Here is a 55880-nt window from a genome sequence, read left to right on the forward strand (position 1 = left end):
GCCTGCGCGAGCGCAAGAAGCGCGAGACCCGGCGCGCCATCAACCTCGCCGCCCTCGACCTCGTCGAGGAGAAGGGCTTCGCGTCGGTCACCACCGACGAGATCGCCACCCGCGCCGGGGTCAGCGCCCGCACCTTCTTCAACTACTTCCCCTCGAAGGAAGCCGCCGTCATCGGCACCACTCCCGAGGAGCTGGAGGCGTATGTCGCCTCGCTCGAGCAGGCGACGCCGGGCGAGTCCCCGGTCGACTCCCTCCGCCGCATCATCGCCGAGATGCTCGCGCCCGGCACCATCGACAAGCAGCTGCGGGCCAAGCGCCGCCGCATCCTGCTCGGAGAGCCGTCGCTCGCGCCGGCGCTCGTCGGCAACAACATCCGCATCGAGAACGCCCTCACGGCTGCCCTCGAGCGACGCCTCGGCGTCGCACCGGGCGCTTGGCTCGAGCCGCGGCTCACGGTCGCCGTCGCGCTCGCCGCCGTGCGCGCGTGCATCGAGCACCAGCAGCAGGGTGGGTCAGGCCGCCTCGAGCGCAACATCGACCAGGCGTTCGACAGCATCGCTGCCGGTCTGCGCTGAGCTCCCTCAGAGCGCGTCGCGCTCGAGGTCGTCGGCGTGGCCGGACGGGCGACCCCACGGCCGCGTCAGCTGACGCAGGCGCGGGCGCCGTCGCGTCATGTCGAGGAACTCGCCGACCCGCAGTCCCGCCTCGAGCGGGTGCCTGAACCGCACGTCTCGACGCACCATGTAACGGTTGCGGCGCCCCTCCTTGTGCCGCGTGATCACCTGGGCGCCCTCGAGATCGGCGATGATCTGCTGCACCGCGCGCTCGGTGATGCCGATGCTGGCCGCCACGTCCTTGAGCCGCATGTCCGGGTCGTCGGCGAGGCAGACCAACACGTGTCCGTGGTTGGAGAGGAAGGTCCATCCTTTCCTTCTCATACTTCGAGGTTAGAGCGCCTGTCAGCAGGATCGGGCCAAACACGAAGAGGGTTTCGTCACATGCCCGAGGGAGTATGCCGTCTTTGCCTGCTGGCGTCCGACGAGAGTGTCGCGAATGTCCGTTTGTGCAGGTCAGAGGCCTATTGAGAATGGCCGAAACGCAATTCGTCATTTCTCTATCGCGCAAAAGATGTCTGCTTTTCGATTCCTTGTTTCCCTGACCTCGGGGCTTTCTCGGGTGCTTAGTTTCTAGGAAGGGCACTCAATTTGGGGGGTGCTCCATCGAAAGCAGGTGGGGGTAGATGTCACGCAGCAGTTCCACACGATGGTTCACGGCCGCGGTGGCCGGCGTCGCTACGGCGCTGGCCTTCGGCTTACAGGCGGGGGTCGTGCCTGCGACGGTCGCCACGGCCTTGCCGGCCGGTCCCACGGACGAGAGCAAGGTCCCGCACTACTTCGGGCCCTGGCCCAACTGGGCCAACAGCCCGCTCACCCTCTCGAAGGCCCAGGTGGTCATCAACGGCACCGGCACGGGAGCAGCGGCGGTCGCGCAGGTCGATCCCGCGACGGGCCGCATCAAGAGCATCGATGTCACCGCACCCGGGCACGACTACGACGCCACCACCACCACGGTGACCGTCACCGGCGGCACCACGGACGCAACGGCGACCGCGGCCGTCAGCACCTCGGGTGTCGTGGTCGGCTTCACCAACGTCGTCGGCGGCGCCGGTTACACCGCTTTCAGCGTCGTGCTGTCAGGCGGCGGAGGCAGCAGTGCCACGGCCATCGGCTCCGGTGGGGTGGACGCCGTCATCATCAGCGACGGCGGCAGCGGCTACACCATGCCGACGGTCGACTTCGATCTCCCCGACAGCCCGAACGGCACTGTTGCCAAGGGCCACGTGCCGATGATCGCCAACGGCGACCCCGTCGACGGCATGGACGCCAACGGCACCGTCACCCAGGTCATCGTCGACGACCCGGGCTCCGGCTACACGACGGCCCCGGCTGTCGCCATCCACAACGGCACCCAGTTCGACCCCATCAACTTCCCTGCCGGTGGTGGACCGGCCACTGTCAGTGCGACCTTGGAGCTGTCGGCGGTCAACGTCGACGCCTTGGGCAGCGGCTACACAAGCGCGCCGTCGGTGGCGATCACCGACCCGAGCGGCGCGGGTACCGGCGCGAGCGCGACGGCGCTGAGTGACGCGGGGGCGATCACAGGCATCACGGTCGACCCAGCGAACCCGGGCGCCGGCTTCCTGACGCAGGGCATGAAGAAGTTCGTCGACAAGCTTCCGGGGACGTGCACCCCGCCAGCTTGTCCCACAGACCCGACGGCCAAGTTCATCCCCACCGCTGTCCCTGCGGAGAAGCCCTACAACGGCGTCAAGGCCGACGAGTACGTTATCGGCCTGGTGCAGTACCGCACCAAGTTCTCATCTGAGCTGCCGGGTTCGGGGACCCTGGTGCGCGGCTACGTCCAGCTCGAGACGCCAGACAATGCTGACGTGAGCCAGCACGTTCCGCTGGTGAACGAGCTGATGGACGGGACCTCCGTTCCGGTTACCGGCGGCTACATGGGCGTCACCCGACCCCAGTACCTCGGGCCCTTCATCGGTGCCACCAAGGACAAGCCGGTCCGGATCGTCTTCCGCAACCTGCTGCCCACCGGGACCGCGGGTGATCTGTTCCTGCCCACCGACAGCACCATGATGGGTTCCGGCATGGGCCCCATGGGCATGGCCGCTCCTGCCGACCAGTCCTCCGTGATGGACGGTGTGCGCAACCCGGCCTGCACCGAGTCGCCCAAGTCGGACATGTGCTTCAAGGACAACCGGGCCACCCTGCACCTGCACGGTGGCGTCACGCCGTGGATCAGTGACGGCACGCCGCACCAGTGGATCACCCCCGCGGGTGAGAGCACCGCGTGGCCGCAAGGCGTCAGCGTCCAGAACGTGCCGGACATGAAGGTGGACCCGGCGGACCCCGCCAGCGCCACCACCTGTGAGGCCAACAATGACGGCTGCTCCACGTTCTTCTACAGCAACCAGCAGAGCGCGCGGCTGATGTTCTACCACGACCACTCGTGGGGCATCACGCGACTCAACGTCTATGCCGGCGAAGCCGCTGGCTACGCCATCACCGACGACACGGAGAAGAAGCTCATCGCCGACGGCGTCATCCCGGCCGCTGCCGAGACGATTCCGCTGATCGTCCAGGACAAGACCTTCGTCCCCGGCGCCGAGCAGCTCTACGACACGAAGTCCGGGACCGAGACGACCCGCTACGGGCAGGACCCGACGTGGGACGCCCAGCGCTGGGGTGGCCCGGGCAGCCTCTGGTACCACCACGTCTACATGCCGGCCCAGAATCCGGGTGACCCGTCGGGCATGAGCGCCTACGGGCGGTGGATGTACGGGCCGTGGTTCTGGCCCCCGGCGTCCAACACGACGCACGGGACCATCGCCAACCCGTACTACGACCCGAACTGCAAGCTGGACGTGCCCTCGACCTGGAAGTACCAGACGGACCCGTTCTGCGAACCCGAGCAGATCCCGGGCACGCCGAACATCTCGGCCGGCATGGAGCAGTTCAACGACACGCCCGTCGTCAACGGCGTCGCCTACCCCAAGGTGACGTTGGAGCCGAAGACCTACCGCTTGCGCCTGCTCAACGCCGCGAACGACAGGTTCTTCAACTTCCAGTGGTACACGGCTGACACGGACCCGGCCAACGGTGGTGCTCTGGGGACCGAGGTCGCGCTGAAGCCGGCGGAGCTTGCCGCAGCCCAGACCGACCCGAATGTCTCGCCGACTCCCGTGGGCGCGAACAACAACGCGGCCGGACCCGACTGGGTGCAGATCGGAACCGAGGGCGGCTTCCTGCCGGCCCCGGCCGTGGTGGACGGCCAGCAGCCGACCACCTGGATCACCGACCCGACCCGGTTCGACGTCGGCAACGTCGACAAGCACTCGCTGCTGCTGGCGCCTGCCGAGCGGGCCGACACGATCGTCGACTTCTCGAAGTTCGCGGGGAAGACACTGATCCTCTACAACGACGCTCCAGCAGCCTTCCCGGCTCGCGTGCCGTCGTACGACTACTACACCGGTGGCCCTGACCTGAGCCCGACCGGCGCACCCACCGTGCTGCCCGGCTACGGACCGAACACCCGCACGGTCATGCAGGTGACGATCGGGGCGGCCACTCCCGCGCCGGCCTTCAACCTGACGAAGCTGCAGGCAGCCTTCCGGCACAACACTGCCGGCACGGGTGTCTTCGAGTCCGGTCAGAACCCCGTCATCGTCGGCCAGGCGGCGTACAACAGCGCGTACGGGTCGAGCTTCGCCGCGAGCAGCAACTGCAACGCGCCGAACAGCACTGTGACGCGGTGCGACGGTCTGGTGCGCGTCAACGACACCACGACGTTCGGCTTCAACACCCTGAAGGCACCGAACGCCAAGATGTCCATGCAGCTGGGGCCGAAGGCCCTGCACGACGAGATGAACTCGACGACGTTCGACGAGTTCGGCCGCATGCAGGCCACCATGGGCATCGAGGCGCAACCCCCGTCGCCCGGTCTGCAGAACGTGACGCTCTACCCGTACATCAACCCGGCGACGGAGCTCATCGACGGCACCAACCTCCCGAAGGCAGACGTGAAACTCGATGCCGGAGGACTGCCAGCCGGCGACGTGAAGGTGACACCGATCAGCACGGCTGCGGACGGCACTCAGATCTGGCGCTTCACCCACAACGGCGTGGACACCCACCCGATCCACTTCCACCTGTACGACGTGCAGATCGTGAACCGGGTGACGTGGGACAACATCATCATTCCCACGGAGCCCAGCGAGCTGGGCTGGAAGGACACCGTGCGCATGAGTCCGCTCGAGGACACGATCGTCGCGCTGCGGCCGATCATCCCGAAGGTCCCCTTCGAGGTGCCGAACGCCGTGCGGCCGCTCAACCCGATGATGCCGATAGGTGACCAGAGCGGGTTCAACAACATCGACCCGCAGGGCAACCCGACCGGTGCCATCGTCAACTCCCTCGTCAACATGGGCTGGGAGTACGTCATCCACTGCCACATCCTCAGCCACGAGGAGATGGACATGATGCGTCCGGTCAGCGTTGCCCTGCCGCCGGTCAAGGTCGGCACGATCGCCGCGTCCGTCAACGGCAACGGCGCCAACCGAAAGGTCACCCTGACCTGGACGGACAACTCGATCACGGAGACGTCCTACCTGATCCAACGCTCGACCAATGGGACCACGTGGACGACGTCCGGGACACTGCCGGTCACCCTCGCTGTGAACAACACGACGGGAAGTACGCGGACGTTCACCGACCCCAACTCGGTCGGGACAACGCCTTACCTCTACCGCGTCATCGCGCAGAACACCGTGGGATATGGGGGCGCCTACCCGAGCATGACCGTCGGGTCCACGCCCACCACTGTCGCTGTCAACGGTCCTGCTGCTCCGACCACCCTGACGGCGACCCTGCAGGCGGGCCCTGCAGTCAGTCTGACGTGGCGTGACAACGCGTCGAACGAGACCGGCTTCGTGGTCGAGAGGTCGACCAACAAGGGGCCGTTCTCACAGATCGCCACGCCGGCCGCCCGCGGCGGCACGGGAAACGTGACGTTCGTGGACAACACGGTGACGGTCGGCAACACGTACGACTACCGAGTCGCCGCGGTCAACATCGCAGGGGTGTCGGCCGTGTCCAACACGGCGTCGATCAGCGTGGACACTCCCGGAACGCCAGCCATTCTGACCGGCTCGGCTGCGCGGGTCGGCGCCAACGAGCGGGTCACGGTCACCTGGGCTGACGTGTCCAACGAGTCGAGCTACGTCGTCCAGTGGAGTGCGAACGGCTTCGTGACGATCTCGGGTCAGTCCGGATCGCTGTCGGCCGGCTCGACGACCTTCACGACGGGCAACATCCCCCGGCAGGCCTATGGCTTCAGGGTTGTTGCCGTGAACGTCCTCGGGACGTCGACATCCGCGTCGTTCCCGGTGCCGATCGCTCCGTGACGAAGCACGAAGGTCATTGCTAGACCGGTGAGGGTCCGCAGCCAGCGGACCCTCACCGGTCTTTCGCGCGTGTCGGTTACCGCGCTCCGGGGCGCGAGTGGCCAGCGTGCTGGACGCAGGTGCGTGCGGTCGGTCGGGCCTCGAGACGCTCCGTCGGGATCGCCGACCCGCACACCTCGCACCGCCCGTACGTGCCGGCCTCCAGCCGCGCCAGGGCTGCGTCGACCTCACCCAGGTGCTCGCGGGTCTGCTCGACGAGCGCGCCCAGCTGCGAGCGCTCGTAGGCGATGGTCGAGCCCTCCGGGTCGTGCTCGTCGTCGGCGTTGGAGCCCTCGGTGGCGTCGACGACGAGGTCGTAGCCGCGTCGCAGCGCCTCGAGCCGCTCCACGGCGGTCGCGCGGTCGTCCTCGAGCCTCTCGCGCACCTCGGCCTGCTCTCCCATGAAGCCATTGTCCTGCCGGGCTCCGACATGATGGGCGCATGAGCGAGCCCACCGGAGTGGTGTTTCCCCTCGACCCGGCGTCCGGGCGACGCAGCACCACCGCGACCGGCCGAGCCGTCGTGGCCGATGCGCTGCGTCGCGTCGACGCCGTCGGGTCCGCTTCGGCCGAGCGTGAGACCAACTGGCGCCAGGGCTACCTCCCGCACTTCCGGCGACTCGTGGAGGCCGGGCTCACGTCGCCCGAGGCCGCCCGCACGATCGCAGAGGACGGCTTGGCGTCCCTGCACACCCGTATGCGGTGGGCGGCCCCCGACGGTGACCACCCGCTCGAGGACGCCTTCTCCGACGAGCGCAGGGCCCACACGCTCGGCTCCGAGACCATCCGGGGTGAGGGCGCCCCCGACCGCACGCTCTCCGTCCCGTATGCCGGCGAGCGCCTCTCGGGGGACGCGCTGCGTCGTCGTCTGGAGGCCTGGGTCGAAGCAGGCACCGTCGAGCCCACCTGTGCCGAGGCGGTCGGTCTCGTCATCGACAACCCGGACTGGCTCGACCTGTCCGACCGCACCGTCGTCGTGCTCGGCGCCGCGGCCGAGATGGGCCCGCTGCGCTCGCTGCTGCGGTGGGGCGCCGACGTCGCGGCCGTCGACCTGCCGCGAAAAGATCTGTGGGACAGGCTGATCGGCGACACGCGTCGGTTCGCCGGATCGATCACCGTGCCCGTGCGCGACGGGAGCGAGCCGCTGAGTCATCGGGCAGGCGGCGACCTCGTCCACGACCTCGCCGCGGTCACCCGCTGGGTCACCGGGCTGGAGGGGCGTCTCGTCATCGGCAACTACGTGTACGCCGACGGTGAGACCAACGTCCGCGTCTCGATGGCGGTCGACGCGCTGACACGGCGGGTCGTCGCGGAGAGGGGGCGCGACGAGGTCGGCCTCGCCTTCCTCGCGACCCCCACCGACGTCTTCGCCGTGCCCGGACCGGCCGTCGCGCACTCGGTCGACAGCTATGCCCGCCGACGGACCTCGAAGGTGCTGCGCGTCCCGCTCCGCACCATCAGCGGGGGCCGGCTGCTCCGCCGCAACTACGTGCCCGGACAGGACCCGGGCATCAACGACAGCGTGGTGCTGCAGCAGGGGCCGAACTACCTGCTCGCCAAGCGGCTCCAGCGGTGGCGCGCGACGGCATACCGCGGCGAGGGAGGGCTCGTGTCGTTCAAGGTGGCGCCACCCACGCGCACGCGCTCGGTCGTCAAGAACCGCGCCCTCGCGGCGGCCTACGCGGGTGCGCACCGGTTCGGCATCGAGGTCTTCGAGCCCGGCACCGCCAACACGCTCATGGCCGCGCTCCTCGTGCACGACCTGCGCACCGGCTCGCCCGCCCGGCCGGCGCCGTGGCAGGACGAGGCGTATGCCGCGGCGCACGGCGGTCTGTGGACGTCGGCGTACGACCCGCGCAGCGCCCTGGGCCTCGCTGCCCTGCTCGGTCTCGCGTCGGCTCGCTGAGGCTTCGGTCTCAATCCGGTCGCGGACTTGGCCGCGACGGGTCCGAGGCTCGATGCTGTGTCCCATGGAAGAGCAGGTCGCGCAGCGACCGCGGGTGAGCGACCGGTCGCCGGAGCGTGGCCTCGGCGGCACCATCAGCGCGCCCCGCACGCTCGTGCCGGCGCTGCTGGCCGCGATCGCCTATGTCGATCCGGGCAACTTCGGCGTCAACATCACGTCGGGCGCCGAGCACGGCTACGCGCTGGTGTGGGTCGTCGTCTTCGCGAGCTGCTCGGCGATGGTCATCCAGTACATCGCGGCCAAGCTCGGCATGGTCACCGGCAAGAGCCTGGCCGAGCACAGCGCCGAGCGGTTCCCGGGTGTCGGCCGCCTGCTGCTCTGGGCCCAGGCCGAGCTCGTCGTCATAATGACCGACCTCGCCGAGATCGTCGGGGGCGCCATCGCCCTCCGGCTCCTCTTCGGTATGCCGCTCATGGCCGGCGCCGTGTGCGTCACGCTCTTCAGCCTCGTCGTCCTCGCGCTCAAGGTGCGCGGCCGCAGCCACTTCGAGTCGGTCGTCCTCGTGCTGCTCACCGTCATCATCGCCTCGCTCGTGTGGCAGGTGTTCATCGCGGACGTCGACCGGGTGGAGCTCCTGCGCTCGGTGGTGCCGAGCCCGCTGGACTCGTCGGCCGCGCTGCTCGCGGTCGGCATCGTCGGCGCGACGGTCATGCCGCACGCCCTCCACTTCCACTCCGCCGCCTCCCGCGGGCACGACGACGGCACGGTCGAGGTGAGCCAGGCCGAGCGCCTGCGCGCCGGGCGCCGCACCGTGCGCAGCGTCGTCATCGCGATGACGGTCGCCGGGGTCGCCAACGTCAGCCTCGTCGTCTTCTCCGCAGCCCTGCCGTCCGAGGCCGGCGCGAGCATCGAGACCGCGTATGCCGCGCTGGGGGCGAACGCGGGCCAGGTCGCCGCGACGATGCTGGCCGTCGCGCTCCTCGCGTCGGGCCTCGCCTCGACCCTCGTCGGGGTGCAGACGGGTGACGTCGTCATGCAGGGCTTCGGTCGCCGGCCCATCGCGCCGCTGCTCCGGCGCATGGTCGCTGTCGTGCCCGCCCTCCTGATCCTCGGCATCGGCGTCGAGCCGACGAACGCGCTGGTCTGGAGCCAGGTCGTGCTGTCCTTCGCGCTGCCGGGCACGCTCGTGCCGCTGCTGCTCTTTACGCGGGACCGCCACCTCATGGGCGCCCTCGTCAACCACCGCATCACGACGGCCGCGGCCTCGGTCATCACCGCCGTCATCGTCGGCCTCTGCGGCTACCTCGTGCTCACCGGCCTCTGACGTCTCCGCGAGGCCGCGCGCCAGCCGCGACGACCGCGCGAGGGCGGGCCGGGGTGGTGTGCAAGAGTGGCGCACGAACCGCTGCGACGTCGCACGAGGAAGGTGAGCATGTCGCCCCGTCTCGTCCCGCCGGGAGCCCGCGAGCTGCCCGCCCTGACCGAGCTGCGCCTCGAGGTGCGTGCCTTCCTCGCCGAGCAGGTCGCCGCCGGCGCCTTCGTGCCGCACGTCGACACCTGGCTCACCCGCTGGGACCGCGACTTCACTCGTGAGCTCGGCCGTCGCGGCTGGCTCGGCATGGTCGTCCCGACGGCATACGGCGGCCAGGGGCGCACCTACCTCGAGCGCTTCGTCGTCACCGAGGAGCTCCTCGTCGTCGGCGCGCCCGTTGCCGCGCACTGGGTCGCCGAGCGGCAGATCGGGCCGTCGCTGCTCCGCTACGGCACCGAGGAGCAGAAGCAGGCCTACCTGCCGGGCATCAGCCGCGGCGAGGTCGTCTTCGGCATCGGCATGAGCGAGCCCGACTCCGGGTCCGACCTCGCGAGCGTGCGCACCCGCGCCGACCGGGTCGACGGCGGCTGGCGCCTCACCGGCACCAAGGTGTGGACCAGCGGTGCCCACGAGGCCGACGCGTTCTTCGCCCTCGCCCGCTCGGCGCCGCTCGACCCGGAGCACCGCCACGCCGGCCTCACCCAGTTCATCGTCGACCTGCGGGCACCTGGGGTGACGATCCGGCCGATCCTGTCGATGGGCGGCGACCACCACTTCAACGAGGTGCACCTCGACGGCGTGCTCATCCCCGACGACCGCGTGCTCGGCGAGGTGGGCGAGGGCTGGACCCAGGTCACCTCAGAGCTCGCCTACGAGCGGAGTGGGCCCGAGCGCGTGCTGTCCACGTTCCAGCTCCTGGCCGCGGCGGCCCAGGCCATGGACGACGGCAGGCTGCCCCTCGACCCCGGTCTGGGGCGCCACGTGGCCCGCGTCGCCGCCCTGCACCACATGTCGTTCGCCGTCTCGGCTGCACTCGAGAAGCACGAGGACGCCGACACCGCCGCTGCCGTGGTCAAGGTGCTCGGCACCACCGAGGAGGGCGACATCGCCGACTACGTCGACACGCTGACCGCGACCGGCTGGGCGCTCGACGAGGAGCTCGACACCCTGCTGCACGCCGCGATCCTCCAGCGCCCCGGCTTCACGCTGCGCGGGGGCACCAACGAGATCCTGCGCGGCGTCATCGCCCGCGGGTTGGGACTGCGCTGATGACCGGCCCCCAGGACGCCACCGGCGCCGACCGCCTCGCGGCCCCCACCGCGCCCGACCCCGACCTCGTCGAGGTGCTCGGCGACCTCTTCGCCGACTACCGCGCCACCCGCGCGACCCCCACCGCCGTCGTCGACCTCGACCGCGGCCTGTGGCAACGGCTCGAGGACCTCGGCATGACCCGTCTCACGGGCTCCGAGTCCGCAGGCGGCAGCGGTGGAAGCTGGGTCGACGCCGCCGCCCTGCTCGGCCTCGCGGCAGCAGTGGCGGCGCCCGTGCCACTCGCCGAGCACGACGTCCTCGGGGGCTGGCTGCTCGAGGCCGCCGGCCTGCCCAACGACGGGGGCCTGCGCACCGTATGCCGTCCCGACCCCTCCGGTGTCGCGCTCAACGTCACGTGGGCACGAGACGCGAGCCGCGTCGTGGCCCTCTGGGAGGACCGCGACGAGTGGCGCGTGGCTGACGTGCCGGCCGACCGGATCGGCATCGAGGAGCGCCGCAACCTCGCCGGTGAGCCCAGCGACACGGTCGAGTTCGACGTCGACGACCTCGAGGCGGGCACCCTCGTGCCGCACGAGATCGGTGAGCAGTTCCACCTGCGCGGCGCCCTGGCCCGGTCGGCCCAGGTCGTCGGGGCGATGGAGCGGATCCTCGAGATCGTGCTGGTGCACGTGCGCGAGCGTCACCAGTTCGGCCGTCCGATCGGCCGGTTCCAGGCGGTGCAGCACCTCGTCGCGGACATCGCCTCCGAGACCGCCCTCGCCCGCGCCGCCACCGACGCCGCCGTCGCCCGCGCCGCCGCCTCCGACTGGCAGGACCCCGGCATGCTCTTCGCCGTCGGGGTCACCAAGTCGTGCGTGGGCCACGCCGCGTCGGTCGTCGTGCGCAGCTCGCACCAGGTGCTCGGAGCCATCGGCACGACGCTGGAGCACGAGCTGCACACCCTCACCAAACCGATCCTCGCCCGCCGCAGCGAGTACGGGTCGCTGCAGGACTGGGACGAGACCCTGACCACCCTCGCCGCATCGGCCGGCCACGACCGCCTCTGGACCCTCGTCACCACCGGCCGCGCCAAGCCGTCCCACGACCACAGGAGCCACGCACCATGACCGAGGTCCGCTACGACGTCGACGACGGCGTCGCCCTCATCACCCTCGACGCCCCCGACCGGCGCAACGCCCTCTCCGTCGAGATGGCCCGCCAGCTCGTCGACGCCGCCCGCACTGCCGAGTCCGACGACTCGGTCGGGGCGGTCGTCGTCACCGGCGGCCGGCACTTCTGCGCGGGCGCGGTGCGCAGCGTCCTTGCCGACACGGGGCGCGACCCCGTCGAGGACGAGGCCTACCGCAACCTCGAGACCGTCTACGCCGCCTTCACGACGATCGGGTCGATCGGGCTCCCCACCGTCGCGGCCGTGCGCGGCGCAGCCGTCGGGGCCGGCCTCAACCTCGCCCTGGCGACCGACCTCCGCATCGTCTCGCGCACCGCCCGGCTGCTGCCCGGCTTCGCCCAGATCGGCATCCACCCCGGCGGTGGACACTTCACGCTGCTCAACCGTGTCGCCGGCCGCGAGGCCGCCGCCGCCCTCGGTCTCTTCGGCGACGAGGTCGACGGCGACCGGGCCGTGGCCCTGGGACTGGCGTGGGCGGCATACGACGACGAACACGTCGAGTCCCAGGCGAAGGCGCTCGCCGCCCGCGTCGCGAAGGACCCCGCGCTGGCCCGCCGCCTCGTCACCAGCTTCCGCCGTGAGACCGCTCCCGGGGGCGTCCCGTGGGACGTCGCCGTCGAGCTCGAGCGCTCGCCACAGATGTGGTCGCTGAGGCGCAAACACGACGCCTGAGGGGCGCCGCCCGACCCTCGACGATTTCCGTTCCCCGGGGGACGTGGTGCAATTATGGGGAGGTTGGCCGTCCCCGATCGACAAGGAGCAGTCGTGCTCGCGACCTACCGACCTCTCTTCGAGGTACCGGGGGCGCGCACCTTCATCGCAGGGGGGATGGTGGCCCGCACCGCGGGCTCGATGTTCGGTGTGGCCGTCGTCGCGATGGTCGCTGCGCGGTCCGGCTCGTACGAGCTGGCGGGTGCCGTCGTCGCCGTCGGCATGGTGGCCCTTGCGCTCTTCGCGCCCTTCCTGGGCCGCCTCGTCGACCGTTACGGCCAGCGGCGCATCGCCATCCCGTTCTTCCTCTGGTCGGGCGTCTGGGCGGTGCTGACGGTCGTCACGTCGGTCAAGGGCTGGCCCTCGTGGCTGCTCTTCATCACCTTCCCGATGTGCGGGGCGATCCCCAACATGGGCACGATGGCCCGAGCGCGGTGGACGCACATCTTCGCCCACGACCCGCGGTCGCTGCACTCGGCGATGTCGTTCGAGCAGGTCATGGAGGAGCTCACCTTCGTCATCGGCCCGGTCGTCGCGATCTGGCTCGCCACCGCATTGTTCCCCGAGGCCGGCTTCGTCGTCGCCACCGTCGCCTACGGCATCGGTGTGCTCGTCTTCCTCTCGGCCCGCTCCACCGAGCCGCCGGTCGTGCCGCACCACGAGCGCCCCGAAGGCCACGCGCACCACAACCCGGGCCTCATCCCGCTCGCGTTCATCATGGTGATGACCGGGGCGATCTTCGGCGTCAACGAGGTCGTCACCCTCGCCGTCGCGCAGGACCACGGCGCGCAGGGCGCGGCCGGCGCCATCCTCGCCCTGTATGCCGTCGGGTCGGGTCTCGCCGGACTCGTCTTCGGCCACGTCTCGCACGGGCGCAACCTCGTCAAGCTGCTCATCGTGGGCACGCTGGGCATGGGGCTGCTCGAGGCGCCGCTCCTCTTCGCGCCCAACCTGTGGGCGCTCGCCGGCCTCATGGTCGTCGCCGGCATGGCCACCGCGCCGACCCTCATCACGACGATGAACCTCATCGAGCGCATCGTGCCCAAGGCCCAGCTCAACGAGGGCATGACGATCGTGCTGACGGGCCTCATCATCGGCATCGCCGCCGGGTCGGCGGTCTCGGGCGCGGTCGTCGACCGGGTCGGCGCGCAGCACGGCTACTGGGTCGCGGTCGTCGCCGGCGGCTTCGCGTTCGTCATGGCCTTGGGCACGCGCGCCTTCCTCAGCAAGCGCGAGCTGCACAACCTCCGCTGACGGCGCCCTCTGGCCCCCGCAACACACCCGGAAACGGTCAACGCCCCACGGAAGCAACCGTGGGGCGTTGACCGTTTCCGGGTGTGTTGCGGCTGGAGCGGGGTGGGCCCGCATCGGGCCCACCCCGCGCCTGGCTGTCGGGCCTCAGTGGCCGGCGGCAGCGACCGGGGCACCCTCGGAGTCGCCCTGCTGCGCGCCCGGCCGGCCCGGCTGGCCCGGCTTGGGGCCGAGGTCGACGTGCGGCAGGAAGAACGTCGCGACGACGGCGAGCACCATCACCGCAGCCGCCGCGAGGAAGACGACCGACATCGAGTCCGCGAAGCCCACGAGGAACGGCCGGGCGAGGCGCGGGTCGAGCTGCTGGATGAACGAGCTGTCCTGCAGCGCCGAGCTGCCCGCCCCGCTGCCGCCCGCCTGGGCCTGAGCCTGCAGGCCCTCGATGAACGACTTGTTCGTCGCGGGGTCGCCACCGGTCGGGTTGCGCAGGGCTGCCCGGAAGTCCGGCGTCGAGGCGGCCCGCTGGAACGCCTCGCCGATCCTCGTGCCGGCCTGCGAGAAGAGGATCGACAGGAAGACGGCCGTGCCGAGCGTGCCACCGATCTGGCGGGTGAAGGTCGCCGACGACGTGGCCACACCCATGTCGCGGCGGTCGACGGCGTTCTGCACGGCGAGCGTCAGCGGCTGGAAGTTGAAGCCGAGACCCAGGCCGAAGAAGTACATGCCGACCATGACGAGCCACAGCGCCGTGTCGACGGTGATGTAGTGAAACCCGAAGAGCGAGAGAACAAGCAGGAACGCGCCGATGATCGGGAAGTGGCGGTAGCGGCCGGTGCGCGAGATGAGCTGGCCCGAGATGATCGAGCCGCTCATGATGCCGAGGGTCATCGGCAGCAGCATGAGGCCGGCCTCGGTCGGCGTCGCGCCCTGGACGATCTGCAGGTAGAGCGGCAGCGCGGCGAGGCCGCCGAACATGCCCATGCCGATGAAGATCGAGGCCACCGAGGCCGCGCCGACGGTGCGGTTGCGGAAGAGGCGCAGCGGCAGCAGCGCCTCCTCACCCATGGCGCGCTCGATGATGAAGAACGCCACGAGCCCGACGGCGCCGATGACGTAGCAGAGGATCGAGGTGCCCGAGCCCCAGCCCCACTCGCGGCCCTGCTCGGCAACGATGAGCAGCGGCACGAGGGCCACGGCGAGCGACACGGCGCCCCAGTAGTCGATGCGGTGGTCGAGGCGGTGGTGGCGCAGGTGCAGCGTGCGCGTCACGACGACGAGCGCCGCGACGGCGATCGGCACGTTGACCAGGAAGACCCAGCGCCAGCCGGTGACGCCCAGAAGGGTGTCCTGGCCGGCGAAGAAACCGCCGATGACAGGGCCGAGCACGCTCGACGTGCCGAAGACGGCGAGGAAGTAGCCCTGGTACTTGGCACGCTCACGCGGCGGCACGATGTCGCCGATGATCGCGAGCGACAGCGAGAAGAGGCCGCCGGCGCCGATGCCCTGCACGGCACGGAAGGCCGCGAGCGACGGGATCGACCACGCGAGGGTGCACAGCATCGAGCCGATCGTGAAGATCGAGATGGCGAAGAGGAAGAACTTCTTGCGCCCGTAGATGTCCGAGAGCTTGCCGTAGAGCGGCGTCGCGATGGTGCTCGTGATCAGGTATGCCGTCGTGACCCACGCCTGACCGGCGAGGTCCTTGAGGTCGTCGGCGATGACCCGCATCGCGCTCGCGACGATGGTCTGGTCGAGCGCCGCGAGGAACATCCCCATCATGAGCCCGACGAGGATCGTGACGATCTCGCGGTGCGACAGCGGCGGGTGGTCGGCTGCCGGTGCCCCCGGCGCTGCGCTTCGCGCGCCGTTCGGCTCGGCCGTGGTGTCGGACATGTCAGTCCTCTTTCTGGGTCTGGTCCTGAAGGAGCCTGCTGGTGTGGAAGGGCATCGGGGGCGGCGCTGCACCCCGGGCCCGGAGGTTGGCGTCGAGCGCGTCGCCGAGCTCGCGCAGTCGTTCGACGAACGCGGCCGTCTCGGGGCCCTCCCAGTCGGAGAGCAGCCCCTGGAACCACTCGGCCCGTGAGGCCTGGATGCGGTCGAGGGCCGCGCGTCCTCGCTCGGTGAGTGACACGACGGATGCGCGGCCGTCGTTCGGGTCGGCGCTCTTCTCGAGCAGCTCGAGGCCGACGAGCGAGCTGACCTGCCGGCTGACCGTGGACACGTCGTTGTGGAGCGTCGTCGCGATCTCGGAGATGCGCGCCGTGCCGGCCCCGGCGACGACGAAGAGCACGGGGTATGCCGTCACGTCGACGCCGTCCTCGAGGCGCGGGGCGGTGTTGCGAGCCGCCACGAGCAGCTTCTGGACGCGGAGCAGCCCGAGGAAGACGTCGTTCGCCTCGTCCTTGCTGACCGCCACCGGCCACCTTCCTTCGCCCGAATACTTGCTTGCAGCATGCAAGTATTTGTCCGAGTCCGCGCCGTGTCAATCGACCTGTCCAACGTTGCCGGCCCCGCCCTGGCGTCAGGCCTCGCCGGGGCCACTGTGGGGCCGTTGCGTGCCGCCCCGTCTCGTCGTGTGGTTTTCTGTGGTCCTCGCACCTCCAGCAGGTGTGAGAATGACTCACGCGTAGAGCCGTCCGACCGCGGGCGGTAGGCGCACGTCCGTGGAGGGAGTGCCATGAGCCTCGATGTCCCCGTCGACCCGACGATCAACGACGTCTTCCGGCAGATGTCGGCGCTCATCTACGCCGGCGCGGACTCTGGCTCGATCCACCAGGCGCTCGTCGACGCCGCCCCCCGGCTCGTCGAGGGCTGCACTCGGGCATCGCTGCTCGTGCGCGCCCGTGACCGCTTCGTCACCGCCGCGAGCACCGACGACGTCGCGAGGCGCATCGACCAGATCGAGCTCGAGGTCGGCGAGGGCCCGTGCGTCGACGCGATCGTCGCCGAGGCGTACCAGCACGATGCCGACCTCACCGACGGCACGTCGCCGTGGCCGCGGTTCTGCGAGCGCATCGTGGCCGAGACGCCGGTGCGCTCCGCCATCGGCTACCGCCTGCTCCTCGACGGCGACAAGATCGGCGCGCTCAACCTCTTCGCCGACGTGCCCGGGGGTCTCACCGAGAGGTCGGCCGACACGGGTGCCGTCATCGCCTCGTTCGCGTCGGTCGCCCTGATGGCCATCCGCGCCCGCGAGGAGGCGGCGACGCTGCGCCAGGGGCTCAGCAGCAACCGCGAGATCGGCAAGGCCGTCGGCCTGCTCATGGCGGCGCACCACATCAGCGGCCAGGAGGCCTTCGAGCTGCTGCGCAACACCTCGCAGGAGCTCAACATGAAGCTGGCGCAGGTGGCTTCGCAGGTCATCGAGGGCCAGGAGTCGCAGTTCACCGCCAACGGCCGCGGCTGAACCACCACCGCCGGGGGTGAGTGGGTCGGTCGACCCGCTCCGGATGGCGTGCCCCGAACGCCGGGCCGCCGGAAGGGACTACCCCAAAGGGTGCGGTCCCGACGCGCTGGGGGGTGCACGTCGGGACCGCTGGGGGTCGCCCCTGGGATCAGGCGGAGGCCATGCCCTCCGCGGTGAGCTGGCGTCGCAGCTCGTCGAGGGTGCGCCGCAACAGGCGGCTGACCTGCATCGCGCTGAGCCCCATGGACTCGGCGATCTCGGCCTGGGTCATGTCGCTGCCGTAGCGCAGCTCGACGAGCTGCTGGTCGCGAGCGGGCAGCCGCTCGAGGGCGCTGCGCACGACGATGCCTTCGTCGAGTGCAGGATCGCCGCTGGGGTCGCCTCGTGCGTCGAGCAGGTCGAGCACCGGCCGGGCGCCGTCGCTCGTCGTCGAGTCGAGCGAGGCGGGGCGCAGGTTCGTCGCGGCGACCTGGGCCTCCTTGACGGACTCGAGGCTGATGTCGAGCTCGTGCGCGAGCTCGCCGGCGTCGGGGTCGTGGCCGAGGCGCTGCTCGAGCCGGCCCCTGGTCTCGGTGACGAGCTGGCGACGTTCCTGCAGCTCGCGCGGCGGGCGGACGAGCCAGCCGTGGTCGCGGAAGTGGCGGCGCAGCTCGCCGGTGATGGTCGGCGTCGCGTAGGCGCCGAACTCGGTGGGCTTGTCGAGGTCGAAGCGCTGGATGGCCTTGAGGAGGGCGAGGAACGCGACCTGCTCGAGGTCATCGCGGTCGAGGCCCTTGCCGGAGTAGCGGTGGGCGAGGGAGCGTGCGAGCGGCATGTGCAGCAGCGTCACGGCCTCGAGGGCGTTGGCACGTTCGGTTTCTGACTCCGCCGTGCGAAGGGTGTGGATGAGCTGTCTGGTTCGCGCATCCCTGCGCGGACCCGCGGACGGGTCGGTCATTGTTTCTCCGATGATCGGAAATCCCCGATGCGGCACTGGCTTGACCGACTACCTAAGACGCTAGGCCGTTGCCCACACATACACAAGGTGGGCGTACTTACCGTAGGGGTGCCTCGAGGTGTATAAGGGCCGGCGTTCCCGGGACCGTGAGAACGCGGCGAGAAGACGTCAGTGCGTGACGACGACGAGGGCCTCGAGCACCCGTCGTGCGGTGTCCTCGTCGCCCGTCACCGTGAAGCGGATCTCGTCGACCGGGCGACGGCCCGCGGCCCGTCGGGTGAGCGCCTCGGTGGTGAGGTGGATCGACGTCACGTCGAGCTGCTCCTCGCCGTGGGGTCGGTCGTGACCGCTGAAAAGCGTTTCGCCGTAAGGCCGCCCGTCCTCGCCGGTCACGACCCGCACGCCGTCCCGGGCGACGACCGGGCCTGTCACGTCGATGACGACGGCGTGTCCGGCGCCGACCCCGGCGGTGCGCGCGGCGATGCGGGGGAGGGCGGCGAGGATGTCGGCGGTGAAGAGCGCCGCGCCCGGCGAGTCGAGGTTGCCGGGTCGGTCGAGGGCTGACCGGAGGTCCTGCTCGTGCACCCAGGCATCGATGATGCGGCGGCGCAGGTGCTGCCCGAAGGTCGTGTCGGGCCCGAAGAAACCGCCGACGACCGTGTCGACGTCGGCCTCGGACTCGCGCAGCTCGGCCATGCGTCGCGGGTGGAACTCGGCCAGCTCGGTGACGACCTCACGACCGGTGAGCCCGCGACGGGCCTCGACGTCGATCTCGACGAAGCGGGCGAAGTCGCTCTTCACGTGGGGGTAGTCGGGCACCGGGACCTCGACCCGCGGCAGCCCGGCGAACGACTTCTCGGAGCCGACGACGTGCGCGATCTGGTCCTTGACCGTCCAGCCCGGACACTCCGTCTGGAGCTCGAAGTCCGCGTCGCGGCACGAGAACCCCAGGTCGATGATCGACTGGACGGACTGGTCGAACGCGTCGATCAGACCGGTGCGGTCATCAGGAGCGGAGGGGTGCATGGGCATGTGGTCAGACTACTTACCCTTGACGCATGCCAACCCAGCAGCGAGCCGGTCTCGCCGACCCTCGCGCGGCTGCCCAGCCTGCCTCCTCCTGGGGCCCCGCGGCCGCCGTCACAGGGGCCGTCGTCGTCGGCCTGTTCGCGACGCTCGTGGCCGCGCGCTACTCGGGAGCGGTGGAGCCCCCGCCTGGCGGCATCACCGACGCGGGCCCGGTCGTGCGCTGGGCGCTGCCGCTCGTGCGTGTCATGCACGACGTCGCGGCGTCGCTGACGATCGGGTCGCTGCTGCTCGCGGCCACGATGGTCCCGGGGCGCACGCGCGAGGAGAGCGCCTCGCTGGACGAGCCGCGTCGGGCGGCGGCCTTCAGGATCGCCACGTCGGCGGCCTTCGTCTGGGCGATCGCGGGCGCCGTCGGTGTCGTGCTCACCTATGCCGACGCCGCCGGGCTCCCGCTCGGCGACCCGACCTTCGGCTCCAGCCTCACGGGCAACGTCTGGGGCATCGAGACGCTCCGGGTCGGTGTGCTCAGCGCGGTGGCGGCCTTCGCCGTCGCCTCGGTGGCCTCCGTGGCGCGAGCCCGGTCCGTCGCCGTCGCGCTCACGGTGGTGGCGGCGTTCGGCCTGCTCGTGCTGGGGCTCGCGGGCCACGCCGGCGGGTCGTCCGACCACGAGACGGCCGTCAACGCCATCGCCGCGCACCTGCTCGGGGCGGGGGTCTGGGTCGGTGGCCTGCTCTCGCTCGTCCTCCTCCGTCGTCAGCTGGGTGATGCGCTCGGGGCCGTGGCACGGCGCTACTCCTCCGTGGCGCTGTGGTGCTTCGTCACGCTCGGCGTCTCGGGGGTCATGTCGGCCACGACGCGGCTCGCGGGATGGTCCGACCTCGCGACGGCATACGGCGTGCTCGTGCTCGTCAAGGTGCTCGCCTTCGTCGCCCTCGGGGTGGCCGGCGTGTGGCACCGCCGCATCACCCTCGACCGCATCGACGACGCGACCTCGGCCGGCGACCGGGGAGGCCGCGGCCGGCTGTTCGCCCGGCTCGCCGTCGTCGAGACGCTCGTCATGGGTCTCGCCTTCGGGGTCGCTGCCGCCCTCTCGCGCACGGCGCCGCCCGTTCCCGAGACGGTCTCGGACCCCTCTCCGGCGCTCGCGCTCACCGGCTTCCCCGCGCCGCCCGCGCCCACCGCACTGTCCTGGCTGACCGCCTGGCGGGTCGAGTGGCTCTTCCTCGCGACCGGGCTGCTGGCGATCGGCACCTACGTCGTCGGGGTCGTGCGGCTGCGCCGACGTGGCGACGCGTGGCCGGTCCTGCGCACCGTCGCCTGGGTGGCCGGGTGGCTGCTCTTCCTCTACGCGACCAACGGCGTGCTCGGCATCTACGGTCGTGTCGCCTTCTCGTGGCACATGATGCTGCACATGACCGAGGCCATGGTCATCCCGATCCTGCTCGTCCTCGGGGCGCCGGTCACGCTCGCGTTGCGCACCCTGCGTCCGCGGCGTGACGGCACGCTCGGCCCGCGCGAGCTGCTGCTGGGCCTGGTCCACTCGCGCTTCCTCGCGGTGCTCGGCAACCCGGCCGTGGCAGCCACCCTCTTCTTCTCGAGCCTCGTCGTCTTCTACTGGACCGGCCTCTTCCAGCTCGCGCTGCAGACGCACACCGGCCACCTGCTCATGACGGCCCACTTCGTGCTGACCGGCTACCTCTTCGCCTGGGTGCTCATCGGGGTCGACCCGGGCCCGAAGAAGTGGAGCCCGGCCCTGCGCCTCGTGGTGCTCTTCGCGACGATCGCCTTCCACGCGTTCTTCGGCGTCGCGATGATCAGCGGCACGGCCCTGCTCGGCGGCGACTTCTTCCAGACGATCCAGATCCCGTGGGTCGGCACGACCGATGCGGCCCGCCTCGCCGACCAGCGCTACGGCGGCGGGGTCGCGTGGGCCATCGGCGAGCTGCCGGCCCTCGTGCTGGCCCTGATCGTCGCGCTCCAGTGGTCGCGCAGCGACCGCGCGGAGTCGAAGCGGTCCGACCGCCGGGCCGACCGCGACGGCGACGCCGAGCTCGCCGCCTACAACGAGCGCCTCGCGGCCCTGGCCCGGCGCGACGACGGCGCCCCGCGCTGAGCCATCTACTACGTGAGGTAGTATTCGGGGCAGGAGGTATCGATGTCCCGCAGGTCACCCACCCCGATGTGCCCGATCCGGCTCGGCGAGCCGTGCACGCTGTGCGTCCCTGGAGCCACCGGACCGCAGGATTGCGGACTCGTCTACCTCGTCCAGAGCGACCCCGAGCTGAGCGAGCAGCTCGCCGCCCGGCGCAGCGCGCACTCCGCCGCCCGGGGCCGCGCCACGGTCGGCGGCGAGGTCAGCGCACCGGCTGCTGCAGCTCGGTGACCCACGCGTCCTGGTCGCCCATCGGCGTCTCGAGGTAGACCTCGCGGCACGGGCCGTATGCCGTGAGCCCCTGGGCGTCGACCGTCGTGGCCAGCGCCTGCCAGGTGTCGCCGATCGTCGCCATCGAGCCGCGGTGGATGACGGTCAGGGCGCGCTGGCAGGCCGGGAGCGCGCTGACCGCGGCGCCCTCGACGTCGACCGACTCGAGCGCCGTCGGGAAGCCGACGCCCCACGTCGTGCCCTCGGCGTCGCCGTCGTACCACGCGACCGACGGGGACTGCAGCGTCACTCCCGACGCGGTGAGTCCCCCGACGAGGCGGTCGAAGGCGGGCCCGATCTGCCGCCCCATCTCGCTCGTGTCGGCGACCCGGCCGGTCACCTGTACCAGCCGCATCTCCGGCAGCGCCTTCTCGACGTACTCCAGCTCGGGCATGTCGCCCTCCTTCTCGATCGTCCGGAGCCTCGCCTCGATCTCGGTGAGCCGGTCGCGGTCGGCCGCGATCTGCTCCTCGATCTGGGCCCGCCGCAGGGTCAGCATGCCGCGCAGCTCCTCGGCCGTCACCTGCGCGTCGAGGACGCTCCCCACCTGCTCGAGGGTGAAACCGAGGCCCTTGAGCGCGACGAGGCGGTTGAGACGAGGCAGCTGCGCGGCGGCATACCAGCGGTAGCCCGTGACCGGGTCCACGTGGGCCGGCACGAGCAGGTCGAGGGAGTCGTAGTGGCGCAACATGCGCACGGTGACCCCCGCGAGCCGGGCGAAGTCTCCGATGGTGAACATGACGACCATGGTCTACGGCCTGACACGGTGTGAGGGTCAAGACCCGGGCGGGCAGAGGGCGTATGCCGTCCGCCGCCCGCTTGCCGAACGCGCCCCTCCGACGCCGGGTGGGTCGTGTGAGCATGGGGGCATGAAGGTTGCGCTCATCCAGCTCGCCTACGGCGACGACGAGTCCGTCGCGGACCGCACCGCCCGGGTCGCCGACCTCGTGCGCGCCCAGGCCGGGCACGACCTCGTGGTCCTGCCAGAGCTCTGGCCGGCCGGCGGTTTCGACTACAGGCACTGGGACGAGCGAGCCGAGCCGGTGGACGGCCCCGTGGCGCAGGCTCTCTCGGCTGCAGCACGCGACGCGGGCGTCACGCTCCACGGCGGCTCGATCGTCGAGCGCGGTGCCCCGGTCGCCGACGGCGACCACGGCGTGTGGAACACGAGCCTCGTCTTCTCGCCGTCGGGTGACCTCGTCGCGACGTACCGCAAGGTGCACCGCTTCGGCTTCGGCGAGGGGGAGCCGAGCCTCATGGACGCGGGCGAGGAGCTCGTGGTCATCGACGTCCCGGTGGCGGGCGGCGACCCGGTGCCGGTCGGGCTGTCCACCTGCTACGACCTGCGCTTCCCCGAGCTCTACCGACGGCTGCTCGACCGGGGCGCCGAGGTCTTCGTCGTCCCCGCGGCGTGGCCGGCCGGGCGGGTCGGGCACTGGACGCTGCTGGGTCAGGCCCGAGCCGTCGAGGACCAGTGCGTCGTGCTGCAGTGCAACACCGCCGGCACCCACGCCCGGCACGAGATGGGTGGCCGATCACAGGTCGTCGACGCCACCGGGAAGGTTCTCGCCTCGGCCGGCCTTGACGAAGAGGTGCTGAGCATCGACATCGACACCGCGGCCACGCTCGAGTGGCGGCGCGACTTCCCCGTGCTGACCGACCGGAGGCTGTCGTGAGCGCCGGCACCGCCACCCTGCGCTCGCGCGTCCGGGTGCGGGCTGCCGATCTCGTCGGCCGCGGGTGGCTCAACACCGGCGGCCGCTCGCTGTCGCTGGCCGAGCTGCGCGGTCGTGTGGTCGTGCTCGACTTCTGGACCTTCTGCTGCGTCAACTGCCTCCACGTGCTCGACGAGCTGCGGCCGGTCGAGCAGCAGTTCCCGGACGCCCTGACGATCATCGGCGTGCACTCGCCGAAGTTCGAGCACGAGGCCGACGCCGACGCGCTCGCCGCCGCCGTCGAGCGGTATGCCGTGCACCACCCCGTGCTCGACGACCCCGAGCTCGTCACGTGGCGCGCGTATGCCGCTCGGGCGTGGCCCACGCTCGTCGTCGTCGACCCCGAGGGCTACGTCGTCGCCTCGATGTCGGGGGAGGGGCACGGGCCCGGACTCGCCTCCCTCGTGGCCGAGCTCATCGAGGAGCACCGGGCAAAAGGCACTCTCCAGCCTGGCGGCGACCCCTACGTGCCGCCGCCTGCGCCGGCGACCGCGCTGCGCTTCCCCGGCAAGGCCGTGGCGCTGCCGGACGGTTCCTTCCTCGTCTCCGACACCGCGAACCACCAGGTCGTCCACCTCGAGGAGGACCTCGAGACCGAGCGCGCACGCTGGGGCGGAGCCGGAGAGCTCAACGAGCCCCAAGGGGTCCTGCCCGTGCAGCCCGGGGTGGCCGAACGTCTGGGCATCGACCTGCTGGTCGCCGATTCGGTGAACCACCAGCTCAAGGGAATTCGGTTCTCCGACGGGTCGATTCACGTGGTTGCCGGCACCGGCAGCCAGCTGAGGGAGCGCACCGGCGGCGGCCCGGCGCTCCAGCAGCCGCTGTCGACGCCGTGGGACCTCGCCTGGCTGGGCGACCGCGTGGTCATCGCCATGGCCGGCACCCACCAGCTGTGGGCCTGGACCCCCGGTGAGAGCCTCGAGGACGGCACCGTGGAGGTCGTCGCAGGCACGTCCAACGAGGGGCTCGTCGACGGGCCTGCGCCCGAGGCGTGGTTCGCCCAGCCCTCGGGCCTGACCACTTCGGCGTCGGGAGACCGCGTCTGGATCGCCGACTCCGAGACGTCCGCCCTGCGGTCGGTGCGCGTCGGCTCCGACGGGGCCCTGGTGGTCGAGACCCATGTCGGCACCGGCCTTTTCGACTTCGGTCACCGCGACGGCGACGCTGCCGAGGCCCTGCTCCAGCACCCGCTCGGGGTCACCGAGCTGCCGGACGGGTCGGTCGCCGTCAGCGACACGTACAACGGCGCGATCCGCCGGTTCGACCCCGCCACCCGCCAGGTGTCGACGCTGGCGCAGGATCTGGCCGAGCCGAGCGACGCCGTCGTCGAGGTCGACCCCGGGATGGGCGAGACGCGCCTCGTCGTCGTCGAGTCGGCGGCGCACCGACTGACCCGCGTCGCCCTCCCTCGCGACGCCCAGCGGGTCGACGGACCGGCCCACCGCACCCAGCGCCCCTCGACACCGCTCCCGGCGGGCGAGGTGGCCCTCGAGGTCACCTTCGTGCCGCCCGCGGGCCAGAAGCTCGACCACCGCTGGGGCGACCCGACCCGGCTCGACGTCTCGGCCACGCCGGGTGCGCTGCTCGTCGAGGGCGCGGGCCGGGCGGAGGGCCTGACCCGCCGTCTCGTGCTGCGCGGCGACGTCGGCACCGGCACCCTGCACATCTCGGTGCAGGCCGCGTCGTGCGACGGCGACCCGGTCACCGGCGAGGTGCCCGAGCACGCCGCCTGCCACCTCTTCCAGCAGGACTGGGGCATCCCCGTCGTCATCGACCCGGACGCCCCTGCGACACTGGCTCTCGACCTCCGGGGGGTCTAGCGAGGTCTGCAGCGCGTCCGGGAGCCTCCCGGACGCCGACGATCGGACAGGTGGCAGGCGTGGCACGACAGCGATCCGGCAGCACCGGACCCTCCTTCCTCTCCGGCCTCTGCGGCCTGCTCGCCGTGGTGCTCCTGCCCGTCGCGCTGGTGGGCTTCTGGGCGTCAGTCATGCTCACGCGCACCGACGTCTTCGTCGACGAGCTGCGTCCCGTCGTGAGCAAGCCGCAGGTCCAGGAGGCCCTCACCGACGGCATCGTCGACGGCGTGCTCGGCGCCGTGCAGCTCGCCCCCGCGGTCGAGAAGACGCTCGAGGCGCCGATCCGCACCGAGGCCGCGACGATCGTCGCCAGCCCACAGGTCGCGTCCGCGTGGGCCACCGGCATCCGCGCGGTGCACACCCAGTTCATCGCGGTGATGACGGGCCGCGGCGACACCGAGCTGGACTCTCAGGGTCGGGTCGCGGTCCGCCTCACCATCCCCGTCCCGGCCCTCACGTCGACCCTGGAGCAGGCCGGCGTCAAGGGGGCGAGCTCGTTCGCCCCGGTGGTGACGATCCCGCTCGCCAGGGCGAGCGACCTGCAGAAGGCGCAGCAGGCGTACCGGGTCGCCGACGCGTGGGGTCCGTGGGCCCCGGTCGTCGTCGCCGCGCTGGGGCTGCTCGCGATCTTCCTCGCCCGCCGGTGGCGTACGGCGACGACGCTCGTGGCGCTCGGGTGGATCGTGACGTCGCTCGCGCTGGCGCTCGTCGTCATGGTCGCGCGCGAGCCGCTGCTGCGACGCGTCGACCCCGCCGTCGCCCGCACCGTCGCCGACGCCGCCTACGGGCTGGCGGCCCGCAACCTCTACTACGAGATCGCGATCGCCGTCGGCGTCGGGGTCGTGATGCTCGTGGTCTCGGCGGTCACGCTGGCGTTCGGGCGGCGTCGCACCGCCTGACGACCGCCCTCGCCGGGTATGTGCTGGCCAGGCACGCGCTGTGGCGTGCCCCAGACCAAGGAGACCTCATGGGTATCGGACTCGGGATCGTGCTGCTCGTGATCGGTGCGATCTTCTACTTCACGACCGTCGACTCGAGCGTGCTCAACATGAGCAGCGGCACGGGCAACACCATCGGGATCATCCTCATGGTCGCCGGTGCGCTCGCGGTCATCCTCGCGCTCGTCATGAACGCCCAGCGCGCCCGCACCCAGCACACCGTCGTCACGGAGCGTCGAGGCGCGCCCGACGTGGTCGAGCGCCGCGTCGACGGTGACGAGGTCGTCGAGCGGCGCACCGAGCGTCGCGACGGGACGATCTGACCCCTCACCACCCAGCCTTCCCGACGGCGGCCTGAGCAGGAGAACTCACCTGCTCGGGCCGCCGTCCGTGCTTCGATGAGACGTGAGCCAGACCCGTCCCCGAGCGGCACGCCGCACTGCGTCCTCGATCGACGCCGCGACCCCCGCCGACCGCGACCGCTGGGTCGACACCCTGCGCGTCGGCTCGCTGCTCGTCGTCGTGCTCGGCCACTGGCTCATGGTCGCCATCACGCCCGACGGCCACATCACCAACGCCCTCGCGGTCGTGCCGGCCCTGCAGCCGCTCACCTGGCTGCTCCAGGTGATGCCGCTCTTCTTCCTCGTCGGCGGGGTCGCCCACGCCCACACGCTGGCCTCTCTGGAACGCCGCCACCCGAACGGACCCGGCCGGTATGCCGTCTTCTTCCGGGCGAGGGCCCGCCGCCTCCTGCGGCCCACCCTCGCCTTCCTGCTGGCCTGGGTGGCGCTCGGCGTCGTGGCGCACCTCAGCGGGCTGACCGCGCGAGAGGGCGACGCCGGCCGTCTCGCCCGCGACGCCCTCGTCATGGTGCCCCAGCTGCTGTGGTTCGTCGGCATCTACCTCGGCGCCTGCGCGTTCGCGCCGCTCATGCGCCACCTGCACGAGCGGTTCGGGCTGCGGGTGGTCGGGGTGCTCGTCGTGCTCGCCGTGGTCGTCGACGTGGTGCGGTTCGGGGGCGGCCCGGGACTGGTCGGCAACCTGAACTTCGCCCTCGTGTGGCTGGCGCTGCACCAGCTCGGGTTCGCCTGGCGTGACGGGCTGCTCACCAGTTCTCGTGGCTGGCTGATGGCGGTGGTCGGCTACGGCGCGATGGCCCTCGCGGTCTCCTTCGGTCCCTACCCGGTGTCGATGGTGGGGCTCCCCGGCGAGGCGGTGTCCAACATGGCTCCGCCGACGGCCGCGCTACTGGCTCAGGGCATCGGCATCTGCGGCCTCGCCGTCGTGCTGCGCCCGGTCATGGCGCGCGTGCTCGCCAGGCCGCGGGTGTGGCGCGTCGTCGTCGCCGTCGCGCCGTTCGCGATGACAGCGTTCCTCTGGCACCTCACGGCGCTCATGACGGTGCTGCTCGGGCTGCGCGGTCTGGGGCTCGAGCAGCCCGCGATCGGGTCGTGGTCCTGGTGGCTCACGCGTCCGGTCCTCTTCGCCGTTCTGGCGGTCGCCACGACCGGCCTCGTCGCGGGCTTCGTGCGCTTCGACCGGGGCGCGCGGCAGGCCGAGGCGGTCTCCGCGGAGCGGCGCCGATGGGTCGACCCCGTCGCAGCCGTCTCCGCCGGGGTGCTCTTCTTCGGCATCCTCATCGTCTCGATCGTCGGCGTCGACGTGCTGGGCAACCGCCCCGTCTTCTTCCTCGTCGGCGACGTGGTGCCGGCGGTCGGCTTCGGGGTGCTCGCCCTCGGACTCCTCCTGCTCCGCGCCACCCGCCCGCGCCGCCCCTGACCCGATCGAGAGAACGCTCCGTCACGAGCACGCCCGATCGAGAGAACGCTCCGTCGCGGCGACACGGCATACGTCCTCGGGGTGCCCGGAAACTCGATGGCACGGCTCGGACGTGCGCCCCTACGGTCGGTGCATGGAGACGAGGCTCATCGACGTGCACGACGACGAGGTGTGCGCCAGGGCGTACGAGGTCATCGTCGCGAGCAAGGACCACGAACGCCCCTGGCACGAGCCGCCCTCTCTCGCAGAGACACTCGTCGAGTGGCGGCACGTCGACGAGGCTGAGCCCATGGAGATGTGGGGAGCCTGGGACGGGGACGAGCTGGTCGGGGTCGCCACGATCTGGCTGCCGATGAGCGACAACACCTCGATGGTCTGGCACGACGTGCAGGTCCACCCGACCCACCGTCGGCGCGCCGCGGGCTCGGCACTCGTCGAGCGCATCGTCCATCGGGCCGGCGAGGAGGGACGGCCGACACTGGTGACCGACCTCATGGTGCCGCCCGAGTCGGAGGACCACCCGTACCGCCGGTTCGCCGAGAGGCACGGCTTCCACCTGAGCAACACCGAGATCATCCGGCACCTGCAGCTGCCCGTCGCGGAGGACGTGCTCGGCAGGCAGGCCGAGCACGCACGGGCCCGGTGGGAGGGGGAGTACCGCCTCGAGACCCACGTCGGCGGTGTGCCCCCCGAGCTCCAGCCGTCGCTGTGCGCCGTCATGAACCAGCTCGCCGTCGACGCCCCCACCGGTGACATCGACTTCGAGGAGGAGACCCTCACGCCCGAACGGTACGAGGAGTACCTCGCGCTGTTCCGTCTGCAGGGCAGGGTGCGCCTGACGACGGTCGCGGTCCACGAGGCCACGGGCGACGTCGTGGCCTACACCGACCTCATGCTGCCGTCAGGTGCGCCGTCGGTCGCGTGGCAGTGGGGGACCTTGGTGCACAAGGCCCACCGTGGTCGGCGGCTCGGCATGGCGGTCAAGGTCGAGAACCTGCGGCGCCTTCAGGACGACCACCCGGAGCGTCAGCGGGTGGTGACCGGGAACGACGACACGAATGCGTGGATGGTCTCGATCAACGAGGACCTCGGCTTCCGCATCGTCGAGCTGTGCCCCGCCTACCAGCGCAGGCTCTGACACCCGCCCCCTGAATCGAAAGAACAGTTCGTCCCACCCACACGTGGGACGAACTGTTCTCCCGACCGGTCACCGGGGTGACGGAGCGTTCTCTCGATCGGGTCAGAAGGCGGACTCGGGGACGTCCATGAGGTCGTTGTCGGTCGCCTCGGCCATGGCGCGCTCGGCCGCGATCTTGGGCAGCACGTTCTTGGCGTAGAACGAGGCCGCCGCCACCTTGCCGCGGTAGAAGTCGGCGTCCTTGCCGGAGGCGCCGCCGTCGAGGGCTGCCTGCGCGACCTCGGCCTGGCGCAGCAGCAGCCAGCCGACGACGAGGTCACCGGCCGAGAGCAGCAGGCGCGTGGTGTTCTGGCCGACCTTGTAGAGGTTGGCCACCTCGCCGCCCATGCGCGGGTCGCTCTGCATGAGCGTCGTGATCATCGTGCCGACGATGCCCTGGATGTCCTCGAGGGCCTTGCCGAGCAGCTCGCGCTCGGTGTCGAGCGAGCCGCCGAGGTCCTTGGCGAACTCCTGGATCTGACCGGCGATGTGCTGCAGGGCCTGGCCCTTGTCGCGGACGATCTTGCGGAAGAAGAAGTCGAGGCCCTGGATGGCCGTGGTGCCCTCGTAGAGGGTGTCGATCTTGGCGTCGCGGACGTACTGCTCGATCGGGTAGTCCTGCAGGAAGCCCGAGCCGCCGTAGGTCTGGAGCGACTCGGTGCCGAGCAGCACCCAGGCTCGCTCGGAGCCGAGGCCCTTGACGATCGGCAGCATGAGGTCGCTGATCTTGTTGGCGAGCTCGGCGTCGGAGCCCTTCTCGAGCGGCGCGGCCGGGTTGCCCGCCTGGGCCTGGTTGACGGTGTCCTGCTGGCTCGCGGTGTAGACGACCAGCGCGCGCAGGCCCTCGGCGTACGCCTTCTGCAGCATGAGCGAGCGGCGCACGTCGGGGTGGTGGGTGATGGTGACGCGCGGGGCCGACTTGTCGGTCATCTGCGTGAGGTCGGCGCCCTGGACGCGCTCCTTGGCGTACTCGAGCGCGTTGAGGTAGCCGGTGGAGAGCGTGGCGATCGCCTTGGTGCCCACGAACATCCGCGCGTTCTCGATGACCTTGAACATCTGCGCGATGCCGTCGTGGACGTCGCCGAGGAGGGTGCCGACGGCCGGCTCGTGCTCGCCGAAGGTGACCTCGCACGTCGTGCTGACCTTGAGGCCCATCTTGTGCTCGACGTTGGTGACGTGGGCGCCGTTGCGCTCGCCGAGCTCACCCGTCTCGAGGTCGACGTGGTACTTCGGCACGATGAAGAGGCTGAGGCCCTTGGTGCCGGGACCGGCGCCCTCGGGCCGGGCGAGCACGAAGTGGACGACGTTGTCGACCATGTCGGACTCGGCCGAGGTGATGAAGCGCTTGACGCCGGTGATGTGCCACGTGCCGTCGGGCTGCTGCACGGCCTTGGTGCGGCCGGCGCCGACGTCGGAGCCGGCGTCGGGCTCGGTGAGCACCATCGTGGTGTGCCAGGCCTTGTCGACGACGTGCTTGGCGAGCTTCTTCTGGTCGTCGGTGCCGAGGTGCCACAGCAGGTTGGCGAAGGAGTAGCTCGCCGTGAACATGTGGATGGCCGGGTTGGCGCCGCACACCATCTCGGCGACGGACCAGCGCAGCGAGGCGGGCACGACCATGCCGCCGAGCTCGGCCGGGACGTCGAGGTTGCCCCAGTCGCCGTCGACGTACGCCTTGAACGACTTCTTGAACGAGTCGGGCATCGTCACGGTCTGGGTGGCGGGGTCGTAGACCGGCGGGTTGCGGTCGCTGTCGAGCAGGCTGTCGGCCAGCTCGTTCTCGGCCAGGCGCGAGACCTCACGGAGGATGTCCTTCGCCGCGTCGACGTCGACGTCGGCGTAGATGCCCTGCCCGAGCACGTCCTGACGGTTGAACACCTCGAAGAGGTTGAACTCGAGGTCGCGCACATTGCTCTTGTAGTGGCCCATCGGGACCCTCCACGTTCTGTCGCTCGTCGTGCGTCCGCGTCGGCGGGCGCGCCAAGTTACTGGCCGGTCACTTCCATGATGCTACTGACCGGTAACGAATGGCAAGGGGGTCAGGTCACGGTTGCGCCACGCTCGTCCGGCTGCTCGTCCGGATGCTCGTCCGGCTGGCGCAGCGCCGGGACAGCAGAAGGGCCCGGTCGCCGGACCGGGCCCTTCGCGTTGGAGCAGGCGGCACGAATTGCACGTACGTCTTCCCTCTGGAAGAGGGCTGTTCTGCTACTGAACTACGCCTGCGAGGCGTCGCAACCGTAGCAACAGTCGGGTGCCGTCGTCCAAACGGGCGCGCCCGTCGGCCGCCCGGTCGCAGCCGACTCCCAGCCGGCGTGCAGCGCACCGTCGGCACCGGGCGCCTATCGTCGTGCGTGACCAGACGGCGAGGTGACCTCGGGCGGGCAGGGCGCACCCTGAGCGCCTTCGTCGCCGCCGCCGTGGCGGTCGGGCTGCTGGCCGCAGGCCTCTGGACGCCCGCGGTCGCGGCCCTCGGCGGGCTGACGAATGCCGGCAGCGACGCTTTCCTGGCCCTGCCGAGCACCTTCACGATGGTGCAGCCGGCGCAGGGCTCACGCATCCTCGCAGCCGACGGGTCGGTCATCGCGACTCCCCAGGACGAGGACCGCGTCGTCGTGCCCCTCTCCGAGGTGGCGCCCGTCATGCGCACCGCGCAGGTCGCGATCGAGGACAGCCGCTTCTACGACCACGGCGCCATCGACCCACAGGGCCTCGCGCGAGCCGTCCTCGAGGACCTGCGCACCGGACAGGCGTCGGAAGGCGCGTCGACACTGACCCAGCAGTTCGTCAAGCTGTCGCTCCAGGCGCAGGCGCTGCGCGATGGCCAGACCGCGGCGGCTCGCGCGGCCATCGCAAAGACGATCCCTCGCAAGCTCGAAGACCTGCGTTACGCCGTCGCCCTAGAGCGATCGTGGAGCAAGGACGAGATCCTCCAGGGCTGACCTCGACCTCGCCTACTACGGCGACGGCGCGTACGGCGTCGAGGCGGCCGCGCGCCACTACTTCGACGTGCACGCGAGCGCGCTGACCCTCACCGAGGCGGCCACCCTGGCCGGACTCGTGCAGAGCCCGAGCACCACCGACCCCGCCCACCACCTCCAGGCGGCGCAGGCCCGCCGCAACGTCGTGCTGGCGCGGATGAGGGCGCTCGACGAGCTGACACCGAGGCAGTATGCCGCTGCCGTGGCACGCCCGCTCTCGCGTGACCTCCACGACGCGTCGCTGCGCCAGGTCGCACCCGAGCGCAACAGCCTCGGGGTCGCCGCAGCCGCCTTCGTCACCGAGCCCGGCACCGGCGCGGTGCTGGGCCTCGGCCAGGACACGGCATACGGCTCGGGTCCCGGCGCGACAGAGGTGGACTACGCCGTGGACCGACGCTACGGCGGCTCGGGCGGCTTCCAGTCCGGGTCGACGGCCAAGGCCTTCGCGCTCGTCACCGCGATGAAGCAGGGACTCGGCACGCACGCCTCCGTCGACGCGCCGGCGGCCGACAATCACCGCCCGGCGACCTTCAGTGCCAAGCAGTTTCCCCCGCCGTGCGGCGTCGGCGGCACGTGGTCGGTCTACAACGACGAGCCGTGGAAGGGTGGCTCGATGTCGCTGCGGCAGGCGACGGCGCAGTCGACCAACACCGCCTTCGTCGCCCTCGCGAGCCGCATCGGGGTCTGCGCGATCCACTCGACGATGACGGCGTTCGGCATCCACGGCGGCGATGGGCAGCCCCTCGGCACCTACCCGCCGCAGGTGGTGCTCGGCGCGCAGGCAGTGTCGCCGCAGACCATGGCCGAGGCCTACGCAGGGCTCGCCGACCACGGCACCCTGTGCGACGTGCACCCGGTGACGAGCGTCGTCCAGGGCGGGCGCACCCTCTGGGCTCCACCCCCGGACTGTCGGCGGGTGGCCGACCCGCGCGCCGTCGACCAGGCGACGCAGTACCTGGAGTACAACATGACGCACGGGTCGGGCACCCTCAACCAGCTGCCTGGACGGCCATCCGCCGGCAAGACCGGCACGTCCGACGGCAACGCCCAGTCGTGGTTCGTCGGCTACACCCCCCAGCTCGCCACCGCGGTGTGGGTGGGCAATCCGGTGAACCCGACCCGGCGCATGTTCGACGTGTCGATGGCGGGGAAGTCGTGCACGTCCATGACCGGCGCCTGCTACGCGGCGCCGATCTGGCGCCGGATCATGGACGGCGTGCTGTCGGGCGAGCCCGTCGAGCCGATGCCCTGAAGGCCTATGAGCCGTCGCGCACCCGTCGGGCGAAAGCTGTTGAGCGCGAACGCAGCTCGTCGATCCGACGCTCCACGAGGGATGTCGGGTCGAGGCCACCCTCCATCGCGTTCGGCAGCCGGCGCACGTGCTGCGAGCAGCTGAAGTCGGCGTGCACGAGCGTCCCGAGGCTGTTGCCCTCGCGCCCGGCCGCACCGGCCCGCTTCGCAACCCACAGCCGCACGTCAGCGGTGGCGAAGACGTCCTCGCACCAGGCGCACATCGCGCTCGCCGTGCGCGTCCGCCCTGACGCGCGCAGCACGAACGCCACGGCATCGTCGTCGACGGGCACGACGGCATACGCCCTCTGGGGGTTGCTGCGGTCGACCCAGCCCAGGTAGTCGAGCTGCTCCCAGGGGAGCGCGTCGAGATCGTTGGGGACGCTGGCCTGCTTCGCCTCGCGGCGCGAGCAGTTCACGAGGGCAGCGCGAATCTCGTTGTCTGTCAGTGGTTTCACGGTGTTCCTGTCGGTCGGGCAGGACCGGATGGCCCGGTCAGCCGGGGTGGGGGAGGTGGCGCGGGACCGTGACCGCTGAGCGGGCCATGCCGGCCACCCACCTCTCCGCGGGCGCTCCCGCTGACTCCTGACGTCCGGCGACGTCTCGACCGACGGCTCCGAGGACGGAGCCGCGTCCATGGTGTGCCACGCCCCCTCCGACCGTCCACTCGTTTTCAGAGGTTTCGTGCGTCCACGCCCCAAAGCCCGGCTTCAGGGTGTTTTGTCTCGGCAACATCTGCCGATATCGAGCCGTGACCTACACGGTTCAACGATCGTCTGCGACCGTCGATGCAGTTCATCGGCCGGGGTCCTCCCCGGTCGGCCCGCCGGTACGCCGAGTCCTGTCCGCCGGCTGGGGCAGCAGCGCATCACACGGACAGGAGCGGGGGACCCACTTTCTGGGCCGGCTAGGACCGGTCCTCGGGGTGAAGCCGCGACACGCGGCCGGGCCACTTCTGCCCGAACCCGACAGCTCACCTCGAAGGCGTGGGAAGGAAGACCGACCATGCCCGCTACGAGTCCTGCACGCCCCGGGCGCCACCGGCGCCCCGCACGTCGACTGCCGCTCCAGTCCCTCGCCATCACCCCGCTCCTCGGCGCCGCCCTCGTCCTCGGGACCGGCGGCGCACCGCCGGCCTCCACGACGGCGCCGCTCGCAGCCGCCCCCGCCCCGAGCGCCAAGGCCGCGACGAACAAGGGGGTCGACGTGGCCACCACCCCGGTGGCCACCGTCCCCCGACGAATCCAGGCCCTGCGCATCACCGCGGCCCAGAGGGGCAAGCCCTACCGCTGGGGCGCTGCCGGACCGTACGCGTTCGACTGCTCCGGCCTCGTCTACTACGTCTACCGGACGCGATTGCACGTGGCGCTCCCCCGCACGGCCAATGCGCAGCGCCTCAAGACCGTGCGAGTCGCCAAGTCGCGCGTGCTCGCCGGTGACCTCATCTTCTTCATGCGTGCGGGCCGGGCCTACCACGTCGGCGTCTACGCCGGTAGCGGCAGGGTCTGGCACTCGCCACGACCGGGCCAGCGCGTGCAGCTGTCGAAGCTCTGGACGTCCGCCTGGGTGGCCGGTCGGGTCCGCTAACCAGGCCCAGGCCTCCCGCCGGGGCGCCTTGACCGATGGCTCGGTCGAGGCGCCGGACGAAGCGGTGTTCGACGCCCGGCATCGTGTCGTTCGCCGAGAGGTCGTCCGGTCCACCGTCGCGCCGGGCCCGTGCCCGCGCCCAGGTGGTGGCGGCCGTCCGGGACGCCGGCGGGTCAACCCCCCTCACGACCCGCTCGGAGCCACCGGTCGCCACGCCGTCGTCCTCCATGCGGTCACCCTCCCCGGGGCCGACCGTGACGACGAACAGGGCCGCGACGGACGCAAGGACCGGAAGGAAAGGAGCCGCAGGCCAGGTGAGCGGCCTGACCTGCGGCTCCGACGGGGAGTGCCGCGGCCTGCGCGCCCGAGGTGACGGCATACGGCAGAACGGCAGACGGGCAAGCTCACGGGTTACCGGGCGCGAACAGCGTCCCGGCCGGGACCGGTCGGCGTGGTCGCCGATGGTGCGGTGCGGGGCCACGTCCAGGCGTACCGGACGATGAGGGCGAGGAGGACCAGCTCCAGAGCGATCCCGAGGCCGTAGAAGTACACCCAGGTCTCGCCCAGCCCGTTGAAGGCCGTGACGGGCACGTAGAGCGAGGCCACGGTGAGGTTCGTGATGCGGCTCGCCCGGGCGGGCAGCGTCATCGACAGCACGACCATCAGGATCGGGACGCTCACCAGGGCCAGCGACGTGGTCGAGAAGGTCTGCGACAGCTCGAACTCGAAGACCTTGCCGCCGAGGATGTCTTCGACGACGCCAGGAGTGAAGAAGTTGAGGATGTCCACATAGGCGTACAGGAACATGAAGCTCGTCCACGTTGCGGCGAGCTTGGCTCTCATTGGGATCCGCTGGTCTTCCAGCGTCGCGGTGGTGGGTTGACGTGTTCTCATCGTGGGCTCCTGGTCGTGGTGGGGATCGGTGGGTCCACGTTCGCTGAGTCCGGCGGCGGACACATCGGACCGAAGGCTGTGGCTGGCCGGCCGATGGCACGGTCCTTGTCTCGTTCTTTCGGCCGGTCCGCCGAACCACTCGGATCCCTAGGCTGGAGCCGTGGTCACTGTCCGGCGCCCCATCTGGCACGAGCCGCGGCCTGCTGACGCCCCACCCATCAGTCGCCTCGATCGGCTGCTGGTGGGTGCGTTCGCAGCCGCAGCCGTGGCCGAGGGCATCGTTCGGCCGGGCCTGGCGTGGCGACCGCTCGTGACGGTGCTCGCCTTGGCGCTGGTGCCTGCCCTGCTCTGGCGGCGGGCGCGCCCCCTGACGGCTGCCGTGGTGGGGTGGGGCGTCGCCGGGCTGTTGTCGGCGCTCCAGCTGGTTGCGCACGCCGGGGACCTCGGCCTCTACTCCATGATGGCGGTCCTGCTCCTGCTCTACTCCCTGGTGCGGTGGGGCTCGGGACGGGAGATGGTCCTGGGAACGGCGTTCGTGGCGGTCGTCGTCGCGTTGGCGATGTACGCCGCCTCCGCAGCCTGGGCGGACGTCTTCGGCGGCAGCGTCCTCCTGCTGTTGTGCGTCGCCCTCGCGGCGGTGTTCCGCTACCGGGCCGACCTCTGGCATCGCCAGCAGCGCGAGATCCGTAATCAGGAGCGGGTGGCACTGGCGCGCGAGCTGCACGACACCGTGGCCCACCACGTCTCGGCCATCGCGGTGCAGGCGCAGGCCGGTGGCGTGGTCGCGAGCTTCCAGCCCGAGAGGGCCGTCGAGGTCCTGGCCGCGATCGAGTCCGAAGCCTCGCGAACTCTGGCCGAGATGAGATCCATGGTGCGGGTGCTACGTGAGGAGGACGACGTCGACTACTCACCGCAGCGGGGGGTCGCGGACCTGACTGCGCTGGCGCGCGCCGACGCGACGCCCATCGTCGAGGTCTCGCTGGACGGTCCGTTGACCCCGCTCGCACGACCCGTTGACGCAGCGCTGTACCGGCTCGCGCAGGAGTCGCTCACCAACGCCGTACGGCACGCCAGGGGCGCGACCCGCGTCGGGATCGAGGTACGCCGGGAGGGCGCAGCCATCAGGCTGCGTGTCAGCGACGACGGAGAGACCGGGCCGGGGTCGACCCCGGAGCCCGGGTTCGGCCTGCTGGGCATGGCCGAACGCGCGCAGCTGCTGGGCGGATCGCTCTCAGCGGGGCCCGGTCCCGAGGGTGGCTGGGTGGTCGAGGCCGTGCTGCCGGTGAAGGCGCTGGCATGAGCATACGTGTCGTCGTGGCCGACGACCAGGACCTGGTGCGGACCGGGCTCGTGATGATCCTCGGCGCGCAAGCCGATCTCGAGGTGGTGGGGGAGGCAGCAGACGGGCATGCAGCGCTCGACCTGGCGACCCGGCTGCGTCCCGACGTCCTGCTCGTCGACATCCGGATGCCCGGGCTCGACGGCGTCGAGGTGACGCGGCGCCTCGCCGGTCCTGGCGTGACGGACCCCATCGCGGTCGTCGTGATCACCACCTTCGATCTCGACGAGTACGTCCTCGGAGCCCTGCGCGCCGGCGCTCGCGGCTTCCTGCTCAAGGACGCCGGCCCGGAGCTCCTCGTGCAGGCCATCCACGCGGCGGCCGACGGCCAGGCGCTGATCGCCCCCAACGTCACCCGTCGCCTGCTGGCGACCTTTGCCGAGCAGTCGCCGGTGGTGCCGGTCCAGCCCAGCGACCCGCTCACCGGTCGCGAGGAGGAGGTGCTCGCGCTGGTTGCACGGGGACGGACCAACGCCGAGATCGCCACCGAGCTCTTCGTCGGCTTGAGCACGGTCAAGACGCACGTCGCATCGTTGATGTCCAAGCTCGGTGCCCGCAACCGCGTCGAGATCGCGATGTGGGCTCACGACACCAGGCGCGTGAGAGCCGACCAGGGGTCGTGACCCGGGCCGCGCGCGGAAGTCTGGGCGCTGGTCGGGTGTCCGTGGCACTCGACCCCGAGGCAGTGACCCGACGACGAAGCCGCAGGTCGGGAACCGTGTCCTGACCTGCGGCTCTCGTGTGGGTGGAGCGAGCGACGGGAATCGAACCCGCGTATCCAGCTTGGGAAGCTGGCGCTCTACCATTGAGCTACGCTCGCACGGGCCGCCGGCTGATGCCCGCAGAGGGCTCGCGAGCGGCACGCGGCGTCAGTGTAGCCGACGCCGTGACAGTGCACCGACCGCGACCCCAGGGGCCACGACCGTCATGGATCTGACCAAGCAGTCCGCCTTCGTCGAGCACGTCCGCGGACGGGGCGGCGCCACGGCCCAGGTGGCCGTGACCCTCGAGCAGTTCTTCGAGGGCAACGACTGCGAGTGGTGCATCGCCCCCAACCGCCCCGAGGACGTGCCGCTCGAGACGGTGCGACGGGTCCTCTTCGACCTGCGCTCGCATCCCGACGTGCACGACGTCCGCGTCGAGCTCGACGTGCTCGAGTTCCAGGACTTCCCGGACGATGAATGGCCTTACGCCAGTGGGGTGGCCGTCATCACGACGCTCCAGCCCGAGGAGGTCGACGCGATGACGATCGACGCCGACACCGAGGCGAGCGGCGGCCCGGCTGCCGGTGCCGACTGGCTTGTCGACGCGCCGACGGTGCCGCAGGGACACCACTACGTCGGGGTGTGGTGGGACTGATGTCCGCGGGTGGCGCGCCCGTCGCGCTGAGCGGTGTCGAGCAGGTCACCGACGCGCTCTGCTACCACGGCGAGGGCCCGGTCTGGTCGCCGTCCTGGGGAGGGTTGCGCTGGGTGGACCTGCTGGCCGGCGACGTCCTCACCCTCCGCGCCGACGGCTCCGTCGAGCGCCTGCACGTCGGGGCGGTGGCCGCGTTCCTGCGCCCCCGTACGCGGGGTGGCTGGGTCGTCGCGACCCAGCGCGGGCTGGCGCTGGCCGGGGAGCCAGACGGCATACCGGAGCCGTGGTTCGACCTCTGGGACGACCCGTCCATCCGGATGAACGAGGGCGGCGTGGACGCCGAGGGCCGACTGTGGGCGGGCACCATGGGCTACGACCGCGTGCCCGGCAGCGCGACCCTCTACCGCGTCGACGCCGACGGGTCCGTGGAGACCGTGGTCCCCGACGCGACGATCTCGAACGGCATCGACCTGTCACCCGACGGCACCCTCGCCTACTACGACGACACCCCGACGGGGCGCACCGACGTCTTCGACGTCGTCGACGGCGAGCTGGTGAACCGCCGGCCCTTTGTCACCCACGACGCCGGCCATCCCGACGGGCTCACCGTCGACAGCGCGGGCAACGTCTGGGTCGCGCTCAACGGCGCGGGGCGCGTGCGTTGCTTCTCGCCGACGGGCGACGTGCTCGCGGAGGTCGCGCTGCCGGTGCGGCTCACGACGGCGTGCACCTTCGGCGGGGACGACCTCCGTGACCTCTACGTCACGACGTCGCGCGAGAACCTCGATGACCCCGAGCCGCAGGCCGGTGCCCTCTTCAGGGTGCGGGTGTCCGTGCCCGGCCAGCCGGTGCGCGCCTTCGCGGGCTGAGTCACACCGCTGCTTCCCGGGGGCGTATGCCGTCCGATCGGGCAGGCAGCTTCAGCCGGCGTGGGTGACGCCCCCGTCGGGGGAGTAGCCGAACATCGAGATCGACCGGCCCGGCCGATGGGGGAGGCCGGCCATGGGCGCGCCCGGCGTCGCACCATCGGGACCGCCGGCCGCGTCGCCGGATCCCGCGCCGAGCAGGCTGCGCGTCAGCCGCTGGGAGTCCGACAGCAGCTCGTCGAGGGCCCCGCCGAGGTGGTCGTCGGCGGGTGGCTCGTCGCGCAGCGCCGCGGCGAGCACCGCGCGGCGCACGAGCTCCTTCGCGAACGACGCCGTGGTGCCCTCGGTACGGGCAGCAGCGACCGACATGGCCTCGTCGCCGAAGAGGTGGCCGCCGTAGAGGCGGAGCAGCTCGAGCCGCCCCTCGAGGTCGGGCAGCGGGATCTCCGCCGCGAGGTCGACGCGACCGGGCCGCTGCGACAGCGCGACCTCGAGGTCCTCGACGCGGTTGGTCGTCAGCACGAACGCGACGTCGGCGTCGGCGTCGAGGCCGTCCAGGGCGTCGAGCACCTCGAAGAGCAGCGGTGAGGCTCCCATCGAGAAGGAGCGGTCCTCGGCGACGAGGTCGCAGTCCTCGAGGACGACGATCGCCGGCTGGTGCGCCCGGGCGACCTTCGCGGCGTCGTGGACGAAACGCAGCGAGCCGCCGCTCAGCAGGACCGCAGTGGTGCCGGGAGTGGACGAGAGCAGGTGGCGCACGGTGTGCGTCTTGCCGGTGCCGGGCGGTCCGTAGAGCAGGACGCCACGCTTGAGGTGCTGGCCATGGGCGAGGAGCCGCTCGCGCTGCTCGCCCATCCCGATGACGTGGTGCGACACCCGCTCGAGCAGGCCGTCGGGGAGCACGACCGCCCCGGCGTCGACCGACGGGCGCTCCACGAACGTCACCCCGCTGATGCCGGGGCCGTAGGGGTCGCTGCCGAACGTGACGACCTGGCCCCGGAGGACGCTTCGCTCGTCCATGAGCTGCTGCACGCGCGCCATGAGCGACTCGGCCAGGTCACGGTCGGTGCACATCACCTCGATGCTGCCCACCTCGCGCCCGAACTGCCGGTTGGCGCCCTGCTGGCGCACGGCGACGGGGGTGCCCTCGAAGCGGAAGAGCCGGATGCCCGAGGTGACCACCTGGCGGCTGTCGTCCTTGCCGGGGCCGGTGGGCATGCGGTCGTAGTCGACCTGGCCGACCGGCAGCCCCGACCCGTGGAGCCCCTGCACCAGGTCGCCCAGCGACATGTGGTGGCGCATGTCGCCGGCGATGCCGACGATCGAGCGGTCGGGGTCGTCGTCGGACACCTCGCCGAGCGCGAGGTCGGCGTCGACCATCCGGTGCGGTGGCACGGGCTGCGCGACGACCGCCAGCGCGCGCGGCTCGACCCCGAGGTGGTCGGCGAGCACGTCGACGAGGCGCGGGCCGCCGCCGTCGCCCGGGACCCGCTCGAGCACGGCCCGCACGACGCGGTGGAGGTCGTCGAGCAGCGGGTCGACCGACGACGCGGGGGAGTCGTGCGCGGTGGCGTTCGAGGTGGCGTTCGAGGTGGCGTTCGAGGGGTCCATGACGTGACGATAGGCGGCGCGCGAGGTCCACAGGGCAGGAGTGCGGGAGCGATTCCGGCACCGCGTTATAGCCTCGACCCGTGCTGCTCTCCGACAAGGACATCCGGGCCGAGATCTCCGCCGAGCGGGTCGTGCTCGACCCCTGGGACCCGCAGATGGTCCAGCCCTCCAGCGTCGACGTCCGGCTGGACAAGTTCTTCCGCCTCTTCGACAACCACAAGTACCCCTACATCGACCCGGCGGCCGAGCAGCCCGACCTCACCCGCCTCGTCGAGGTCGGCCCGGACGAGGAGGGCTTCGTCCTGCACCCCGGCGAGTTCGTGCTCGGGTCGACGCTCGAGACGGTCACGCTGCCCGACGACCTCGCGGCCCGCGTCGAGGGCAAGAGCTCGCTGGGCCGGCTCGGTCTGCTCACCCACGCCACAGCCGGCTTCGTCGACCCCGGGTTCAGCGGCCACGTCACCCTCGAGCTGTCCAACGTCGCGACGCTGCCGATCATGCTCTACCCCGGCATGAAGATCGGACAGCTCTGCTTCTTCAGGCTCAGCTCGCCGTCCGAGAACCCTTACGGCTCAGCGACATACGGCTCCCACTACCAGGGCCAGCGCGGCCCAACCGCGAGCCGGTCGTTCAAGAACTTCCACCGCACGCAGGTGTGAGCACCACGTCCGAGGCGTCCAGGTCCGCCGGGCCGACGCAGCCGACCGAGTCGACCGAGCCGACCGAGCCGACCGAGCCGACCCGTGCCGACTCACGTATGCCGCTCGCGTCACTCGCGTGGGACGCGCAGCCTGCCCGCGCCGGGGTGGTCGTCCTCGTCATGCACGGGGGCGCGGTCGACGGGTTCGAGGTCAACCACCCCTGGTCGCACAACGTGGCCCGGCTCGTGCCGTTCGCGCGTGCCCTGCGCAGGGTGCCGGGGCCTGTCGCGGTGGCGCGCCTGCGCTTCCGGGTGCGCGGCTGGAACGGTGAGCAGCGCATGCCCGTCGTCGACGCGCGGTGGGCGCTGCGGCAGATCCGCGAGACCTACCCCGGCCGGCCGATCGCGCTCGTCGGCCACTCGATGGGCGGTCGCGTCGCCATGCACCTCGGCGACGAGGAGGACGTCCGGCTGGTGCTGGCGCTCGCGCCGTGGATCGAGCCCGACGACCCCTGGCCGGGCGTGGGACGACGCACCGTCGTCATCCACGGCGACCGCGACATCGTCTGCGGCCTCAGCCGGTCGCGAGAGCGCATCGAGAAGATGCAGGCGGAGGGTCTCGACGCGACTCTCGTGCGCGTCGCCCGCTCCGACCACGCGATGCTCGTGCGCGCGCCGCTGTGGACCGCGCTCGTCACCGAGACCGTCGCCGCGACCTTCGCGCCGGAGCTGGGTGGCTCGGGCGAGCCTCGGTCGGGCCCGATCGGCGCCGTCGTGGCGCGGGTCGTGCACTCCGGGGGCACCACGATCGACATCTGAGGCGACGCGTCCGATCCCGGTCGGGCGGGCGCTCGCCCCCGCGACGGCAGGCTCAGTCGAACGGCAGCGGCGTCGCGGCGACCCAGCGGTCGACGACGTCGACGGCGGCCGCCACGCTCGGTGCGAGGTCGTGGTCGTCCAGCTCCGCCACGAGGTGCGTGCACCGGGCCACCAGGTCGGCCAGCTCGCCGGAGACACGTCGACCGCCGAGGTCGAGCGCACGGACAGCCGCGACGAGCTCGAGGGCTATGAGCTGCCGGTAGGCGTCGGCGGCCTCGCCGAGGCGCGCGGTGGACACGGACGCGTGGCTCGCCCCGTCCTCGACGCCGGCGGACACCGAGACCCACTGGATCGAGCGCGCCGCCGATGCGGCCTCGCGGATGAGGGCCATGGCCGAGGCGGCTCCGTACTCGAGGATCAGCAGGCCCGAGGACCCCGCCTTCGGCCCGGCGAGGAAGCGGGGGAGACCGCTCGCGGCGTCGGTGAGCAGGTGCGAGATGCGGGAGGCGATGGTGTGTGCCGAGCCCACGAGGGCGAGCAGGGAGGCGTCGACCGCGAGCGCGAGGTAGGCCTGGTGGAAGCCGCCGTGGTGCGCGACGGTGGGTGGGTCCGTCTGCACCACAGCGGGATTCTCGCTGCCGGCGTTGACGAGCGCCTCGACGACCCGGCGCAGGATTCCCATCTGGTCGAGCAGCGGGCCGTGCACCTGCGGGAAGGTGCGCAGCCCGAAGAAGTCCTGGATCTGCGCCGGCTCGACCATGTCGGCCTGCACCAGCCGGGTGACCGTCGCCGCTGCGGTGACGGCGCCCGGGAAGGGCGTGACCCTCTCGACGACCGGCCCGAAGGCCTCGGGGTTGCCGCGCAGCGCGACGAACGACAGGGCGCAGACGGCCATGGCCACCTCGGCGAGGCGGGCCAGCTCGGCGCATCCGTGGGCCGCCTCTGCGAGGGTGAAGGCGCTGCTCGACATGAGGGGGAGCGCGTCGGCGTCGTCGAGCGGCGCAGGGGTGCGGAGCGTCCCGTCGCCACAGGGGCGCTCGCCGAGGAGCGTCAGGCCGACCTCGGCGAGCGCGGTGAGGTCGCCGGTGCCGATGGCGCCCCGGCGGTGCACCACCGGAAGCTGCGGGTCGTCGGCCCTCACGGCGTCGACGAGCGCGTGCAGGAGGGCCTCGCTCGCGCCGGACGCCCCCGCGAGGAGCTGGTTGACGCGGATCGCGAGGGCGCTGCGCACCATCGGTGCCGGGAACGGCTCACCCCACCCCGCGCTGTGGCTGCGCAGCAGGGCGTGTCCCGGTCGGGGTGAGGCATTGACCTGGTCGCGGTTGGCGCCGACGCCGGACGTCCTGCCGTAGACGGGCCGCAGCCCGGCGACGATCCGTGCCGTTCGGGCTGCCCGGTCGACACCGGACGCGGCCTCGGCGTCGATGATGAAGGTGGCGCGCCGGCCCAGGGCGTCGATCTCCGCGACCGTCAGCTGCTTTCCCGTCAGGGTGATCGTCATGTGCGGTCCTCGGATCACGGCGTGAGATTCCTCGGGCAACAGGCTGTTGCGCTCACTTGGCAGTGTGCCAGACTGCCACTGTGCAGCAAAGGCTTGCCGCTGGATGAAATGCGGTACGGCTCCCCCCTCCATCGCACGACGAGGTGTCACCCATGGCACGACCAGCACGTTCCACCACCGTCCCGGCCTCTGGCCCCGCCTCGCCCGGCGGCGACCGAACGGCGTCAGCGCCCGGAGCGGCGGCCACTCGCTCCGTCGAGCGCGCGCTCGGCCTCCTCGCGCACGTCTGCGAGTCCGCCCCCGTCAGCCTCTCGGAGTGCGCGAAGGTCGTCGGACTGTCCCCGACGACGGCCCTGCGCCTCCTGCGCACCCTCGAAGGGCTCGACTTCGTCAGCAGGGACGCGGGCGGCGACTTCCATCCAGGGTCGTTGGCCTTCCGGTTCGGGGCGGTCGCGCTCGGGCGCAACCAGATGGTCAAGGCGGCCGAGCCGGCACTCGAGCGGCTCAGCGTCCAGTGCGGGGAGTCGGCGTACCTCGGCATCGCGGGACGATCCGACGAGGCGGTCTACATCGCGATGGCCGAAGGGACCTTCTCGATCCGCCACGCCGGTTGGGTCGGACGCACCGTGCCGGTTGACCGCACGGCCATCGGCGCTGCCCTGCAGGGGCGAACCCCGGAATGCGGGTATGTGGTGGTGCGTTCGAAGGTCGAAGAGGACGTCACGGCCATCGCGGCCCCGATCGCGTGGACGGGCGGCATCGCAGGGGCCCTCAATGTCGTGGGACCCTCGTATCGTCTTGACCAGCAACGAAGCCGTGACGTCGGCGAAGCCGTCGCCGCGGAGGCTCGAACGATCGCGCGAACCCTGTTCCCGACCCATCACACGAATGAGGTGACGAGCCGATGATCCGGTTCGAGTCCGTGACCAAGGAGTTCCCCGACGGCACCGTCGCCGTCGACGCGCTCAGCCTGACGGCGCCGACCGGCAAGATCACGGTGCTCGTCGGCCCGTCCGGCTGTGGCAAGACCACGTCGCTGCGCATGATCAACCGGATGATCGAGCCGACCGGCGGCCGCATCCTCATCGACGACCGCGACACGTCCACGATCGACGCCGCCGAGCTGCGCCGTGGCATCGGCTACGTCATCCAGCACGCGGGGCTCTTCCCGCACCGCACGATCCTCGCCAACATCACGACCGTCCCGCTGCTGCTCGGGTGGGACAAGGCCAAGGCGACGAGCCACGCGCTCGAGCTCATGGACCGCGTCGGGCTGCCGCAGTCCTTCGCCAAGCGGTACCCCTCGCAGCTCTCCGGCGGCCAGCAGCAGCGCGTCGGCGTCGCCCGCGCCCTCGCCGCCGACCCGCCGGTGATGCTGATGGACGAGCCGTTCAGCGCGGTGGACCCGATCGTGCGCGAGCAGCTGCAGGACGAGTTCCTGCGCCTGCAGGAGGAGATCGGCAAGACCATCGTCTTCGTCACCCACGACATCGACGAGGCGATCAAGCTCGGCGACCAGGTGGCGGTCCTCCGGGTCGGGGGCAGGCTCGCCCAGCTCGCCGCCCCCGAGGAGCTGCTGTCACGGCCGGTCGACGACTTCGTGGCCGACTTCGTCGGGCGCGACCGCGGGTACCGCACGCTCGGCTTCCGCACCGCACCGTTCCCCACCAGCTCCGAGCCGACGGTCCGCCTCGGCGCGTCCGCCACTGACGCGCGGGGGGTGACCGACGACCCGTGGGTCCTCGTGCTCGACGACGACGACCACCCCGTCGGCTGGGTCGAGCGGGAGCGCCTGGACGGGACGGTGACGCGTGATGCCCTCCACCGGGGCGGCACCGTGGCCTCGACCGACGGTCCGCTGCGGCAGGCGCTCGACGCCGCGCTGTCGGCGCCGTCCGGCCGTGGTGTCATCGTGGGGCCCGACGGCGTCTTCGTCGGCACCGTGCGGGCCCGAGACCTCATCGAGCCCATCGAGGCGAGCGCCGCCCGCGAGCGTGCCGCCTCCTCCGCCGACGCCTCCGGCGACGAGGCCGTCGAGGGGGCCGGCGAGGGGATCGTCGTGGCAGAGCCGAAGGCGCTCTGATGGACTGGTTCACCTCGCACCTCGACGACGTGTGGCGGCTCTCCGTCATCCACGCCTACCTGGCGGGCATCCCGCTCCTGCTCGGCCTGGTCGTCGCGCTGCCCCTGGGGTGGCTCGCGCGGCGCTTCTCGTGGGCCTACCCGCCGCTCATCATCGGCACCGGGCTGCTCTACACGCTGCCCTCGCTGGCCGTGTTCATCCTCCTTCCCGGCATCCTGCACACCCAGATCCTCGACCCCGTCAACGTGCTCGTGGCCATGACGGTCTACACCGTGGCCCTGCTCGTGCGCACGGTCGCCGACGGCCTCGGCGCGATCCCGGACGACGTGCGGCTCGCCGCCAACGCCATGGGCTACCGGCCCGTCCGCCGGCTCCTGGGTGTCGAGCTGCCGCTCGCGGTGCCCGTCATCTCGGCGGGCCTGCGCGTCGCGGCGGTCAGCAACGTCAGCATCGTCAGTGTCGCGGCCATCATCGGCGTCGAGCAGCTCGGCTCGCTCTTCACCGACGGCTTCAACCGTGACTTCTTCGCGCCGATCGTCACGGGGATCATCGCCTGTGGCGTCCTGTCGCTGCTCTTCGACGTCGTCATCGTCGTCGTCACCCGGCTGCTGACGCCCTGGACCCGAGCGAGGGCCGCATCGTGATCAACGACATCATCGCCTGGCTCACCGACCCCGCCCACCGCGACGACATCGTCCAGCGGCTCCTCGAGCACCTCCAGTACGTCCTCCTCGCGACCGTCATCGCCGCGGCCGTGGCGATCCCGGCCGGCATGTGGGTCGGCCACACGGGGCGCGGCAAGTTCGCCGTCGTCAACATCTCCGGCTTCGCCCGTGCCATCCCGACGCTCGGCCTGCTGTTCTTCATCGTGCTGTGGCTCGGGCCGAGCCTGTCCGGCGACCTCGCCTTCCTGCTCCCGAGCCTCATCGTGCTCGTCGTGCTCGCGATCCCGCCGATCCTCGCCGGCACCTACGCCGGCATCGACGAGGTCGACCCGGCGGCCCGTGACGCGGCTCGCGGAATGGGAATGCGTGGCTGGCAGGTGCTGTTCAAGGTTGAGGTGCCGTGCGCCCTCCCACTCATCTTCTCGGGTCTGCGCTCGGCGTTGTTGCAGGTCGTGGCCACCGCGACCATCGCTGCGACGGTCGGGCTCGGCGGGCTCGGTCGTTTCCTCATCGATGGTCTGGCGGTCCGCGACTACCCCCAGATGGCCTCTGGCGCCGTCCTCGTCGCCGCCCTGGCCCTCGTCATCGATCTCGTCGCCGCCGTCGTCCAGCGGTTCGCGGTCTCACGCGGTGTCACCGGACGGTTCCGCACCAGACGCGCCCGCGTCGCGGTCGGGTCCACCGCAGAGTCACCGGCCACCGCAGAGTCACCGGCCACCACGACGGTCGGCACGGCCCACTGATCCCCCAGCTCAGCGCCCACAGGAAAGAGAAGAGCATGACGCACACCAAGACGGTTCTCACGGCGGTCTCCGCCCTGGCTCTCGCCGGTCTCGCGGCTTGCGGGTCGAGCAGTGGAGGCGACCCGCTCGCCCAGCCGACCGGCGCGGGGTCCAAGGCCCCCAGCGGCACCATCGTCGTCGGGTCGGCGAACTTCCCCGAGTCCGAGCTGCTCATGGACATCTACGCCGGAGCGCTCAAGGCCAAGGGCGTCACCGTCGACACCAAGCCCAACATCGGCAGCCGTGAGACGTACATTCCGGCTCTCAAGGACGGCTCGATCGACCTCGTCCCCGAGTACACCGGCGTCCTCGACCAGTACTTCAACAAGTCCGCCAAGGCGACCGACTCGCAGGCCGTCTACGACGAGCTCAAGGCCTCCCTGCCGTCCGGGCTCCAGGTGCTCGAGAAGTCGGCGGCCGAGGACAAGGACGCCGTCGTCGTCACCAAGGACACCGCGACGAAGTACAACCTCAAGTCGATCGCCGACCTCGGGCCCGTGGCCAAGGACCTCGTCCTCGGCGGGCCGCCCGAGTGGAAGACCCGCGAGTCCGGCGTGCCCGGGCTGAAGAAGGTGTACGGCCTGAACTTCAAGGAGTTCAAGCCGCTCGACGCGGGTGGCCCGCTCACGGTCCAGGCCCTGAAGAACGGCCAGGTGCAGGCAGCCAACCTCTTCACCACCGACCCGAACGTGCCCGCGAACGGTTTCGTCGTCCTCGAGGACCCCAAGTCGTTCTTCGCGGCGCAGAACGTCGTCCCCCTCATCACGAAGTCGAAGGTCAACGACACCGTCTCGTCGGCGCTGAACGCGGTGTCGGCCAAGCTCGACACCTCGACGCTGGCCGGTCTCGTCAAGCAGGTCGTCATCGACAAGAAGGACGCCGAGGACGTGGCGTCGGAGTTCCTCAAGCAGGCCGGACTGGCCTGACCCCGGGCCCGGCGCCCAGCAGATCGACGGAGCAGCTCGTCCTCACCGGGGGCGAGCTGTTCCTCGACCGCGGGAATGAGGTCAGGGCGAGAATGGTTCTCATGTGCGACGGATGAGGATCCGTCCCCGAGAGCAGAGGAGCAGTCCCCTTGACCAAGCGCACCGACCTTCGCCCTGTCGTCACCCTGCGGTCGACGGCAGGCACGGGCTTCAGCTACGTCACGACGAAGAACCGCCGCACCCAGCCCGACCGGCTCGTGCTGCGCAAGTTCGACCCGGTCGTGCGCGAGCACGTCGACTTCCGCGAGACCCGCTGAGCCCGACGCAGCGCACGCCGACATCCAGAGAGCACCCCGTCACCTCGGTGACGGGGTGCTCTCTCGATGTCGGGTGCCGGCTAGCGCACCAGTGGCCGGCTCTCGCTGGGTGCTGGAGCGTCGGACGACTCGGGGGCAGGCAGTGACCACGTGACGGTGACCGGCTGGGGGGCCAGCGGCGCGAAGGCGGCCACGACGTCGATGGCGTCACGGATGAGCTGGACCAGACGGTCCTCGGGGTCGTCGATGCAGGCGCGGGCGATCCCGTCGACGGCCAGGGCGACGATCTTGGCGGCGTTGGCGGGGCGCACGGCTGCGGCGTTGAACCCGAGGCGGGCCAGGTGGATGCGGGCCCAGCGCTCGGCAGCGGGCGCGGTCGCCAAGGCTGCCCGTGAGGCCTTGGAGAGCTGGCCAGGGGTCCGACCGTCCTGCTCGGCGAGGACGCCTTCGGCGTTGAGGATCGCGAGCGCCATGACGTTCTGACGTTCCTCGGCCGCCACCGGGAGTGCCGAGCGGGCGGCGGTGAGCACGAGCGCGGCGGGCACGCGGGGGTCGTCCGGGTTGAGCCCGACGACCTCGGGGATCATCGTCACGAGCCGTTGCCGGTGCGTCTCGTCGAGCATGTCGTTGACGCAGCGGGCGAGGGTCGAGAGCACGGGATGCGTGCACGCGGGGTGGTCGCTCCATCGTTCACCGGCGAGGAACGAGGCCATCTCCATGAAGCAGGCGCCCTTGCGTGGGCTGCGGTGCCGGCCTCGTGACAGCACCGGCACACCGTCTGGGACGAAGGGGGCTCGTCGTGACATCGTCGCTCCTCGGACTTTCCCTCGGGACCCTGCGGTCAGGTCCTTTCATGGTGCGCCTCAAACCCGCGCTTGACCACCCTTTGGTCCTACCCAGCGCTCCACGGTCCGGTCGGGCGTGCTGTGGCTTTCCGCTCGAACCTGTCGGACGGGTCGCCACGCCGTGCACAATCGGCGCATGCCCGTCGACGAGGAGAGCTCCGCGCGACCGGACTCCGAGAGCGCCGGCATCCGCGCCCACGTTGCCGACTCGTGGCTGCGTTCGGCGGCGGCCGGCGTGCAGGTCGACACCGTGGACGCGCCGATCACGCTGCCGGGCGACGCCCTGCGCGACCACCGTTCCGCGCACCCCCTCGCGAGGGTGTTCCCGCTGCTCGACGACGTGCTCGGCCAGGCGGCCCGGGACTGCGACGCCGTCATGGCAGTCTCGGACGCGGCGGGGCAGCTGCTGTGGGTGTGCGGCACGCCGAGCGTCCTGCGCCGGGCGGAGTCGATCGGCTTCGTCGAGGGCAGCAACTGGGACGAGCGGCTCGCCGGCACCAACGCACCGGGGATGGCGTTGCGTCTCGACAGCTCGGTCAACGTCCTCGGCGCCGAGCACTTCCGTCGTTCGGTGCAGCACTGGAGCTGTGCGGCGACGACGATCCACGACCCCGCCGACCAGAGCATCCTCGGGGTCCTCGACATCACCGGCGGCGACGAGATCGGCGTGCCACAGACCATGGCGATGGTGCGCGCCGCGGCGCGGATGGCCGAGTCCGAGCTCGCGCGCGAGCTCCTCGTTCGCTCGCGCAGTGCGCCCGTTCCCGACGTGGCGGCGGGCGGGGGCCTGACCGTCCTGATGGAGTCGCTCGGCCGCAACGACACGCTGCTCACCGTCGACGACGGGCGCGGCCGTCGCCAGACCGTGCGCCTGAGCCCACGCCACAGCGAGATCCTGCTCCTGCTCGCGTCGGCCCCCCGAGGCCTCTCGGGCGACGAGCTCGCCGTGCTCCTCTACGAGGAGGACAGCAGCGCCTCGACCCTGCGCGTGGAGATGGGCCGACTGCGCGGACTGCTCGGCGACGACCTGCTCGCGTCGCGGCCCTACCGGCTCGTCGCCGGGCTCGCGGGCGACTGGCTGGCCGTCGAGGCGCACCTCGTGGCCGGCGACGTGGCGAGCGCGATGCGCGCCTACCGGGGACCCCTGCTGCCCCGCTCGGTCGCCCCCGGCGTGGTGCGGCTGCGCGAGAGCATCGAGGGCGATGTGCGCACCGCGATCCTGCGCAGCGGACGGGCTGACCTGATGTCGGCCTGGACCCGCTCCGCGTCGGGGGCCGACGACTACGAGATGTGGCAGGCCCAGGCACGGGTGCTCGGCCCGGGTTCACCGCTGCTGCCGCTGGTGCAGAACCAGATCCAGCGCCTCGACCGCGAGCTGGGCACGCCCTGACCCGACAGCGACTGGCCTCTCGACTCCCGTGGGCGTGCCCCGGGCGTATGCCGCCTCGCCGGCTCTCGGCGACACGTGACGCAACGTGGTTGCAACGTTGCGCTGCCTAACGTCCTGCCAACCCCGTGGGAGGGGACCACCAAGGATGTTGGGAGAACCACCATGACCGTCTACGCACCCCCCGGAGCGCCGGACTCGCTCGTCACCGTGCTCGACCGCTACGGCCACTTCATCGGCGGCAACTGGGTCGACCCGAAGAAGGGCCTCTGGTTCGAGAACACCTCGCCGGTCAACGGCAAGCCTTTCTGCGAGGTCGCCCGCGGCACCGAGGAGGACATCGAGGCCGCCCTCGACGCCGCCCACGCCGCCGCTCCCGCCTGGGGCCGCACGAGCCTCGGCGAGCGCTCGCTCATCCTCAACCGGATCGCCGACCGCATCGAGGAGAACCTCGAGGCCCTGGCCGTCGCCGAGACGTGGGAGAACGGCAAGGCCGTCCGCGAGACCCTCGCCGCCGACCTGCCGCTGGCCGTCGACCACTTCCGCTACTTCGCGGGCGTGCTTCGCGGACAGGAGGGTTCGAGCTCGGAGATCGACGAGAACACCGTCGCCTACCACTTCCACGAGCCGCTCGGCGTCGTCGGCCAGATCATCCCGTGGAACTTCCCGATCCTCATGGCCGTGTGGAAGCTCGCCCCCGCCCTCGCCGCGGGCAACTGCGTCGTGCTCAAGCCGGCAGAGCAGACGCCGTGGTCGATCCTCAAGGTCGTCGAGCTCATCGGTGACCTGCTGCCGCCGGGTGTCGTGAACGTCGTCAACGGTTTCGGCGTCGAGGCCGGCAAGCCGCTCGCGAGCAGCCCGCGCATCGCGAAGATCGCCTTCACCGGCGAAACGACGACGGGCCGGCTCATCATGCAGTACGCGAGCCAGAACATCATCCCGGTCACGCTCGAGCTCGGCGGCAAGAGCCCGAACGTCTTCTTCGAGGACGTCGCGCAGGAGCGGGATGCCTTCTACGACAAGGCTCTCGAGGGTTTCACGATGTTCGCGCTCAACCAGGGTGAGGTCTGCACCTGCCCGTCACGCGCACTCGTGCAGAGCTCCATCTTCTCCGACTTCGTGCCCGACGCCGTGGCCCGTGTCGAGAAGATCAAGCAGGGCAACCCGCTCGACACCGAGACGACGATGGGGGCCCAGGCGAGCAACGACCAGCTCGAGAAGATCCTCTCCTACCTCGACATCGGCCGTCAGGAAGGTGCGAAGGTGCTCACCGGCGGTGAGCGCAACGTGCTGGACGGCGACCTCGCCGAGGGCTACTACGTGGCCCCGACCGTCTTCGAGGGCAACAACTCGATGCGCATCTTCCAGGAGGAGATCTTCGGTCCGGTCGTGTCGCTCACGAGCTTCGAGGACGAGGTCGACGCGCTCGCCATCAGCAACGACACCCTGTACGGCCTGGGAGCCGGCGTGTGGACACGGGACGGCGCACGTGCGTACCGGATGGGCCGCGGCATCAAGGCCGGGCGGGTGTGGACGAACTGCTACCACCAGTACCCGGCGCACGCCGCCTTCGGTGGCTACAAGCAGTCGGGCATCGGACGGGAGAACCACAAGATGATGCTCGACCACTACCAGCAGACGAAGAACCTCCTCGTCTCCTACTCGCCCGACGCGCTCGGCTTCTTCTGACCGGGACGTGCCCGTGTCGCAGGAGCCCGCACAGGCGGTCGCACCCGGAGAGCCCATGGCTTCCCCCAACCGGGTCGACCTCACCGGTGAGGCGGCGGACCTGCTCCGCCGCCTCACCGGGATCCATGGTGAGCTGATGTTCCACCAGTCGGGCGGCTGCTGCGACGGCAGCTCGCCCATGTGCTTCCCGGCCGGCGACTTCCTCACGAGCGAGGCTGACGTCCATCTCGGCGACCTCGTCGTGGACGGGATCGCCGAGCCGGTCGCCTTCTGGATGTCGGCGTCGCAGTACGCGTACTGGAAACACACCCACCTGACCGTCGACGTCGTCAAGGGTCGCGGCAGCGGATTCTCGGTGGAGGCGCCGGAGGGCGTGCGGTTCCTCATCCGCTCGCGCCTGTTCACCGACGCCGAGAGCGCGCAGCTCAGCCTGCTCCCGCCGAGGGTCGGCCGGCCACCGGCGGGCTGACGAGGCGTCGGGCCGGCTTCCGTGCCGAAGCCGGCCCGACGCGTACTCGGTGAGAGCGCTCAGGTGGTGCGCTCGGCCGTCACGCCGTCACGGGACGAAGGCGCTGACCCGTGTCGACCAGTTGGCGAGCGCCGTCCGAACGCCCGGGCCGTGGCTCGCCCCGGCGCAGGTGCCGAGCAGGTTGTCGCCCGTGCCGCCCGCGAAGAACGGGCCACCCCACGCGGTGTAGTCACAGGCGCTCGCGACGTACTCGCTCGCGACCCACACGGTGCCGCCGTCGACCGCGGCGGCGCCGTAGTCGCCCCACCTGGTGCGGGGCGGGTTGCCGACCTGGGCCTTGTAGCTGGTGAAGCCGTCCGCGGCGGCCTTTCCCTGTCCGTTGGGAACGACGTTCCACGGGCCGAGCCCGGTGAGGGCGTCGATCGGTGCGTACGCGGCGCTGGGGAAGGTGGTTTCACCGGTCGCCGTGAAGGCCATGACCCCTCGACCGCTCGACGTGACGCCGATGGCGGGGTACGTGAAGTCCGTGCCGGCCTCGGTGAGGTAGCCGGCGAGCCCGATTTTCGGTGCCAGCGTCGCACCACCGGGCTTGACGACGTACCACGCGATACCTGCCCGGTTCGTGGTGGTGTCCTTGGGCGTGACCGCAGTGTCGAGCGCACCCCAGAGCTTGCCGTTGGCGTACGTCACCTGCTGCATGCGGGTGTCGTTCGAGTCGGGTGTCGAGACGACCTCGTTGTGCGCCGGTTGGGCGCCGAGCAGCAGGCGCCAGCACCCGACGCCCGCGATGGTTGCGGTCGTCGTGTCGTTGATGCAGTGCCCCTGCGGGGTGGTGACCCCGGGAGGGGTCCCTGACCCGGGCTGGTGCTGCTTCGGCGGCAGCGCATATCTCCCGACGTCCACCAGCCGGTTGGCCAGGTGGAGGTCGGGGCTGCTCGTGTTGAGCGAGCCGGTGTTCGTCAGGGACCAGACGACGATCTGGTTCGACACGTAGTCGCCGCCGGTGCCGGCCTTCGGGTGGGTCGCCTCGTCCGCGGCGTTCGAGCTGAGGAAGTACTCGGTGCCGTTGTTGCTGAGGTTGAACGACGAGGCGCCCGGTGGCTGGGCCGGCCAGACCGTGAAGCCGGGCTGGGTGGGTCCGGCGTCGCTCGGAGCGGCCACCAGGCCGGACGTGTCGATGTGCTGCGTGGCGACGTTCGCTGCACCCGCGGCCAGCTGGGCCTTGGACAGGGCGTAGATCTGGGCGCCGGCGAAGCCGTTCGCGGTCCAGGGATACGCGTTCGTCGTGAGGTATACGCCGTTGGCGTCCGCGCCGATGTGCGGGTAGTCGCCGAGGTACGGGCCGGGGTTGACTCCGCCGGTGTTCGTGCCGTCGTTCGTCACGTCGAGCTTGTAGATGTTCCACGAGCCGACCGGGTTCGACGTCTGCGACACCGCGAGGTCGAGGTGGTTGACGAAGTTCAACGAGCCGTCGGCGGCACGGTCGAGCGTGAGCACGACGAGGAAGAACCGCTGGGTCGCGGCGTCGAAGATGCACGTCGGGTCGGTGAGCTCCGGCCCGAGCGCGCCGGTGGCGCGGTTGACGGCGGGCGCGTACCCGTAGAACGAGTTGAGGTCGACGGCATGGTGGACGTCGCGCGGGAATCCGGCCACGATGTTCGTCGCCGTGTTGTCGGGCAGCTGTGACACCCCGGCAGGGTCGTAGACGTTGAAGACGTCGTTGACCGCTTCGACGACGTGCCCGGCACCGACGCAGAGCGCCTGGTCGGGCGGCTCGATGCTGAACTGGTTGCCGCCGCGCGAGTAGCGCTGCTGGTAGTGGTTGAGGCCCTCGAAACCCGTCGTGAAGGTCGGGTTCGACTTGGCGCGAGTCGCATTCGCGACGTTGACACCCTGCCCCGCGGCGTGGCCCTGCGAGAGGGTCCTGTTCGCGATGGTGCCGGTGAAGGCGTCGGGCGAGGCCTCGTCCTCCGGGGTCGCGAACTCCGGGACCGTGCCGCCGTCGCTCGGGACGAAGGAGCCGGTGACGGGGCTCGAGGTGCCGCTGAGGGCGATGGATGGGGACGAGGCGTTCGCCTGCGTGGTCGGCAGCAGCAGTGCTGCGACGACGAGAGCGGGTGTCGCGAGGACACCGGTGCGGATCAGAGAAACGCGGCGCAAGGCCATGGAGCATTCCCTTTCGAGGTGAGCCAGGCCGGGGCACGCCGCATCGGTGGTCGGCGGTCTCGGTCTGGCGTGCCAGACCGGAGGTGGGGCCGACCGACCTTGAGCTATCGGCGTTCGCCTGAGAGCCGGGTCGTCCTCAGTCGCCACTGTCCCACCGCCAGGGCGTCCCGAGAACCCCTACCGCGCAGATTGAGTATGCCGTCCGGCTCAGGCCGGCGGCGCCGCCGCCTCGCGTCGCTGTCCTGCACGCTCGAGCGCGTCGGCGACGAAACCACTCGCCTTGAGCTCCTCGACGAGGTCGCGGAGGAAGGCGACGGACTCGGCCGACCGCGTACGCGTGGTTCCGACGGCCTGCCGGATCTGCATGAACGCACCGTCGACGACGCGGAAGCCCGCGTGTTCGTCGGCGAACGTGGTGACGGCCTCGCGGATGCCGGCGCCCGCTTCGAGCGGATGGGCGAGGAGTGAGCCGACGCCCTCGTCGTTGCGCACGAGGGTCGCGCGCTGCAGCGTCCTCGTGAGGTGCAGGTCGTAGGCGGAGCCGGCCTTGACCGCGACCCGGATGCCTTCGGCGTCGACGTCGGCAACGGTCCGCAACGGTGAGTCCGAGGGCACGACGTAGGCGCCCTCGATGATGACGTAGGGCTCGGTGAAGGCGACCTCCGCCTCACGCACGGGGTCGATCGCGAGGAAGCAGATGTCGGCGGCGCCGCTCGCCATCGCCTCGAACGACTTGCGGGCACCGTCGAAGGTGACGAGCTCGACCGGG

The 55880-nt window shown here is 71.1% G+C and carries 50 protein-coding genes, 2 tRNA genes, 1 pseudogene and 1 riboswitch (2 of these 54 running past the window's edge); of the genes and pseudogenes, 36 read left to right on the forward strand and 17 right to left on the reverse strand.

What is annotated here, in order from left to right:
• Positions 1 to 575, forward strand: the 3' portion of a protein-coding gene (locus ACXR8F_RS07105; RefSeq protein ID WP_458799344.1) for a TetR family transcriptional regulator. 34 nt of this gene lie to the left of the window's left edge; the window shows 575 of its 609 coding nt (coding positions 35–609); its start codon lies beyond the left edge, outside the window; it ends in the stop codon at positions 573 to 575.
• A 6-nt stretch (positions 576 to 581) separates the two neighbouring features.
• Here ACXR8F_RS07105 and ACXR8F_RS07110 read toward each other — a convergent pair whose 3' ends face one another.
• Positions 582 to 938: a helix-turn-helix transcriptional regulator gene (locus ACXR8F_RS07110; RefSeq protein ID WP_458799345.1), complete on the reverse strand. Its 357-nt coding sequence runs from the start codon at positions 936 to 938 to the stop codon at positions 582 to 584.
• Between the two features lie 302 nt (positions 939 to 1240).
• Here ACXR8F_RS07110 and ACXR8F_RS07115 point away from each other — a divergent pair, with 302 nt between their 5' ends.
• On the forward strand, positions 1241 to 5980 hold the full coding sequence (locus ACXR8F_RS07115; protein ID WP_458799346.1) for a multicopper oxidase domain-containing protein: 4740 nt from the start codon (positions 1241 to 1243) through the stop codon (positions 5978 to 5980).
• Positions 5981 to 6056: 76 nt separating this feature from the next.
• On the opposite strand, the gene ACXR8F_RS07120 is transcribed toward ACXR8F_RS07115, so the two are convergent.
• Positions 6057 to 6422: a TraR/DksA family transcriptional regulator gene (locus tag ACXR8F_RS07120; protein ID WP_458799347.1), complete on the reverse strand. Its 366-nt coding sequence runs from the start codon at positions 6420 to 6422 to the stop codon at positions 6057 to 6059.
• 38 nt (positions 6423 to 6460) lie between these two features.
• On the opposite strand from ACXR8F_RS07120, the gene ACXR8F_RS07125 reads away from it, so the two are divergent.
• The 6 genes from ACXR8F_RS07125 to ACXR8F_RS07150 all read left to right on the forward strand — a co-directional run bounded on the left by ACXR8F_RS07125 (position 6461) and on the right by ACXR8F_RS07150 (position 13641).
• Positions 6461 to 7924 carry a hypothetical protein gene (locus ACXR8F_RS07125; protein ID WP_458799348.1) on the forward strand — a complete coding sequence of 488 codons (1464 nt, stop codon included), beginning with the start codon at positions 6461 to 6463 and terminating at the stop codon, positions 7922 to 7924.
• Positions 7925 to 7988: 64 nt separating this feature from the next.
• Positions 7989 to 9248, forward strand: a complete 1260-nt coding sequence (locus ACXR8F_RS07130) for an Nramp family divalent metal transporter (RefSeq protein ID WP_458799349.1) — start codon at positions 7989 to 7991, stop codon at positions 9246 to 9248.
• 108 nt (positions 9249 to 9356) lie between these two features.
• A complete protein-coding gene (locus tag ACXR8F_RS07135) occupies positions 9357 to 10505 on the forward strand; it encodes an acyl-CoA dehydrogenase family protein (protein ID WP_458799350.1) in 1149 nt (382 codons plus the stop codon).
• A complete protein-coding gene (locus tag ACXR8F_RS07140) occupies positions 10505 to 11614 on the forward strand; it encodes an acyl-CoA dehydrogenase family protein (RefSeq protein ID WP_458799351.1) in 1110 nt (369 codons plus the stop codon). The genes ACXR8F_RS07135 and ACXR8F_RS07140 overlap by 1 nt, the downstream gene beginning before the upstream one ends.
• On the forward strand, positions 11611 to 12348 hold the full coding sequence (locus ACXR8F_RS07145) for an enoyl-CoA hydratase-related protein (RefSeq protein WP_045189556.1): 738 nt from the start codon (positions 11611 to 11613) through the stop codon (positions 12346 to 12348). The genes ACXR8F_RS07140 and ACXR8F_RS07145 overlap by 4 nt, the downstream gene beginning before the upstream one ends.
• 93 nt (positions 12349 to 12441) lie before the next feature.
• Entirely contained in the window at positions 12442 to 13641 is a 1200-nt protein-coding gene (locus tag ACXR8F_RS07150) for an MFS transporter (RefSeq protein WP_458799352.1), read from the forward strand.
• Positions 13642 to 13785: 144 nt separating this feature from the next.
• Here the strand turns inward: ACXR8F_RS07150 and ACXR8F_RS07155 are convergent, their stop codons facing one another.
• The gene (locus tag ACXR8F_RS07155) at positions 13786 to 15531 is read right to left on the reverse strand and encodes an MDR family MFS transporter (protein ID WP_458799353.1); all 1746 of its coding nucleotides are present in this window, start codon (positions 15529 to 15531) and stop codon (positions 13786 to 13788) included.
• A 1-nt stretch (position 15532) separates the two neighbouring features.
• On the reverse strand, positions 15533 to 16054 hold the full coding sequence (locus tag ACXR8F_RS07160; protein ID WP_458799354.1) for a MarR family winged helix-turn-helix transcriptional regulator: 522 nt from the start codon (positions 16052 to 16054) through the stop codon (positions 15533 to 15535).
• A gap of 261 nt (positions 16055 to 16315) precedes the next feature.
• Here ACXR8F_RS07160 and ACXR8F_RS07165 point away from each other — a divergent pair, with 261 nt between their 5' ends.
• Complete coding sequence (locus ACXR8F_RS07165; protein WP_458799355.1) at positions 16316 to 17044, forward strand: ANTAR domain-containing protein; 729 nt, start codon at positions 16316 to 16318, stop codon at positions 17042 to 17044.
• Between the two features lie 148 nt (positions 17045 to 17192).
• Here ACXR8F_RS07165 and ACXR8F_RS07170 read toward each other — a convergent pair whose 3' ends face one another.
• Positions 17193 to 17981 carry a sigma-70 family RNA polymerase sigma factor gene (locus ACXR8F_RS07170; RefSeq protein ID WP_458799356.1) on the reverse strand — a complete coding sequence of 263 codons (789 nt, stop codon included), beginning with the start codon at positions 17979 to 17981 and terminating at the stop codon, positions 17193 to 17195.
• A gap of 168 nt (positions 17982 to 18149) precedes the next feature.
• Positions 18150 to 19013, reverse strand: coding sequence for a maleylpyruvate isomerase family mycothiol-dependent enzyme (locus ACXR8F_RS07175; protein WP_458799357.1), 864 nt, complete (start codon positions 19011 to 19013; stop codon positions 18150 to 18152).
• Positions 19014 to 19039: 26 nt separating this feature from the next.
• On the opposite strand from ACXR8F_RS07175, the gene ACXR8F_RS07180 reads away from it, so the two are divergent.
• Both ACXR8F_RS07180 and ACXR8F_RS07185 read left to right on the forward strand, forming a co-directional pair.
• Positions 19040 to 21124, forward strand: coding sequence for a cytochrome c oxidase assembly protein (locus tag ACXR8F_RS07180; protein ID WP_458799358.1), 2085 nt, complete (start codon positions 19040 to 19042; stop codon positions 21122 to 21124).
• A gap of 42 nt (positions 21125 to 21166) precedes the next feature.
• Positions 21167 to 21394: a DUF6767 domain-containing protein gene (locus ACXR8F_RS07185; RefSeq protein WP_458799359.1), complete on the forward strand. Its 228-nt coding sequence runs from the start codon at positions 21167 to 21169 to the stop codon at positions 21392 to 21394.
• On the opposite strand, the gene ACXR8F_RS07190 is transcribed toward ACXR8F_RS07185, so the two are convergent.
• A complete protein-coding gene (locus ACXR8F_RS07190; protein ID WP_458799360.1) occupies positions 21366 to 22172 on the reverse strand; it encodes a MerR family transcriptional regulator in 807 nt (268 codons plus the stop codon). The two genes, ACXR8F_RS07185 and ACXR8F_RS07190, sit on opposite strands and share 29 nt — an antisense overlap.
• A 130-nt stretch (positions 22173 to 22302) precedes the next feature.
• Between ACXR8F_RS07190 and ACXR8F_RS07195 the strand changes: the two genes are divergently transcribed.
• The 6 genes from ACXR8F_RS07195 (at position 22303) to ACXR8F_RS07220 (ending at position 28862) form a co-directional block, all read left to right on the forward strand.
• Positions 22303 to 23109, forward strand: coding sequence for a carbon-nitrogen family hydrolase (locus ACXR8F_RS07195; protein WP_458799361.1), 807 nt, complete (start codon positions 22303 to 22305; stop codon positions 23107 to 23109).
• On the forward strand, positions 23106 to 24968 hold the full coding sequence (locus ACXR8F_RS07200; protein ID WP_458799362.1) for an NHL domain-containing thioredoxin family protein: 1863 nt from the start codon (positions 23106 to 23108) through the stop codon (positions 24966 to 24968). Before ACXR8F_RS07195 ends, ACXR8F_RS07200 begins: the two co-directional genes overlap by 4 nt.
• A gap of 59 nt (positions 24969 to 25027) precedes the next feature.
• On the forward strand, positions 25028 to 25906 hold the full coding sequence (locus ACXR8F_RS07205; protein ID WP_458799363.1) for a hypothetical protein: 879 nt from the start codon (positions 25028 to 25030) through the stop codon (positions 25904 to 25906).
• Positions 25907 to 25974: 68 nt separating this feature from the next.
• Positions 25975 to 26268, forward strand: a complete 294-nt coding sequence (locus tag ACXR8F_RS07210) for a DUF6458 family protein (protein ID WP_045189533.1) — start codon at positions 25975 to 25977, stop codon at positions 26266 to 26268.
• A gap of 82 nt (positions 26269 to 26350) precedes the next feature.
• On the forward strand, positions 26351 to 27724 hold the full coding sequence (locus tag ACXR8F_RS07215; RefSeq protein ID WP_458799364.1) for an acyltransferase family protein: 1374 nt from the start codon (positions 26351 to 26353) through the stop codon (positions 27722 to 27724).
• A gap of 133 nt (positions 27725 to 27857) precedes the next feature.
• Complete coding sequence (locus ACXR8F_RS07220) at positions 27858 to 28862, forward strand: GNAT family N-acetyltransferase (protein ID WP_458799365.1); 1005 nt, start codon at positions 27858 to 27860, stop codon at positions 28860 to 28862.
• 102 nt (positions 28863 to 28964) lie between these two features.
• Here the strand turns inward: ACXR8F_RS07220 and ACXR8F_RS07225 are convergent, their stop codons facing one another.
• The gene (locus ACXR8F_RS07225; RefSeq protein ID WP_458799366.1) at positions 28965 to 30827 is read right to left on the reverse strand and encodes an acyl-CoA dehydrogenase; all 1863 of its coding nucleotides are present in this window, start codon (positions 30825 to 30827) and stop codon (positions 28965 to 28967) included.
• Positions 30828 to 31047: 220 nt separating this feature from the next.
• Positions 31048 to 31121 (reverse strand) — tRNA-Gly (locus tag ACXR8F_RS07230).
• Between the two features lie 128 nt (positions 31122 to 31249).
• Here ACXR8F_RS07230 and ACXR8F_RS07235 point away from each other — a divergent pair.
• From ACXR8F_RS07235 to ACXR8F_RS07245, 3 genes and pseudogenes are all read left to right on the forward strand, one after another.
• Positions 31250 to 31837: a transglycosylase domain-containing protein gene (locus tag ACXR8F_RS07235; RefSeq protein WP_458799367.1), complete on the forward strand. Its 588-nt coding sequence runs from the start codon at positions 31250 to 31252 to the stop codon at positions 31835 to 31837.
• A gap of 13 nt (positions 31838 to 31850) precedes the next feature.
• Positions 31851 to 32024, forward strand: a pseudogene (locus tag ACXR8F_RS07240) (transglycosylase domain-containing protein); the annotation flags it as partial.
• 9 nt (positions 32025 to 32033) lie between these two features.
• Positions 32034 to 33128 carry a penicillin-binding transpeptidase domain-containing protein gene (locus tag ACXR8F_RS07245; protein WP_458799568.1) on the forward strand — a complete coding sequence of 365 codons (1095 nt, stop codon included), beginning with the start codon at positions 32034 to 32036 and terminating at the stop codon, positions 33126 to 33128.
• A gap of 4 nt (positions 33129 to 33132) precedes the next feature.
• On the opposite strand, the gene ACXR8F_RS07250 is transcribed toward ACXR8F_RS07245, so the two are convergent.
• On the reverse strand, positions 33133 to 33624 hold the full coding sequence (locus tag ACXR8F_RS07250) for an FBP domain-containing protein (protein WP_458799368.1): 492 nt from the start codon (positions 33622 to 33624) through the stop codon (positions 33133 to 33135).
• Positions 33625 to 34020: 396 nt separating this feature from the next.
• Positions 34021 to 34168, forward strand: a riboswitch (cyclic di-AMP (ydaO/yuaA leader).
• A 3-nt stretch (positions 34169 to 34171) separates the two neighbouring features.
• Here ACXR8F_RS07250 and ACXR8F_RS07255 point away from each other — a divergent pair.
• Complete coding sequence (locus tag ACXR8F_RS07255; RefSeq protein ID WP_458799369.1) at positions 34172 to 34753, forward strand: C40 family peptidase; 582 nt, start codon at positions 34172 to 34174, stop codon at positions 34751 to 34753.
• A gap of 411 nt (positions 34754 to 35164) precedes the next feature.
• Here ACXR8F_RS07255 and ACXR8F_RS07260 read toward each other — a convergent pair whose 3' ends face one another.
• A complete protein-coding gene (locus ACXR8F_RS07260) occupies positions 35165 to 35596 on the reverse strand; it encodes a DUF6326 family protein (protein WP_458799370.1) in 432 nt (143 codons plus the stop codon).
• Between the two features lie 211 nt (positions 35597 to 35807).
• Between ACXR8F_RS07260 and ACXR8F_RS07265 the strand changes: the two genes are divergently transcribed.
• Complete coding sequence (locus tag ACXR8F_RS07265) at positions 35808 to 36947, forward strand: sensor histidine kinase (protein WP_458799371.1); 1140 nt, start codon at positions 35808 to 35810, stop codon at positions 36945 to 36947.
• A complete protein-coding gene (locus tag ACXR8F_RS07270) occupies positions 36944 to 37609 on the forward strand; it encodes a response regulator (RefSeq protein ID WP_458799372.1) in 666 nt (221 codons plus the stop codon). Before ACXR8F_RS07265 ends, ACXR8F_RS07270 begins: the two co-directional genes overlap by 4 nt.
• 123 nt (positions 37610 to 37732) lie before the next feature.
• On the opposite strand, the gene ACXR8F_RS07275 is transcribed toward ACXR8F_RS07270, so the two are convergent.
• A tRNA-Gly gene (locus tag ACXR8F_RS07275) sits at positions 37733 to 37806 on the reverse strand.
• A gap of 107 nt (positions 37807 to 37913) precedes the next feature.
• Between ACXR8F_RS07275 and ACXR8F_RS07280 the strand changes: the two genes are divergently transcribed.
• Together ACXR8F_RS07280 and ACXR8F_RS07285 are read left to right on the forward strand one after the other, a co-directional pair.
• Positions 37914 to 38345 carry a hypothetical protein gene (locus ACXR8F_RS07280; RefSeq protein ID WP_045189514.1) on the forward strand — a complete coding sequence of 144 codons (432 nt, stop codon included), beginning with the start codon at positions 37914 to 37916 and terminating at the stop codon, positions 38343 to 38345.
• Positions 38345 to 39214: an SMP-30/gluconolactonase/LRE family protein gene (locus ACXR8F_RS07285; RefSeq protein WP_458799373.1), complete on the forward strand. Its 870-nt coding sequence runs from the start codon at positions 38345 to 38347 to the stop codon at positions 39212 to 39214. The genes ACXR8F_RS07280 and ACXR8F_RS07285 overlap by 1 nt, the downstream gene beginning before the upstream one ends.
• A gap of 51 nt (positions 39215 to 39265) precedes the next feature.
• Here the strand turns inward: ACXR8F_RS07285 and ACXR8F_RS07290 are convergent, their stop codons facing one another.
• The gene (locus tag ACXR8F_RS07290; protein ID WP_458799374.1) at positions 39266 to 40822 is read right to left on the reverse strand and encodes an AAA family ATPase; all 1557 of its coding nucleotides are present in this window, start codon (positions 40820 to 40822) and stop codon (positions 39266 to 39268) included.
• Positions 40823 to 40902: 80 nt separating this feature from the next.
• On the opposite strand from ACXR8F_RS07290, the gene dcd reads away from it, so the two are divergent.
• Together dcd and ACXR8F_RS07300 are read left to right on the forward strand one after the other, a co-directional pair.
• Positions 40903 to 41481, forward strand: a complete 579-nt coding sequence (gene dcd / locus ACXR8F_RS07295; RefSeq protein ID WP_458799375.1) for a dCTP deaminase — start codon at positions 40903 to 40905, stop codon at positions 41479 to 41481.
• Complete coding sequence (locus tag ACXR8F_RS07300) at positions 41478 to 42281, forward strand: alpha/beta fold hydrolase (protein WP_458799376.1); 804 nt, start codon at positions 41478 to 41480, stop codon at positions 42279 to 42281. Before dcd ends, ACXR8F_RS07300 begins: the two co-directional genes overlap by 4 nt.
• A gap of 52 nt (positions 42282 to 42333) precedes the next feature.
• Here ACXR8F_RS07300 and ACXR8F_RS07305 read toward each other — a convergent pair whose 3' ends face one another.
• Positions 42334 to 43782, reverse strand: coding sequence for an aromatic amino acid ammonia-lyase (locus tag ACXR8F_RS07305; protein ID WP_458799377.1), 1449 nt, complete (start codon positions 43780 to 43782; stop codon positions 42334 to 42336).
• A gap of 152 nt (positions 43783 to 43934) precedes the next feature.
• Here ACXR8F_RS07305 and ACXR8F_RS07310 point away from each other — a divergent pair, with 152 nt between their 5' ends.
• The 6 genes from ACXR8F_RS07310 to rpmG all read left to right on the forward strand — a co-directional run bounded on the left by ACXR8F_RS07310 (position 43935) and on the right by rpmG (position 48555).
• Positions 43935 to 44690, forward strand: coding sequence for an IclR family transcriptional regulator (locus tag ACXR8F_RS07310; protein WP_458799378.1), 756 nt, complete (start codon positions 43935 to 43937; stop codon positions 44688 to 44690).
• Positions 44687 to 45865, forward strand: coding sequence for an ABC transporter ATP-binding protein (locus ACXR8F_RS07315; RefSeq protein WP_458799379.1), 1179 nt, complete (start codon positions 44687 to 44689; stop codon positions 45863 to 45865). The genes ACXR8F_RS07310 and ACXR8F_RS07315 overlap by 4 nt, the downstream gene beginning before the upstream one ends.
• On the forward strand, positions 45865 to 46509 hold the full coding sequence (locus ACXR8F_RS07320; protein WP_045189503.1) for an ABC transporter permease: 645 nt from the start codon (positions 45865 to 45867) through the stop codon (positions 46507 to 46509). Before ACXR8F_RS07315 ends, ACXR8F_RS07320 begins: the two co-directional genes overlap by 1 nt.
• Entirely contained in the window at positions 46506 to 47273 is a 768-nt protein-coding gene (locus tag ACXR8F_RS07325) for an ABC transporter permease (protein ID WP_458799380.1), read from the forward strand. The genes ACXR8F_RS07320 and ACXR8F_RS07325 overlap by 4 nt, the downstream gene beginning before the upstream one ends.
• Positions 47274 to 47308: 35 nt before the next feature.
• Positions 47309 to 48238: an ABC transporter substrate-binding protein gene (locus ACXR8F_RS07330; protein WP_045189500.1), complete on the forward strand. Its 930-nt coding sequence runs from the start codon at positions 47309 to 47311 to the stop codon at positions 48236 to 48238.
• Between the two features lie 149 nt (positions 48239 to 48387).
• A complete protein-coding gene (gene rpmG, locus ACXR8F_RS07335; RefSeq protein ID WP_458799381.1) occupies positions 48388 to 48555 on the forward strand; it encodes a 50S ribosomal protein L33 in 168 nt (55 codons plus the stop codon).
• An 80-nt stretch (positions 48556 to 48635) separates the two neighbouring features.
• On the opposite strand, the gene ACXR8F_RS07340 is transcribed toward rpmG, so the two are convergent.
• Positions 48636 to 49361 carry a hypothetical protein gene (locus tag ACXR8F_RS07340; protein WP_045189496.1) on the reverse strand — a complete coding sequence of 242 codons (726 nt, stop codon included), beginning with the start codon at positions 49359 to 49361 and terminating at the stop codon, positions 48636 to 48638.
• Positions 49362 to 49536: 175 nt separating this feature from the next.
• Between ACXR8F_RS07340 and ACXR8F_RS07345 the strand changes: the two genes are divergently transcribed.
• The 3 genes from ACXR8F_RS07345 (at position 49537) to ACXR8F_RS07355 (ending at position 52945) form a co-directional block, all read left to right on the forward strand.
• Positions 49537 to 50790 (forward strand): transcriptional regulator, encoded by a 1254-nt coding sequence (locus tag ACXR8F_RS07345; protein WP_458799382.1) that lies wholly within the window; start codon positions 49537 to 49539, stop codon positions 50788 to 50790.
• A gap of 162 nt (positions 50791 to 50952) precedes the next feature.
• On the forward strand, positions 50953 to 52476 hold the full coding sequence (gene exaC / locus ACXR8F_RS07350; RefSeq protein ID WP_458799383.1) for an acetaldehyde dehydrogenase ExaC: 1524 nt from the start codon (positions 50953 to 50955) through the stop codon (positions 52474 to 52476).
• Between the two features lie 55 nt (positions 52477 to 52531).
• A complete protein-coding gene (locus ACXR8F_RS07355) occupies positions 52532 to 52945 on the forward strand; it encodes a DUF779 domain-containing protein (RefSeq protein ID WP_458799384.1) in 414 nt (137 codons plus the stop codon).
• A gap of 87 nt (positions 52946 to 53032) precedes the next feature.
• Here ACXR8F_RS07355 and ACXR8F_RS07360 read toward each other — a convergent pair whose 3' ends face one another.
• Together ACXR8F_RS07360 and ACXR8F_RS07365 are read right to left on the reverse strand one after the other, a co-directional pair.
• Complete coding sequence (locus ACXR8F_RS07360) at positions 53033 to 55111, reverse strand: hypothetical protein (protein WP_458799385.1); 2079 nt, start codon at positions 55109 to 55111, stop codon at positions 53033 to 53035.
• A 207-nt stretch (positions 55112 to 55318) separates the two neighbouring features.
• Positions 55319 to 55880: the 3' portion of a transporter substrate-binding domain-containing protein gene (locus tag ACXR8F_RS07365; RefSeq protein WP_458799386.1), read on the reverse strand. It continues 161 nt past the right edge of the window; only the last 562 of its 723 coding nucleotides appear in the window; its start codon lies beyond the right edge, outside the window — the gene reads right to left on this strand; its stop codon occupies positions 55319 to 55321.

The sequence above is a fragment of the Terrabacter sp. AAH1 genome, from assembly GCF_054456855.1.

Coding starts and splice junctions, on each gene's coding strand:
- ACXR8F_RS07110 (WP_458799345.1), bottom strand. CDS start 938: ATGAGAAGGAAAGGATGGACCTTCCTCTCCAACCACGGACACGTGTTG.
- ACXR8F_RS07115 (WP_458799346.1), top strand. CDS start 1,241: ATGTCACGCAGCAGTTCCACACGATGGTTCACGGCCGCGGTGGCCGGC.
- ACXR8F_RS07120 (WP_458799347.1), bottom strand. CDS start 6,422: ATGGGAGAGCAGGCCGAGGTGCGCGAGAGGCTCGAGGACGACCGCGCG.
- ACXR8F_RS07125 (WP_458799348.1), top strand. CDS start 6,461: ATGAGCGAGCCCACCGGAGTGGTGTTTCCCCTCGACCCGGCGTCCGGG.
- ACXR8F_RS07130 (WP_458799349.1), top strand. CDS start 7,989: ATGGAAGAGCAGGTCGCGCAGCGACCGCGGGTGAGCGACCGGTCGCCG.
- ACXR8F_RS07135 (WP_458799350.1), top strand. CDS start 9,357: ATGTCGCCCCGTCTCGTCCCGCCGGGAGCCCGCGAGCTGCCCGCCCTG.
- ACXR8F_RS07140 (WP_458799351.1), top strand. CDS start 10,505: ATGACCGGCCCCCAGGACGCCACCGGCGCCGACCGCCTCGCGGCCCCC.
- ACXR8F_RS07145 (WP_045189556.1), top strand. CDS start 11,611: ATGACCGAGGTCCGCTACGACGTCGACGACGGCGTCGCCCTCATCACC.
- ACXR8F_RS07155 (WP_458799353.1), bottom strand. CDS start 15,531: ATGTCCGACACCACGGCCGAGCCGAACGGCGCGCGAAGCGCAGCGCCG.
- ACXR8F_RS07165 (WP_458799355.1), top strand. CDS start 16,316: ATGAGCCTCGATGTCCCCGTCGACCCGACGATCAACGACGTCTTCCGG.
- ACXR8F_RS07170 (WP_458799356.1), bottom strand. CDS start 17,981: ATGACCGACCCGTCCGCGGGTCCGCGCAGGGATGCGCGAACCAGACAG.
- ACXR8F_RS07175 (WP_458799357.1), bottom strand. CDS start 19,013: ATGCCCATGCACCCCTCCGCTCCTGATGACCGCACCGGTCTGATCGAC.
- ACXR8F_RS07180 (WP_458799358.1), top strand. CDS start 19,040: ATGCCAACCCAGCAGCGAGCCGGTCTCGCCGACCCTCGCGCGGCTGCC.
- ACXR8F_RS07185 (WP_458799359.1), top strand. CDS start 21,167: ATGTCCCGCAGGTCACCCACCCCGATGTGCCCGATCCGGCTCGGCGAG.
- ACXR8F_RS07190 (WP_458799360.1), bottom strand. CDS start 22,172: ATGTTCACCATCGGAGACTTCGCCCGGCTCGCGGGGGTCACCGTGCGC.
- ACXR8F_RS07195 (WP_458799361.1), top strand. CDS start 22,303: ATGAAGGTTGCGCTCATCCAGCTCGCCTACGGCGACGACGAGTCCGTC.
- ACXR8F_RS07210 (WP_045189533.1), top strand. CDS start 25,975: ATGGGTATCGGACTCGGGATCGTGCTGCTCGTGATCGGTGCGATCTTC.
- ACXR8F_RS07220 (WP_458799365.1), top strand. CDS start 27,858: ATGGAGACGAGGCTCATCGACGTGCACGACGACGAGGTGTGCGCCAGG.
- ACXR8F_RS07225 (WP_458799366.1), bottom strand. CDS start 30,827: ATGGGCCACTACAAGAGCAATGTGCGCGACCTCGAGTTCAACCTCTTC.
- ACXR8F_RS07245 (WP_458799568.1), top strand. CDS start 32,034: ATGAGGGCGCTCGACGAGCTGACACCGAGGCAGTATGCCGCTGCCGTG.
- ACXR8F_RS07255 (WP_458799369.1), top strand. CDS start 34,172: ATGCCCGCTACGAGTCCTGCACGCCCCGGGCGCCACCGGCGCCCCGCA.
- ACXR8F_RS07260 (WP_458799370.1), bottom strand. CDS start 35,596: ATGAGAGCCAAGCTCGCCGCAACGTGGACGAGCTTCATGTTCCTGTAC.
- ACXR8F_RS07270 (WP_458799372.1), top strand. CDS start 36,944: ATGAGCATACGTGTCGTCGTGGCCGACGACCAGGACCTGGTGCGGACC.
- ACXR8F_RS07280 (WP_045189514.1), top strand. CDS start 37,914: ATGGATCTGACCAAGCAGTCCGCCTTCGTCGAGCACGTCCGCGGACGG.
- ACXR8F_RS07285 (WP_458799373.1), top strand. CDS start 38,345: ATGTCCGCGGGTGGCGCGCCCGTCGCGCTGAGCGGTGTCGAGCAGGTC.
- ACXR8F_RS07290 (WP_458799374.1), bottom strand. CDS start 40,822: ATGGACCCCTCGAACGCCACCTCGAACGCCACCTCGAACGCCACCGCG.
- ACXR8F_RS07305 (WP_458799377.1), bottom strand. CDS start 43,782: ATGACGATCACCCTGACGGGAAAGCAGCTGACGGTCGCGGAGATCGAC.
- ACXR8F_RS07310 (WP_458799378.1), top strand. CDS start 43,935: ATGGCACGACCAGCACGTTCCACCACCGTCCCGGCCTCTGGCCCCGCC.
- ACXR8F_RS07315 (WP_458799379.1), top strand. CDS start 44,687: ATGATCCGGTTCGAGTCCGTGACCAAGGAGTTCCCCGACGGCACCGTC.
- ACXR8F_RS07320 (WP_045189503.1), top strand. CDS start 45,865: ATGGACTGGTTCACCTCGCACCTCGACGACGTGTGGCGGCTCTCCGTC.
- ACXR8F_RS07330 (WP_045189500.1), top strand. CDS start 47,309: ATGACGCACACCAAGACGGTTCTCACGGCGGTCTCCGCCCTGGCTCTC.
- ACXR8F_RS07340 (WP_045189496.1), bottom strand. CDS start 49,361: ATGTCACGACGAGCCCCCTTCGTCCCAGACGGTGTGCCGGTGCTGTCA.
- ACXR8F_RS07345 (WP_458799382.1), top strand. CDS start 49,537: ATGCCCGTCGACGAGGAGAGCTCCGCGCGACCGGACTCCGAGAGCGCC.
- exaC (WP_458799383.1), top strand. CDS start 50,953: ATGACCGTCTACGCACCCCCCGGAGCGCCGGACTCGCTCGTCACCGTG.
- ACXR8F_RS07355 (WP_458799384.1), top strand. CDS start 52,532: ATGGCTTCCCCCAACCGGGTCGACCTCACCGGTGAGGCGGCGGACCTG.
- ACXR8F_RS07360 (WP_458799385.1), bottom strand. CDS start 55,111: ATGGCCTTGCGCCGCGTTTCTCTGATCCGCACCGGTGTCCTCGCGACA.